At 38.5% G+C, this 57,006-nt stretch carries 53 protein-coding genes, 1 tRNA gene and 1 other annotated feature; of the genes, 37 read left to right on the plus strand and 17 right to left on the minus strand.

All coding sequences use genetic code 11. The features are described 5' to 3' along the window. Positions 1-294 precede the first annotated feature (294 nt). Positions 295-1,692 carry a GH25 family lysozyme gene (locus PPA04_RS03115; RefSeq protein WP_057784868.1) on the plus strand — a complete coding sequence of 466 codons (1,398 nt, stop codon included), beginning with the start codon at positions 295-297 and terminating at the stop codon, positions 1,690-1,692. Positions 1,693-1,706: 14 nt separating this feature from the next. Then, positions 1,707-2,402, plus strand: coding sequence for a hypothetical protein (locus tag PPA04_RS03120; RefSeq protein WP_057784869.1), 696 nt, complete (start codon positions 1,707-1,709; stop codon positions 2,400-2,402). 51 nt (positions 2,403-2,453) lie between these two features. Here PPA04_RS03120 and PPA04_RS03125 read toward each other — a convergent pair whose 3' ends face one another. Continuing rightward, complete coding sequence (locus PPA04_RS03125; protein ID WP_057784870.1) at positions 2,454-3,071, minus strand: LysE/ArgO family amino acid transporter; 618 nt, start codon at positions 3,069-3,071, stop codon at positions 2,454-2,456. A gap of 199 nt (positions 3,072-3,270) precedes the next feature. On the opposite strand from PPA04_RS03125, the gene rsmG reads away from it, so the two are divergent. The 3 genes from rsmG to PPA04_RS03140 are packed head-to-tail and all read left to right on the plus strand — an operon-like array spanning position 3,271 to position 5,080. Beyond that, positions 3,271-4,023 (plus strand): 16S rRNA (guanine(527)-N(7))-methyltransferase RsmG, encoded by a 753-nt coding sequence (gene rsmG, locus PPA04_RS03130; protein WP_057784871.1) that lies wholly within the window; start codon positions 3,271-3,273, stop codon positions 4,021-4,023. A 20-nt stretch (positions 4,024-4,043) separates the two neighbouring features. Then, positions 4,044-4,883 carry a ParB/RepB/Spo0J family partition protein gene (locus PPA04_RS03135; protein ID WP_373295127.1) on the plus strand — a complete coding sequence of 280 codons (840 nt, stop codon included), beginning with the start codon at positions 4,044-4,046 and terminating at the stop codon, positions 4,881-4,883. A gap of 11 nt (positions 4,884-4,894) precedes the next feature. Beyond that, a complete protein-coding gene (locus PPA04_RS03140) occupies positions 4,895-5,080 on the plus strand; it encodes a DUF951 domain-containing protein (protein ID WP_057784873.1) in 186 nt (61 codons plus the stop codon). Between the two features lie 53 nt (positions 5,081-5,133). On the opposite strand, the gene PPA04_RS09780 is transcribed toward PPA04_RS03140, so the two are convergent. The 5 genes from PPA04_RS09780 to PPA04_RS03160 form a co-directional block, all read right to left on the minus strand. Further along, a complete protein-coding gene (locus PPA04_RS09780) occupies positions 5,134-5,928 on the minus strand; it encodes a DUF3324 domain-containing protein (RefSeq protein WP_307723901.1) in 795 nt (264 codons plus the stop codon). Then, a complete protein-coding gene (locus PPA04_RS09785; RefSeq protein ID WP_057784875.1) occupies positions 5,925-6,155 on the minus strand; it encodes a WxL protein peptidoglycan domain-containing protein in 231 nt (76 codons plus the stop codon). The genes PPA04_RS09780 and PPA04_RS09785 overlap by 4 nt, the downstream gene beginning before the upstream one ends. Before the next feature lie 100 nt (positions 6,156-6,255). Next, positions 6,256-6,678: a WxL domain-containing protein gene (locus tag PPA04_RS03155; RefSeq protein ID WP_057784876.1), complete on the minus strand. Its 423-nt coding sequence runs from the start codon at positions 6,676-6,678 to the stop codon at positions 6,256-6,258. After that, positions 6,675-6,809: a hypothetical protein gene (locus PPA04_RS09790; RefSeq protein WP_260274895.1), complete on the minus strand. Its 135-nt coding sequence runs from the start codon at positions 6,807-6,809 to the stop codon at positions 6,675-6,677. Before PPA04_RS09790 ends, PPA04_RS03155 begins: the two co-directional genes overlap by 4 nt. Positions 6,810-6,937: 128 nt before the next feature. Beyond that, positions 6,938-9,271, minus strand: coding sequence for a hypothetical protein (locus PPA04_RS03160; protein WP_057784877.1), 2,334 nt, complete (start codon positions 9,269-9,271; stop codon positions 6,938-6,940). Positions 9,272-9,548: 277 nt separating this feature from the next. On the opposite strand from PPA04_RS03160, the gene ychF reads away from it, so the two are divergent. The 3 genes from ychF (at position 9,549) to guaB (ending at position 12,881) form a co-directional block, all read left to right on the plus strand. Further along, a complete protein-coding gene (gene ychF / locus PPA04_RS03165) occupies positions 9,549-10,655 on the plus strand; it encodes a redox-regulated ATPase YchF (protein ID WP_057784878.1) in 1,107 nt (368 codons plus the stop codon). A 27-nt stretch (positions 10,656-10,682) separates the two neighbouring features. After that, positions 10,683-11,384: a DUF1129 domain-containing protein gene (locus PPA04_RS03170; RefSeq protein ID WP_057784879.1), complete on the plus strand. Its 702-nt coding sequence runs from the start codon at positions 10,683-10,685 to the stop codon at positions 11,382-11,384. Between the two features lie 351 nt (positions 11,385-11,735). Beyond that, positions 11,736-12,881 carry an IMP dehydrogenase gene (guaB, locus tag PPA04_RS03175; protein ID WP_057784880.1) on the plus strand — a complete coding sequence of 382 codons (1,146 nt, stop codon included), beginning with the start codon at positions 11,736-11,738 and terminating at the stop codon, positions 12,879-12,881. A gap of 667 nt (positions 12,882-13,548) precedes the next feature. Here the strand turns inward: guaB and PPA04_RS03180 are convergent. After that, complete coding sequence (locus PPA04_RS03180) at positions 13,549-13,812, minus strand: hypothetical protein (RefSeq protein ID WP_057784881.1); 264 nt, start codon at positions 13,810-13,812, stop codon at positions 13,549-13,551. Positions 13,813-13,973: 161 nt separating this feature from the next. On the opposite strand from PPA04_RS03180, the gene PPA04_RS03185 reads away from it, so the two are divergent. From PPA04_RS03185 to PPA04_RS03215, 7 genes are all read left to right on the plus strand, one after another. After that, on the plus strand, positions 13,974-14,165 hold the full coding sequence (locus PPA04_RS03185; RefSeq protein WP_057784882.1) for a hypothetical protein: 192 nt from the start codon (positions 13,974-13,976) through the stop codon (positions 14,163-14,165). A gap of 221 nt (positions 14,166-14,386) precedes the next feature. After that, positions 14,387-15,076 carry a response regulator transcription factor CroR gene (gene croR / locus PPA04_RS03190; protein WP_057785025.1) on the plus strand — a complete coding sequence of 230 codons (690 nt, stop codon included), beginning with the start codon at positions 14,387-14,389 and terminating at the stop codon, positions 15,074-15,076. Positions 15,077-15,152: 76 nt separating this feature from the next. Beyond that, positions 15,153-16,295: a sensor histidine kinase gene (locus tag PPA04_RS03195; RefSeq protein ID WP_057785026.1), complete on the plus strand. Its 1,143-nt coding sequence runs from the start codon at positions 15,153-15,155 to the stop codon at positions 16,293-16,295. 181 nt (positions 16,296-16,476) lie between these two features. Further along, entirely contained in the window at positions 16,477-17,760 is a 1,284-nt protein-coding gene (locus tag PPA04_RS03200) for a serine hydrolase (RefSeq protein WP_057785027.1), read from the plus strand. 13 nt (positions 17,761-17,773) lie between these two features. Further along, positions 17,774-18,286 (plus strand): GNAT family N-acetyltransferase, encoded by a 513-nt coding sequence (locus PPA04_RS03205; RefSeq protein WP_057785028.1) that lies wholly within the window; start codon positions 17,774-17,776, stop codon positions 18,284-18,286. 147 nt (positions 18,287-18,433) lie between these two features. Further along, the gene (locus tag PPA04_RS03210) at positions 18,434-19,210 is read left to right on the plus strand and encodes an AzlC family ABC transporter permease (protein WP_057785029.1); all 777 of its coding nucleotides are present in this window, start codon (positions 18,434-18,436) and stop codon (positions 19,208-19,210) included. 27 nt (positions 19,211-19,237) lie between these two features. Continuing rightward, positions 19,238-19,570, plus strand: coding sequence for an AzlD domain-containing protein (locus tag PPA04_RS03215; RefSeq protein WP_057785030.1), 333 nt, complete (start codon positions 19,238-19,240; stop codon positions 19,568-19,570). A gap of 425 nt (positions 19,571-19,995) precedes the next feature. Here PPA04_RS03215 and PPA04_RS03220 read toward each other — a convergent pair whose 3' ends face one another. After that, complete coding sequence (locus PPA04_RS03220) at positions 19,996-21,174, minus strand: SAM-dependent methyltransferase (RefSeq protein WP_057784024.1); 1,179 nt, start codon at positions 21,172-21,174, stop codon at positions 19,996-19,998. A gap of 181 nt (positions 21,175-21,355) precedes the next feature. Here PPA04_RS03220 and PPA04_RS03225 point away from each other — a divergent pair, with 181 nt between their 5' ends. Both PPA04_RS03225 and PPA04_RS03230 read left to right on the plus strand, forming a co-directional pair. Then, positions 21,356-22,282, plus strand: coding sequence for a hypothetical protein (locus PPA04_RS03225; RefSeq protein WP_057784026.1), 927 nt, complete (start codon positions 21,356-21,358; stop codon positions 22,280-22,282). A 112-nt stretch (positions 22,283-22,394) separates the two neighbouring features. After that, complete coding sequence (locus PPA04_RS03230) at positions 22,395-23,084, plus strand: 2,3-diphosphoglycerate-dependent phosphoglycerate mutase (RefSeq protein ID WP_057784028.1); 690 nt, start codon at positions 22,395-22,397, stop codon at positions 23,082-23,084. A gap of 121 nt (positions 23,085-23,205) precedes the next feature. Here PPA04_RS03230 and PPA04_RS03235 read toward each other — a convergent pair whose 3' ends face one another. Both PPA04_RS03235 and PPA04_RS03240 read right to left on the minus strand, forming a co-directional pair. Then, on the minus strand, positions 23,206-23,874 hold the full coding sequence (locus PPA04_RS03235; protein ID WP_057784030.1) for a DUF1129 domain-containing protein: 669 nt from the start codon (positions 23,872-23,874) through the stop codon (positions 23,206-23,208). Continuing rightward, entirely contained in the window at positions 23,874-24,203 is a 330-nt protein-coding gene (locus tag PPA04_RS03240; protein WP_057784032.1) for a PadR family transcriptional regulator, read from the minus strand. Before PPA04_RS03240 ends, PPA04_RS03235 begins: the two co-directional genes overlap by 1 nt. Positions 24,204-24,531: 328 nt before the next feature. Between PPA04_RS03240 and PPA04_RS03245 the strand changes: the two genes are divergently transcribed. Continuing rightward, positions 24,532-25,914 carry an amino acid permease gene (locus PPA04_RS03245; RefSeq protein WP_057784034.1) on the plus strand — a complete coding sequence of 461 codons (1,383 nt, stop codon included), beginning with the start codon at positions 24,532-24,534 and terminating at the stop codon, positions 25,912-25,914. Positions 25,915-25,950: 36 nt separating this feature from the next. Here the strand turns inward: PPA04_RS03245 and PPA04_RS03250 are convergent, their stop codons facing one another. After that, on the minus strand, positions 25,951-26,412 hold the full coding sequence (locus PPA04_RS03250; RefSeq protein ID WP_057784037.1) for a MarR family winged helix-turn-helix transcriptional regulator: 462 nt from the start codon (positions 26,410-26,412) through the stop codon (positions 25,951-25,953). 128 nt (positions 26,413-26,540) lie between these two features. Between PPA04_RS03250 and PPA04_RS03255 the strand changes: the two genes are divergently transcribed. The 4 genes from PPA04_RS03255 (at position 26,541) to PPA04_RS03270 (ending at position 32,452) form a co-directional block, all read left to right on the plus strand. Next, entirely contained in the window at positions 26,541-28,877 is a 2,337-nt protein-coding gene (locus tag PPA04_RS03255; RefSeq protein ID WP_057784040.1) for an ABC transporter ATP-binding protein/permease, read from the plus strand. Positions 28,878-29,153: 276 nt separating this feature from the next. Then, positions 29,154-30,059, plus strand: coding sequence for an ABC transporter ATP-binding protein (locus PPA04_RS03260; RefSeq protein WP_057784042.1), 906 nt, complete (start codon positions 29,154-29,156; stop codon positions 30,057-30,059). A 13-nt stretch (positions 30,060-30,072) separates the two neighbouring features. Further along, positions 30,073-30,843 (plus strand): DUF2705 family protein, encoded by a 771-nt coding sequence (locus tag PPA04_RS03265; protein ID WP_057784043.1) that lies wholly within the window; start codon positions 30,073-30,075, stop codon positions 30,841-30,843. Between the two features lie 751 nt (positions 30,844-31,594). Beyond that, positions 31,595-32,452 (plus strand): glycosyltransferase-like membrane protein, encoded by an 858-nt coding sequence (locus PPA04_RS03270; protein ID WP_057784045.1) that lies wholly within the window; start codon positions 31,595-31,597, stop codon positions 32,450-32,452. Here the strand turns inward: PPA04_RS03270 and PPA04_RS03275 are convergent. Both PPA04_RS03275 and PPA04_RS03280 read right to left on the minus strand, forming a co-directional pair. Continuing rightward, positions 32,376-32,732, minus strand: coding sequence for a peptide deformylase (locus tag PPA04_RS03275; protein ID WP_147206705.1), 357 nt, complete (start codon positions 32,730-32,732; stop codon positions 32,376-32,378). The two genes, PPA04_RS03270 and PPA04_RS03275, sit on opposite strands and share 77 nt — an antisense overlap. Beyond that, the gene (locus tag PPA04_RS03280; RefSeq protein ID WP_057784046.1) at positions 32,725-33,195 is read right to left on the minus strand and encodes an NUDIX domain-containing protein; all 471 of its coding nucleotides are present in this window, start codon (positions 33,193-33,195) and stop codon (positions 32,725-32,727) included. Before PPA04_RS03280 ends, PPA04_RS03275 begins: the two co-directional genes overlap by 8 nt. Before the next feature lie 326 nt (positions 33,196-33,521). Next, positions 33,522-33,768 (plus strand) — a binding site (T-box leader). A 55-nt stretch (positions 33,769-33,823) separates the two neighbouring features. Here PPA04_RS03280 and PPA04_RS03285 point away from each other — a divergent pair. Further along, positions 33,824-34,939 carry a 5-methyltetrahydropteroyltriglutamate--homocysteine S-methyltransferase gene (locus PPA04_RS03285; protein ID WP_057784049.1) on the plus strand — a complete coding sequence of 372 codons (1,116 nt, stop codon included), beginning with the start codon at positions 33,824-33,826 and terminating at the stop codon, positions 34,937-34,939. A gap of 94 nt (positions 34,940-35,033) precedes the next feature. On the opposite strand, the gene PPA04_RS09875 is transcribed toward PPA04_RS03285, so the two are convergent. Next, positions 35,034-35,231 carry a bacteriocin immunity protein gene (locus tag PPA04_RS09875; protein ID WP_084254219.1) on the minus strand — a complete coding sequence of 66 codons (198 nt, stop codon included), beginning with the start codon at positions 35,229-35,231 and terminating at the stop codon, positions 35,034-35,036. Positions 35,232-35,452: 221 nt separating this feature from the next. Here PPA04_RS09875 and PPA04_RS03295 point away from each other — a divergent pair, with 221 nt between their 5' ends. The 4 genes from PPA04_RS03295 (at position 35,453) to PPA04_RS03310 (ending at position 39,226) form a co-directional block, all read left to right on the plus strand. Beyond that, positions 35,453-35,905: a MarR family winged helix-turn-helix transcriptional regulator gene (locus PPA04_RS03295; protein WP_057784051.1), complete on the plus strand. Its 453-nt coding sequence runs from the start codon at positions 35,453-35,455 to the stop codon at positions 35,903-35,905. A 1-nt stretch (position 35,906) separates the two neighbouring features. Then, a complete protein-coding gene (locus PPA04_RS03300; RefSeq protein WP_057784053.1) occupies positions 35,907-36,428 on the plus strand; it encodes a GNAT family N-acetyltransferase in 522 nt (173 codons plus the stop codon). Positions 36,429-36,679: 251 nt separating this feature from the next. After that, positions 36,680-38,032, plus strand: a complete 1,353-nt coding sequence (locus PPA04_RS03305; protein ID WP_186806941.1) for a sugar porter family MFS transporter — start codon at positions 36,680-36,682, stop codon at positions 38,030-38,032. A gap of 39 nt (positions 38,033-38,071) precedes the next feature. Next, positions 38,072-39,226, plus strand: coding sequence for a glycosyltransferase (locus tag PPA04_RS03310; protein ID WP_057784055.1), 1,155 nt, complete (start codon positions 38,072-38,074; stop codon positions 39,224-39,226). Positions 39,227-39,328: 102 nt separating this feature from the next. Here PPA04_RS03310 and nagE read toward each other — a convergent pair whose 3' ends face one another. Continuing rightward, positions 39,329-41,332 carry an N-acetylglucosamine-specific PTS transporter subunit IIBC gene (nagE, locus tag PPA04_RS03315; protein WP_057784058.1) on the minus strand — a complete coding sequence of 668 codons (2,004 nt, stop codon included), beginning with the start codon at positions 41,330-41,332 and terminating at the stop codon, positions 39,329-39,331. A gap of 413 nt (positions 41,333-41,745) precedes the next feature. Here nagE and licT point away from each other — a divergent pair, with 413 nt between their 5' ends. The 8 genes from licT to PPA04_RS03355 all read left to right on the plus strand — a co-directional run bounded on the left by licT (position 41,746) and on the right by PPA04_RS03355 (position 52,676). Continuing rightward, positions 41,746-42,585, plus strand: a complete 840-nt coding sequence (gene licT, locus PPA04_RS03320; protein ID WP_057784060.1) for a BglG family transcription antiterminator LicT — start codon at positions 41,746-41,748, stop codon at positions 42,583-42,585. 84 nt (positions 42,586-42,669) lie between these two features. Then, complete coding sequence (locus PPA04_RS03325; protein ID WP_057784062.1) at positions 42,670-44,556, plus strand: beta-glucoside-specific PTS transporter subunit IIABC; 1,887 nt, start codon at positions 42,670-42,672, stop codon at positions 44,554-44,556. A 14-nt stretch (positions 44,557-44,570) separates the two neighbouring features. Continuing rightward, positions 44,571-46,013 (plus strand): glycoside hydrolase family 1 protein, encoded by a 1,443-nt coding sequence (locus tag PPA04_RS03330; protein ID WP_057784065.1) that lies wholly within the window; start codon positions 44,571-44,573, stop codon positions 46,011-46,013. 309 nt (positions 46,014-46,322) lie between these two features. Further along, positions 46,323-46,395: transfer RNA gene (locus PPA04_RS03335), tRNA-Thr, on the plus strand. Between the two features lie 593 nt (positions 46,396-46,988). Next, the gene (locus PPA04_RS03340; protein WP_057784067.1) at positions 46,989-48,635 is read left to right on the plus strand and encodes a peptide ABC transporter substrate-binding protein; all 1,647 of its coding nucleotides are present in this window, start codon (positions 46,989-46,991) and stop codon (positions 48,633-48,635) included. 12 nt (positions 48,636-48,647) lie between these two features. Then, complete coding sequence (gene pepT / locus PPA04_RS03345) at positions 48,648-49,916, plus strand: peptidase T (RefSeq protein ID WP_373295126.1); 1,269 nt, start codon at positions 48,648-48,650, stop codon at positions 49,914-49,916. A 156-nt stretch (positions 49,917-50,072) separates the two neighbouring features. Then, the gene (locus PPA04_RS03350; RefSeq protein ID WP_057784071.1) at positions 50,073-51,896 is read left to right on the plus strand and encodes a glycosyl hydrolase 53 family protein; all 1,824 of its coding nucleotides are present in this window, start codon (positions 50,073-50,075) and stop codon (positions 51,894-51,896) included. 132 nt (positions 51,897-52,028) lie between these two features. Then, positions 52,029-52,676, plus strand: a complete 648-nt coding sequence (locus PPA04_RS03355) for an FMN-dependent NADH-azoreductase (RefSeq protein ID WP_057784073.1) — start codon at positions 52,029-52,031, stop codon at positions 52,674-52,676. 64 nt (positions 52,677-52,740) lie between these two features. On the opposite strand, the gene PPA04_RS03360 is transcribed toward PPA04_RS03355, so the two are convergent. Further along, entirely contained in the window at positions 52,741-54,453 is a 1,713-nt protein-coding gene (locus PPA04_RS03360; protein ID WP_057784075.1) for an aryl-sulfate sulfotransferase, read from the minus strand. Positions 54,454-54,756: 303 nt separating this feature from the next. On the opposite strand from PPA04_RS03360, the gene efp reads away from it, so the two are divergent. After that, positions 54,757-55,335 carry an elongation factor P gene (efp, locus tag PPA04_RS03365; protein WP_057784076.1) on the plus strand — a complete coding sequence of 193 codons (579 nt, stop codon included), beginning with the start codon at positions 54,757-54,759 and terminating at the stop codon, positions 55,333-55,335. Positions 55,336-55,433: 98 nt separating this feature from the next. Then, on the plus strand, positions 55,434-56,303 hold the full coding sequence (locus PPA04_RS03370; RefSeq protein WP_057784078.1) for an ROK family protein: 870 nt from the start codon (positions 55,434-55,436) through the stop codon (positions 56,301-56,303). A gap of 50 nt (positions 56,304-56,353) precedes the next feature. On the opposite strand, the gene PPA04_RS03375 is transcribed toward PPA04_RS03370, so the two are convergent. Then, a complete protein-coding gene (locus PPA04_RS03375; protein WP_057784080.1) occupies positions 56,354-56,758 on the minus strand; it encodes an iron-sulfur cluster biosynthesis family protein in 405 nt (134 codons plus the stop codon). Positions 56,759-57,006: the final 248 nt, after the last annotated feature.

The following is a 57,006-nucleotide window of genomic DNA, read 5'->3' on the forward strand; positions in this document are numbered from 1 at the left end:
TTTTATGCATTTACACAAGATATTTTACGCTCTCTCCGGTTATTTTAATATTCATTTAATATTTATTTAGTAACCTATTTTTAAGGGACGTTAGGTCCTAATTTATCTCGGGATTTCCTTAAAAACAACCAATAAAATTAAATAGCACAACTAAAAATCCCCGATAATATTATTATCAGGGATTTTTTGCAATATAAGGCACGAAAACGGGTTGCTGTAAAGGATGCTTACATGATCTGTCCATATTGATTTTTTTAAGGTAATTCCTCTTTTACTTAGAAAGGGAGTCTTTATATGAATTCAGTACATATGCATCCGACATGGAAAAAGAACTGGAGCCTGAAATTTATACTAGTGGTTATGGGATTTTTGATATTTGCTGGTTTTACCATGCAAACAATCCACGCCACTACGCTTAATTCACAAGTTCCAGATTTGTCGGAATGGCAAGGAAAACTAACAGCAACACAGGTTAAAAATTTGGCCAAAGTAGAACCATTCATTATTTTACGAGTTCAATATGGTAGTGATTATAAAGATAAGTATTTTGCCCAAAATGCCGCTTTGTGTGAGCAATATGGCTTGAAATATGGTGTTTACTCATTTAGTCAGTACATAAGTACTTCAGATGCCAAACAAGAAGCCAAAGATCTTTACACGCGGGCACCTAACGCAAGTTTTTACGTCAATGATTACGAAGAACAAACAGTGACAAGTGGTACCACTAATTCTGCCACAAAAGAGTGGTATACAGAACTTAACAGTTTAACATCCAAGCATGTGTTATTTTACTCCTACAATAGCTTTGCACAGACCTATGCGGCATCATCTATGAAGAGCTACGACGGTTTTTGGTTAGCAGATTATACATCAATCGAACCAACCGCTATTTCGCATGTGCTTTGGCAATTTTCCGATGACTGGTATAGCTCCCCAATCGCACAATATGTGGATGCAAGTTTGAAATATGGAAAGGCAACTTCTTGGTTCTTATCCACTAGCACGGCTGCAAGTAACTATGCCACTGCTAGCAAATATAATAAGTATGTGACTGAGAATAGCGCCAAAGCTGGAGACACAATTTGGAAGAATTTTGCTTTTTCCGCTAAGTTTGGGAAAACGGGAACTGCGGGTAAAACATACTATGCTAAGTATTTGTATAAGCACAAAAATGGTAGTACTTATTTATCCTTGTACAATAAGAACAACAAATGGGTTGGTTATGTAAATTCTAAAGCTATGACAGTGATGACAGGCCACAGTTACAAACATACGGCCACAATTCACAAATCAACTTACAGTGTTTGGAATAATTTCTTATGGGCCAAGGTAAAACACTACACTAAGAATTATATGAATAAGAGTTATACAATTAAATACCAGTACATTCGTGGTAACGGTCAGGCTTACTACTCACTTTATAAAGGAAGTACGTGGTTTGGTTATGTCAATGCCAAGGCGACTTGGAAGGCAATTAGCACTAAAAAAACGGCTAAAATTGCTTTGAAAAATCAAACTATTTGGAAGAATCTATCCTTCACTAAAAAATTAGGCAGTACCAATAATTATTACGGAAAAACCTATACAGTGAAATATTATTACAACCATCCAAATGGCCACACCTATTACTCTTTGTATAGTGGGAAAACTTGGGTCGGATATGTAAATAAAAATGTTGTCACAACTAATTGAGGGAGGTTAATCATATGAAAAAACAAAAAAGAATCGTGGTAATGGGATGCAGTTTTGTCTTTGGTTTAGCCTTGCTTGGAATTGGCGGGGCGACCATGACAACCAACAATGTCACTGTTCATGCAGTGACAACACCTGCCAGCAAGGGCTTAGCTGCTCCGGAAAAAGTTGATGGGACACAAACTGAAGCCCAAACCGTCACTGGAAATAGTACTAGCGGCAAAGTAACGTATTCAAACGGTGCTAATAGTGCAACAACGGCAACCTATAAACAGCAAAAATATGGAACTACTAACCAGGCTAAGACTGGTTTTGAAAACACTCAGAATCTAACAAATGCGGATGGGACTAAAGTTACGTTGTCAGATGGTACCAAAGCAACTAGCCAAGGGGTCATGGGCCATGTTTATGTGCAATGGCAAAAAAATGGCTGGACTGTAACCACAGTGGCCGATACAGAAGATTTAACGACTTCTTCGGTTAATCAAACTAACAAAACTGTGACAGCCGTCGCGAATAAAGTGAAAAAATCTTTAAAGAGTAACAAGGTTATTACTCAAAACGTCACTCGGGGTAACGTGGTTGTTTATGATGGTGCTCAGCAGAAACCAGTTAATAATATTAGCTGGCAACAAAAGAATAAGGTTGTTCAAGTCAGTGGAAACAGTGCTGAAACAACTGCTAAGATTGCTAAGGAAGCTATAAAATAATTTTTGAATAGTAAACGAAAGGCTCTCAAATTTTTTGAGGGCCTTTTGTAATCAAAGCTTTTGAAAAAATGTCACCAGCAATTTAATACCATACACAATGATAATAATGCCGCAAATTCGATTTAATAGTACTAAAAAGCGCGGCTGAAAACGATCCTTTAAGGCCGAAATAATGGTAGTCAAACTTGAAAACCAGATAATCGAAGCCATCGCAACGCCTAAAATGAAATAGTTTTGCACATTAGACGCCAACGAAACCCGGAAGGCGCCAAGTAACATGGTGCCATCTAATATGGCCTGTGGATTTAGCCAAGCCACACTAAAGGCAGAAACAACTACACTTTTGTAGCTAAACTGGCCGCTATGATTATTATGACTGGCACTTTGACTGTGTGATAGCAACAACGTAATACCAATGTACATTACAATAACACTCCCAATTGCAAGTACGACTAGCTCAAGCCATGAGTACAGTTCAAGCAGTTTACCAATGCCATAAAAACATGACACCGCAAGTGAAATATCAAAGAAAGTTACGATTAACGCCACCTTTAGCGCTCTGCGTCGGGGCTGAGCTAAAGCAGTGTTAATCATATATAAATTTTGTAAACCAATCGGTGCAATGTACGCCACACCAAATAATAAACCTTGAAGCCATGTATTTAACATTCGAGTTGTCCTTAATTTCTTAATTTTGACTAGCAGTTAAATTTTACCATGATCAAATCGCTTTGGTTTGAAAAACTTGTCTCAAAAACTGATATAATAGGAATTCGTCACGCCAATTGATTAGCAAGTTATCTTGTTCCGGCATTAAAAATCGTTTATAATGATGTGGAACACTTTTTGTTTCACAATGGAGGATTATATGAACCCAGAAGCATTTAAACAAGCCCTCGCTGCCCAAGGCATTAATTTATCTGATAAACAGATGCAGCAATTTAATACATATTATAAATATTTAGTCATGATTAATGAACATGTCAACTTAACGGCCATTACTGATGAGGATGATGTTTATTTGAAGCATTTTTATGACTCCTTGCTACCTGGAATTCAAAACCCAGCGGTATTTCAGCGACCAATTACTTTGTGTGATGTAGGTGCTGGCGCTGGATTTCCATCGATCCCATTGAAAATTGTTTTTCCTCAGTTGAAGTTGACAATTGTGGATTCGTTAAACAAACGCATTACTTTTCTTCACAATTTGATTCAAAAACTGGAGTTAAGTGACGTCACCTTGTGTCACGATCGGGCTGAAACCTTTGCGGCGCCTAAACTAGCTTATCGTGAATCATTTGATTTAGTGACAGCCCGCGCGGTTGCCCGCCTATCTGTTTTGACGGAATTATGTTTACCACTGGTTAAAATTGGTGGCCAAATGCTGGCGTTAAAGGCAAGTCATACAGAAGATGAAGTGGAAGATGCCGATAAAGCAATTCAAATTCTGGGTGGTAAATTAATTAAAGACGAGCAACTAAGTTTGCCAGTTTCCGGTGATGAGCGCCATTTGGTTTGGATTGAGAAAGTGACAAAAACGCCCAAAAAATATCCACGAAAACCGGGAACACCTAACCGAGAACCGATTGTGAGTACGAAAAAAGGAAGTCGTAAAGAATGACAAGCAAAGCTAAAACTTCAATGGGTGCTGAAAAACTTTTGCGGGACGAAGATTCCAAACAAGTCGTTGAAATCAATTTAAGTTATATTCATCCCAATCCGTATCAGCCACGCCATAACTTTGATGCCAAAGCGTTGCGTGAACTTGCCAATTCTATTCAAGAATCTGGTGTGTTTCAGCCAATTATCGTACGTCAACAAGCGGCTGCCAAGAATTACTATGAATTAATAGCAGGTGAACGACGTTTTCGAGCTGCTAAAATGGCTGGATTGCACACCATTCCTGCTTTGATCAGCCAATTAAGCGATGCAGAGACAATGGAAGCGGCCGTAATTGAAAACCTCCAGCGTGAAGATTTGACGCCGCTTGAAGAAGCTCAAGCCTATGATTCTTTAATGGCCAAACTGAATTTTACGCAAGCACAAGTTTCTGAAAAACTAGGTAAAAGTCGTCCTTACATCGCAAATTACCTGCGTTTGTTACGTTTACCACAAACAATAAAAAATATGTTGCAGGCTGGTGAACTTTCGATGGGTCAGGCACGAACCTTGCTTGCTTTGAAGAATCGGCATAAACTGATTCCACTGGCAAAACGCGTGGTCAGTGAACATTTGACAGTTCGGCAATTAGAGAACTTAGTTAATCGTTTGAACGCACAAATGCCTAAAAAGGGGAAACCGGTTTTACCCGTTCGTAAGGAATCACCCTATGTGCGGGCAATTGAAGAACAATTACAAGAAAGATTTGGTACCAAAGCAGTTTTGGATCAGAAAGAAAAAGGCGGAAAAATCGAAATTAATTATGTTTCTAATGACGATTTGAACCGCATTTTGAATTTACTGAATATTTCATTAGATTAGGGGTAAGCGGAATGTACGACTTAAATGATATTGTGGAAATGAAAAAACCGCATGCTTGTCAGGCAAACGAATGGAAGGTCATTCGAATGGGCATGGATATTAAGATTAAATGCATGAACTGCGGCCATATCGTGATGCTGTCGCGCCGTGATTTTGAACGTAAACTGAAAAAAGTTTTAAAAAAAGCGGAAGCCTAGCTAAAAAGATCTGTAATCGTATGATAACAACGATTACAGATCTTTTTTAAAATTTATTTTTTCTGTTTTGAAGAACTGCGGCCAAACCAAAAGGCGATAATTAACAATAGAAGAACTAACAGAATTGCTAAGATATACCAGATAAAGTAACTCTTTTTAACCCGGGCATGCCGATTGGCAGTTTTTGCCTGTGCTTTGGTGATGACAAAATTACGACTAAAGGTCCATTTTTGCGAACCGCTACGTGCGACTAGGTGTAGGTGATAAGTACCAGCTTTGAGAGCAATATGGTTGGTGGTAATCGCATAATTGAAATTTGAATTTGCCGCCATGGTTAAGTTGCTGGTATTTGTCTTAAACAGCGTCTTCCCATTTTGCGAAACCTGACTCTTAATTTTTAACTTTTTGGTCAAAGTCGCATGCGTATTATTAATTTTAACCTTCACAGCTGGGCTAAATGTGTCATTTTGATCGGTTCCAGCACTGATAGTTCCTAAAGTTAGTTTTGGCAGCACCGTTGTTTTGGTATCTTCATGAATGGTGACGCCTAAAGCCATCGCAAAACGATTTTTGATGCTAAAACCCTTTTTGTTTGTGACAGTCGAACCACTTGTTTGGGGATTGAGAAAGTAAATCGCACCATCTAATACACCTTTAAACGACGTTGCCGGCATCTTAATCGGAAAAGTAACGACCCTTTGACTCTTGGCTGGCACGGCTATTTTTTGTTGACCACCCATCAGTGTTTGTAACTGATAAGGAGCCGTACTTTTGCTGCCTAATTTTTGCAGGTCATAAGCAACTGAACCGCTATCTGTGGTGTATCCCGTGTTGGGAGATGCAATCAGTTAAGCGTTTTGGTGGTTGTGTTGGTTATCTTAACTTTGACTTGAGCAGTTTGATTAGGCTTAAGTTTTAGATCAAAGTAAGAGACCGACGAATCATTTTGTTGCTTGCTGGCAATGGGAGTGATCGTAAATCCGGCACCGGCAGCATGAACGGAATGAGGCGCGGCAAGTGATATAAGGCCAAGGATCCCAATTGCCAAAATAGTTTTTATAAGTTTTCGAAACATCATTTTCTCCTTTGCAAATAAAAAAGAGTAAGTGACGTTAACTTATGAAAGTTATCGGTCGTGATTACTCTTCAACTGAATTATATAAATAGGTGAACGATTATTTGGCAGAAGCAGCCGTGTTGGTCATGGTCCAAGTGATATCAGAAGTGTAAGTTCCACCATCTACAGCAGAATTAGCTTCTGTGACTAATTTCGTATCAGTACTTACAGTTGCGGATGCGGCACCGGTTCCGTTTGTTGCAGCATCAACATTGTTCCAAACCTCGCTAGCAGCACCGTTAATTGTGCCAGCGGCCTTTGTGTCAGTAGCTAAATTAATTGATCCAGCAACTTTACTGTTACCACTAGTGAAATCGGATAAACTAGCTTCTAAAGTCCATTCGGGATTTGAAGTGCCTCGATAATCAGAAACAGTAAGCTTATTATTGCTACCGCTTTGATAATTCAAGGTAGTTCCTGTAGTCAGATCCTTCACACTAGTTGAACCGAAGTTGAAATCTGGAACACTATCGATACTCAAACTACCAGCGCTATAAATTCTCCCACAGAACTTGTGCCAGTACTATCAGCTTGAACTGAAGTGGTACTTAAACCTAATGCAAAACTAATTCCTAATACACTTAATACAGTAATTAATTGATTCTTTTTCATAATATTGTGAACTCCCTATTCTCGGCCTGATTAGCCGTCCGTTTTTGAGTGGCTAATTACACATTATACGGGGTCTAAATGGCAAATACAATGAAAATTACTAATTTTTTGTAAGTATTTTCATTTTTCTAGGAAGCTAAGTCATATTTCAACGTCCAATAGAGGGGAATTCCGTACTCCTTTCCAGATTGAACAGCACCACTGGCCAAAAGCTTTGAGACATTAAGCTTTAATTGAAAGTTGGTGGAAGACGTTGCTAATAATGCGTTATCCGCCAACTGCTGCAATAGTGGTTGGTTAATATCGAAAGCATTGCCATTGGCAGTGTAGCTTACCAGTTTAGGTTGATCAAACAGATTCAACCCATTTACAGGAAACTTGGCGGCCAGAGCGTCGTTGTACTGCACACTAAGCGTATAGGGAACACGCCAATCATTTTGAATTGTGATATTTTGTGAGTCGCTTGATGAACTGTAGACATCGGGATCGTCTGAACTAGGTGTCAGCTGAAATGTATTTGGAATATCAGCAGTTAATTTTCCGGTTTCTGTCAAATTAATGGTGGTGTGCTGATAAGCAGATAAATCAGAATCTGCAGTGATTGCTTGACCCGAGTCGTCAGTTTTCGGTGCCACCACGATTTCAATTTGATTTTGGCGTTGCAAACTGCCACCAATCGTCGACAGAGTGGGGAGATCACTGGCACTCCCAGATTGCATTGACTCAGCAGATAGTTTCTGTTGATAACCGGATAAACTGGTTAAGTTGTTTACCTTAAAGTTACTGTTACTATTTGTGTTCACCCCACTAGCGTTCAGTTTTTTCCAGGATGTCGCGGTTTTGTCATTGTTAAGACGATAGAATAACTGATAGTTTTTATTTCTAGTGACCACAGTTCCTGTCAAGCCAACTGATTTAGTCGGATCTGTTACCGTAATTTCCTTTTTGTTGGCCGAGTCACCGGTTGATCCAGCTGTGATGGCCTTATCAGTTAAAGCATTAGTTGTGACCAAATTCAGATTTTTAATATAAGGATTTACAGAATGTAAATCAGAGAAAACATTTCCGGAGATGTTATTGACGTCAAACGTTCCGGCAATTAAACGCGAAGCTGGCATGTCATGAGCAATTGTAATATTTTTTCCTGATAGAATACTGCCATATAGTGTCCGACTTCCTGAATTTAACGACACGCTCGCATTTGGAAGCAGCATTGCCCCACATAATTGGCTGTCATCAGCGGTATTGCCAAATTTAAGGGTGTCTGTGCCGCTGGTTGTCACGTTGGGGAAATTATTTAAAACGTGACTTGAAAATAACTGACTTTGTTGGGTACCGTTACCAGAGTTGGCAGGTTCTTCATCTGAAGCTGTTCCGGCATAGGCTTTCATTTTAAAAGATCCTTGCCAGTTACTGAAGGGACTCTGCGTTGTGACATTATCCCAGTTAATAAAAATGTAAGGCGCATAGGTATACGAATCATACGATGAATCACCAGCTTGAACTGAAGTTGTTGCGGTGTTCATATTATGAATTTTAATAGTTAAATTTAAGTTCTTGTCAGTTGCGTTATCAGCATTAATCCCGACCATAATCACTGGTGGTGTTTTGTAGTTATCATCAGAACTGTAGTCATCCGGCAAAGTGACATCGATCGTTAAATTAGTGTAGTTTTGGTATTCAGGGGTGGTTTGCGTAACCTTTACGGCATTTACCTGATCGTTTGCAACAACTTTGTCTTCAGCTTTGTCATCGTCTGAATCTGGTTTTGTCAGTTGATCATAATATTGAGAAATTTTATTAAACTGAATGGCAGCCGCATCAAAGTAATTAGAGGCATCCGTGGCATCCGGATCAAGCGTTTTACCACTCACAGAAGCGAGGGTAGAACCATTCGTGCCAGAAAAATCAGAAGTGTCGCCAACGTTTTTGTCCATATTTAAAATATCTAATAACGAAGCGTGATTAGTTTTGTCAGTGTCTGTGTAGTCTTTAGCCTCAGCACGAAGATTATTAATGACAACTGAATTTTTTGATGAAACGACGGGCGCTGACATTGAAGCTCGTTGACGTGTGTTCGGGTCCAGCATGTGACGCATATAGTTGCCATAAGTGGTGCTAGAATCAACTTTATTGGCCGTAAACAATGGTGTTCCAGAAATGGTTCCTGAAACATCACTTGTGATTTGCCCCCACTGTGTGTTGCTGGTTCGCGTATTCCAACTATCTGTGCTGGATTCAAGACTATTAGCGGCATAACGTCCCTCTAAATTTGAAGTGTTATTCGCATCGATTGTCATGGTTCCGGCAGCAAACGCGTTAAAGTACGATCCCACACCTAAAATTTCGTTGTTGGGAAATGGTTTTGAAGTTGTCGTGTCTGATGCTTTAATTGTTGTTGGCAGGCAGAAACCAACAATTGCAACAGTGGTCAGAACGAAGAATAGTTTAATCTTTTGCATAATTTCCCCTGAATTTGGTTTAAAAAAGTATGAATTCCTATTTTTTTAACCGAGTTGCCTATAGTTTAGCACTGGGCAGATAAAATGCGAAAAAAACTTTACTCAGCAACATAAAAAATTGGAATTTGGCACCTAGTAATATTATTTTTTGGAATGACGTTAAATTTACCAATAAATCTAGGTTTTTGAATACTGCCCCTGTCCCTAGCTGCCCTTTTTTGTTACTATATTACATGTATACACTTAAATTAAAATTATTAAAGAAAGCGTGTGAAAAATGTCATTAACAGCAGGAATTGTTGGTTTACCTAACGTTGGAAAATCAACTTTGTTTAATGCAATTACTAAGGCCGGTGCGGAAATGGCGAACTATCCATTCGCAACGATCGATCCTAACGTAGGGATGGTTGAAGTTCCAGACGCAAGACTAGCCAGAATTCAAGAAATTATTCCGGCTAAAAAAATTGTGCCAACTACTTTTGAATTTACGGATATTGCCGGAATTGTTAAAGGTGCTAGCAAGGGCGAAGGCTTGGGAAACAAGTTTCTTGAAAACATTCGTCAGGTAGATGCAATTGTGCACGTTGTCCGCGCATTTGATGATGACAACATCACAACCGTTTCTGGTAAAGTCGATCCAATTGAAGATATTCAAACCATTAATTTGGAGTTGAGCATTGCTGATTTGGACGCCGTCAATAAACGTTTAGGCAAAGTGCAACGGGCGGCTAAAAGCCGTGATAAGGATGCTTTGGCAGAATTAGCAGTTCTTGAAAAAATCAAGCCAGTTTTGGAAAGCGGTAAGGCTGTTCGTTCAATTGATTTTGATGAAGATGAAATGAAAATTGTGCGTGGTTTCTTCCTATTAACTTCAAAACCTGTTTTGTATGTTGCAAACATTGCCGAAGATGATATGGCCGATCCTGAAAACTCAAAGTACTACAAAACAATTAAGGATTATGTGGCTAAAGACGATCCTGAAGCTGAAGTTTTGGGGATTTCTGCTGAAACTGAAGAAGAAATTGCTGAATTAGATGATGACGACAAAAAAGATTTCTTAGAAGCAGAAGGAATTGAAGAGCCCGGTCTAAATCGTTTGATTCGTTCTTCATACAAGCTTTTAGGGTTGGAAACATTCTTCACAGCTGGTGGTCCTGAAACCCGTGCTTGGACGTTTAAACGAGGCATGAAGGCACCCCAATGTGCTGGTATTATTCATTCTGATTTTGAACGGGGCTTTATTCGTGCCGAAACAGTTTCATATGCTGATCTTGATAAAGACGGTAGCATGCAAGCTGTTCGTGAAGCCGGAAAACTTCGCTTGGAAGGTAAGGATTATGTGGTTCAAGATGGCGATATTATTGAATTTAGATTCAATGTGTAAGCAATCGTAAACAGAGGAGAGAATCAAATGAGTGAAGATAAGACAACGGAACGGAATGCGGGTAAGCAGGTTCATTCAGAACGAAAAGCCAAGCAAACCTACACAAAACGAAATGAAGATTTCATGTTTCGTTTAACAAAAGAACTGAATGAAAATGATAAATTATCTGAAGAAAAAAAAGAAGAAGCTTTGCAAGACACTAAGTTGCGTTTACTGGAAGGTCAGTTAAAAGGTGAAACGGCTAAACAGATCTATGGCACACCAACAGATCGGGTTAAAGAAATCATCGAAGGGCCTAAGAAGGCACCTGTAGAAACTAAGTATTGGATGAAAGCTTTGGACAATGGTATGGTGTTCTTAATGATTTTTGCATTAATGTTTGGAATCATGATGATTTTCCAGCCTAAGTCAGTTACTTCAGAGCCGGGACCAGCAGGAATCACTGCAATGCTTGCCATTTCAATTATTGGTGGGGCATGTGCACCATTCTTAACGGACCGTTTGCAACCAACCTCCAAAAAGAAGGAACGTCAATCGATTTGGAAGACAATTGGGATGGCGACGGGGATGATTTTGGTATGGATGGTAGCCTACATGCTATTCTCATCATTGCCACAAAGTTTGAATCCAATTTTGCCATTTGAAGCCTATTTGGTACTTGCGGCAGTCTTGTTTGTGGTCCGTATGTGGTTCAAACGCCGTTATCATGTGACTGGCGGATTTATGTAGAAAGCAAAATAGTCAATAAAAAACGAATAGGAGCCTGTCCGACTTAGTGCTTTAGCACTTAGCGAGGAAGGACATCCGTAGTGAGTATAGGATTTTGCTGAAAGCAAAATAGTCAATAAAAAACGAATAGGAGCCTGTCCGACTTAGTGCTTTAGCACTTAGCGAGGAACTACTCCACAGGAGGGATGATAATTAGCAAGATACGCTAATTATCTTGGATGTTTCGGGCGATGTCCATTCTTGTGGCCGAAAGACAGACCGCAAGAAACATGGCGGACATCCGTAGTGAGTATAGGATTTTGCTGAAAGCAAAATAGTCAATAAAAAACGAATAGGAGCGAGATCTTAATTATGTCTAACTGGGATACAAAATTTGTGAAAAAAGGTTTAACTTTCGATGATGTATTGCTGATACCGGCAGAAAGCCACGTTTTACCTAATGAAACAGACTTATCAGTGCAATTAGCATATAATATCAAGCTGAATGTTCCCATTATTAGCGCAGGGATGGACACAGTTACCGAGTCGGCGATGGCAATTGCTATGTCACGACAAGGCGGAATGGGCGTTATCCATAAGAACATGTCCATTGAAGATCAAGCAACTCAAGTTTTAGAAGTTAAAGCAGCTGGAAAAGCTGATGAAAAGAAATATTTACATGCTTCAAGTGATGAGGCTGGTCGGCCATTGGTTGCGGCTGCGGTTGGGGTTACGAGCGATACTTTTGATCGTGCTAATGCTTTACTTCAAGCTGGTGCCGACGCTATTGTTATTGATACGGCTCATGGTCATTCCGCTGGTGTTTTGCGTAAAATTGCAGAAATCAGAGAACATTTTCCAGATGCAACGCTAATTGCTGGCAATGTGGCAACTGGTGAAGGCACAAAGGCCCTTTTCGATGCTGGGGTTGATGTTGTTAAAGTTGGAATTGGTCCTGGTTCAATTTGTACCACTCGGGTTGTTGCAGGCGTTGGAGTTCCTCAAATTACTGCGATTTATGATGCTGCAACGGTTGCCCGTGTTTATGGTAAGCATATTATTGCTGATGGCGGAATTAAATATTCTGGCGATATTGTAAAAGCGTTAGCTGCTGGCGGGAATGCTGTCATGCTGGGAAGCATGTTATCTGGTACAGATGAAACACCGGGTGAAGTCATTGAAGATAATGGTAAAAAGTACAAGAGCTACCGCGGAATGGGCAGTTTGAGTGCGATGTCGAATGGCTCAGCGGATCGCTATTTCCAAGGCGGCGTGAATGAAGCTAACAAACTCGTTCCGGAAGGTATTGAAGCGCGTGTGGAATATAAGGGATCGGTTGAGAATATTATTTTCCAAATGGTTGGTGGTTTGCGTTCAGGCATGGGATATGTTGGTGCACCAACGATTGAGGCTTTGACAGAGAATGCCCAATTTATCCAGATTACAAATGCGGGCTTGATCGAATCGCATCCACATGATGTGCAGATGACGAAGGTGGCACCGAATTATAAAAAATAGTGAGCGGAATAAACCGGTAGTCTCTGTTCTTTAAACGGGGCGGAGGCGGGATTGTGTCCCGTCGTGAGCCTTGCTTAAAGAACAGAGACTGGTTTATGAAGCTGTCCTAAGAAGTAGTGAGTGAGACAAGTCGGTAAAGAGGCACAGATAAGTGTGACGGAGGTAGGATCGTAATCCTGCTGTGAGTCATGCTTATCTGTGCCTCTTTGACTTGTCGAGCTGTCCTAAAAGTAGTGAGCGGAACAAAACGGTAAAGGACTGAGAATAAGGGCGACGCAGACGGGATCGTAATCCCGTGGAAGTCGGACTTATTTTCAGTCCTTTGTTTTTTGAAGCTGTCCTAAAGTAGTGAGTGGATTGAAACGATAAGCTAGAAACAGATAAGAATGTCGATAGCGGGATGACTATCCCGCGGTAAGACGTGGTTATCTGTTTGTAGATGTTTCAAGCAGCTGTCCTAAAGTAGTGAGCGGATCGAAACGATAATCTACAAAGAGATAAGAATGTCGATAGCGGGATGACTATCCCGCGGTAAGACGTGCTTGTCTGTTTGTAGATGTTTCAAGCAGCTGTCCTAACCCAAAAATGCAGAAACAAACTTTTATTCAAAATGAAAAAGAAGCCTATTAGGAGGTAAAACATCAACCTAATAAACTTCAATCTAGTTTCATTTTTTATAATCATGTTTGGCTAAATTATGATTCAGTGAAAGAAAAAACCAAATTATGAGTGTCAGGACTAGCCAACAGCCAATCGCTACAGCTAAGATAGATCCAAGTAATGTAGCCCGATTTGAGGATTGCACAAAATTGGTAATTAGCCCATTCAAGATTGGTCGATGTGTTAATAGATCAATTGGAATGGCCAAAACATCTAGTGCCAACATAATTCCAATAAATGATGCACTCTCAAGCATAGCTCTTTTTAACATAAATAACTCCCCCTTGAAAATTAGTGTAGCATACACCATTTGGGTTAAACAGCCAAGGTTTATAACAAAATAGGGAATATGATATACTTTTCCTGGAAATGACGGCGTTGGATTCATTTTATTAAAAAACGTTCAAAAAATGCGTAAAGGAGCACTAAACAATGACTTGGCTAACAATATATATAATAGTGATGGGACTGGTTGCCCTGTATGTCTGCTTCAATTTAGTGCGTGCTATTAGACGAAATGGTTTCTTTAATCTCATAGTTTTGATCTGGTTTCTAGTCTTAATTGTGGTTGTGATCGCGACCGTGGGGATTGTGTCGATTATGACGTTAACGATCCGACCATAAGTTGTTTGAGAACCTAAGTTGATTTCATTTTTTTGAAATTTGAATGATTATCTAATTTTGCTGCCACGAACGGTTTCGTATCAAGCAACAAGATAAGTTTTTGTAGTTTCAACCTTTTATGATTATTCTTAACATTACATAAAACCTTGGCTTATATAATTTCTTGTTGATCTATTTTTTGCTACACTAAAGGAAATTGCATTTTAAGGAGATTTCGCATAATGAAAATTTTGGTCGTTGATGATGATAAAGAAATTGTTGAACTCCTCGATATTTATATTAAAAATGAAGGTTATGAGCCAGTTTCTGCATTTAATGGAAAAGAAGCACTTACAAAGCTGCATACAGATCCAGAAATTGGACTAATGATTTTGGATGTTATGATGCCTGAAATGAGTGGAATTGAGGTTGTCCGTGAAGTTCGGCGTGATTCTCAATTACCCATTCTGATTTTGTCTGCCAAAACAGAAGATATGGATAAAATCAAAGGATTGCTGACCGGTGCGGATGATTATGTTACAAAACCATTTAATCCATTGGAGGTTATGGCGCGGGTTAAATCGCTCTTGCGTCGTAGCCAAAATGATTTGAAACAAGATGAACCGGAAGTTTTGGACATTGGCCCGTTAACAATAAATAGTGATTCTCATGAAGTGAAGACTTTAACGGGTAAATCAGTCCAGTTAACTGCACTGGAGTTTGGTATTTTATACCTTTTGGCAAGTCATCCTAATCGTGTCTTTTCAGCAGATGATATTTTTGAGCGGGTTTGGCAGCAAGAAAGCATCATTTCTGCAAAAACCGTTATGGTTCACGTGAGCCATTTACGTGACAAAATTGAAGAAGCAACTGGTAGCGAAAAGGTTATCGAAACTGTTTGGGGCGTCGGATATAAAATTGAGTCTCACTAGAGTGAATTTGTGAGGTCATTTCGATTTAGTCGCTTTAGCGATGTAGTGAGAATGGGCATCGAAACGAGGAAAAGTTTTGAAATTAACTGCACGAGAAAAAAGTGAATTATTAGGTGAAGGAATTGTTACCGTTATTTTGTTACTCCTTTTAAATCTATCCATCTTGGTTTTGGCCACTGAAATTATTCGAAGTAATCCTGGATTGGAAAGTGGTATTTTTCAAATCAAGGAGTCAATTACGATAGGTCCCAATAATTATCGGGTTTGGAGTTATCAAAACTTCTTTATTTTCTTCATGGCCATTGTAGACGTTTGGGTCGTCTATTGGCGTTTAATGCGGCGATATAAACAGATGCAGTTGCGCCATATTATTGGTGAATTACACTATATTGCCGATGGTCACTTTGATCATCGCATTCCTTTTACACTGAAAGGTGATCATCAACGCGTTGTTGATAGTGTAAATGCCTTAGTGGATTCGGTCATTGAATCGATGAATGAAGAACGAAAAATTGAGCAGTCAAAAGATGAGTTAATCACAAATGTGAGCCATGATTTAAGGACGCCACTAACCTCTATTATTGGCTATTTGGGATTGATCGAAAACCAACAGTACAAGAATGAAGATGACGTGTTGAAGTACACCCATACAGCATTCTTAAAGGCTGAGCAGATGAAATCTTTGGTTGAAGATCTTTTTGAATATATCAAAGTGCGTCAAGCTTCGACTAAAATGACATTTAACCAAATTTCAGTTGAACCGATGTTGGAGCAGTTAGCTGCTAGTTTTGAATTGGAAGCTGAAAAAAAGGGTATGGAAATTGATGCCAAAGCCACACCCAAAAACATTAAAATTGAAGGCGATTCAGAAAAGCTAGGGAGATTGTTTAACAATTTAATTTCGAATGCTTTGAAGTACGCTAAGGGTGGTAAACATATCAATTTGGAAGCCACACAAAAAGGCGATCAAATTATCTTTAAGGTGTCCAATGATGGCGAACAGATTCCAGAAAAATCGCTAAAGCACTTATTTGAGCGTTTTTACAGAGTGGAGTCGTCACGATCAAAGGCAACGGGCGGTACCGGATTGGGCCTGGCAATTGCGCAGAGCATTGTGGAATTGCATCACGGAAAGATTAGTGTGACATCTAGTGAGAAATTAACTAGTTTTAAGGTGGAATTGCCGGTGACACAAAAAAGTACTAAGGATGCAAATTAATAAGTTTCTATAATTCAGGAAAAACGAAAACCATTCGCGTAAAATTGGTTTCCAAACAAATTATATTTTTGCTTTGGCTAGCTGGTTTGCGATTGGATTTTCGCTTTTTTTGTGAAAAATAAAAAAGGTTTACGCAAAGTGCGTATTTTGTTATATTCTTGTTATAAAAGGTGGCAAATTAATGTTAAAAAAATGGCAACAAAAACTAGCAATTATTTTCAGTACAATTTTAATGCTGAGTACATTAGCAATGGCACCAATACAGGCCCAAGCGGCCACTGTTTCAGTTTCAGCCAAGTCAGGAATAGCAGTTGATGCCAAAACAGGACAGATTTTGTATGCTAAAAATAGCTCAAAGGCCCTTCCGATTGCGTCAATGTCAAAAATGCTGTCAATTTATCTTGTCTTAAAAAGTATTCATGAAGGTAAATTAAAGTGGAATCAACGGGTTCATATTAATGCCAATATTGAAAAAATTAGTAAAGATACTGAACTGACTAATGTCCCATTGAGTACATCCCGTACTTACACCGTGCGTGATCTTTACAAAGCGTCATTAATTTATTCAGCGAATGCGGCCGTAATGGCGCTGGGGATTGCCCAAGCCGGATCGTCAAAAGCATTCGTTAATGAGATGCGGGCACAAGCCAAAAAATGGGGAATCACAGACGCTAAACTTTATAATGCATCTGGGCTGACAGAAAGTGAAGTTGGTAAAGAAGCGTATCCAAATACAGCTAAAAACGATGAAAATGAAATGTCGGCAAAAGATGTGGCGATTGTGGCATCAAATTTGTTAAAGGATTACCCAGAAGTTCTTAAAACCACGAAACAAACAAGTGCTTGGTTTGCCGAGGGAACCACTGATGCAGTGAAGATGACCACCCATAACTACTTATTACCGCATATGGCGGATTATCTAAAAGGATATAATGTGGATGGGCTTAAATCGGGAACTTCAACTAAAGCGATGGCCTGTTTTACCGGGACCGTCAAAAAGAATGGGCATCGGATTATTACAGTTGTCATGGGATCAAGCTCGAAAAACGAAGGAAATGCTCGTTTTACAGACACCCAAACGATTATGAAAGATGTCTATAACAACTTCAAACCGGTCAGTTATAAAAAAGGGACGGCCTTAAAGCAAGCATCGACTTTTAAAGTCCCGGAAGGCAAAACGACCACCGTCAAGGCTGGATTACAACAACCGACAACTGTTTGGATTGCTAAAAACCAATCAACTAAAACGATTAGTTTTCGTAGCAAACAAGCTGAAAGCAAAGCAGGACTATCTGCGCCAGTGAAAAAAGGACAAAAAGTTGGTAAGGCAACTGTCAAGGTAGCTAATCAAAAAGTGAACTATCTCCAAAGCTCCGATGCTGAGTTACAGTTGACTACCAAAAAATCTGTTGAAAAAGCCAATGTGTTAGTTCGTTTCTGGCGATCTATCGTCAGTGTCTTTTAAGAAGGTCTAGCTAATGAATGAAATTCAATTTAAAGTGGCGACAAAAGCAGATTTACCTTTTATCGTGGCTATTTACAATCAAACTATTCCGAGTCATGTAGTGACAGCATCCCTCGTACCAGTGACGGTCGAACAACGCTTGCCGTGGCTTGAAGCCCATAAATCAACTGAACATCCCATTTGGGTAGTTTGGCTAAATGGCAAGCGTGCGGGGTGGATAAGCTTGTCACCCTATCACCCGCGGGCTGCATACCATATTACGTCAAAAATTAGCATTTATATCGACCGTCAATTTCAGCATTTAGGTCTGGGAACCAAAATGGTGAAATATGCTGAACTTGCTGCTCCAAAACTGGGAATTAAGAACATTGTTTGTTTAATATTTGGGGCAAATTTACCAAGTTTAGGGCTATTTGAAAAACTGGGTTATGAAACCTGGGGAACTTTGCCAAAGGTTGCAGAGTTGGATGGCCGTTTAATGGATTTGAAAATTCTCGGAAAAAGCATTCAGCTAGTTTCAAACTAGTTTCATTTAATAGCTTTCGATTTAGCCTGAAAGTCTTAAAAAGGCACTATTCAATATACTTTGAAAATGTTAAAATGATTTCGCAGTGTTTTCTATGAATTTCAGTATTGATGATCCAACTTTAAAGATCCGTTGGAGGAAAGAATTGTGAAACAACTTGAAAATGGACCACAATGGCGGGTAACTCTCAAAGAGGCTTGGCCGTTGTGCCTTAGTTACACACCAATTGGACTGGCCTGTGGGATCCTCTTACATGCGGCTGGATTTAATACGATTTTAACTGGGCTGGTTTCTATTTTTGTATTCTCGGGTGGTGCGCAGTTTATGATCGCCCAAATGCTTACAACAACAGCTCCAATTCTGACAATTATTTTGATGCTTTTTTTCCTGGAATTACGTTATGCGTTGCTGGGATCTAGTTTAGCTAGTTATTTAAAAGGTCAAAATCATCGCTTTTTATTTTTATTTGCTGTTTCAATGAATGATGAAAACTATGCCATTAATTATTTAAAGTTTGTGACTGATCGTAACTGGACACCAAAAGATGCCCTTCAGGTAGAACATTGGTCTTTGTTAGTATGGACCGTGTCTAATATCATTGGCAGTTTAATTGGGAGTGCTGTTCAGATTAATTTGACGGTTGTTAATTTTGCATTGACAGCGTTGTTCTTGTATATGATTGTGATGCAAATTAAAACCCGCTTGATTTTATTGATCTCAGTTGTTGCTGGGGTTTTGGCAGCCTTTTTTATGTTGTTGACAAAGAGTACTCTCGGTTTGGTTATTTCTACTTTAGTGGCATCATTCTTAGGGTTTATGATTGAAGGATATGTATCTAAACGTTGGCCTAATAGTCATTTGTTGTATAAAATTCATGATCCATCAGGGCAACCAGAAGTCGATAAGGAAGATATCGAAATCTAATTCAGACGAATTTCGGGAGATTGTAATATGCATTATAGTGTAACTGACCACTTGCTAATCGTTATTTTAGGTTTTTTTGTGGCGTTTGGTCCTCGATATATACCGATTTTATTCTTTTCAAATCGAAAAATACCAGACTGGTTTAATGACTGGATGAAATACGTTCCGGTCTCTTTGTTTACGGCAATTGTTGTGAAAGATATTTTTATTTCGGGATCCTATCATTTCATTTCTTCTGGGAACTTAGACTTGATTCTGGCTTCGATTATTGTCATTATTATTTCTTACTGGACGCGATCGATGGCTATTTCGGTAGTTTTTGGCTTAATTGCCGTGATGTTATTATCCATGTTAATTTAAATCTAAAAAAGAATCAGACTAGTGCAAGGGGTTGCTGTAATAATCTCTCTTGAGTTAAGCTGGTTCTTTTTGTTTTGTTCCATTTTGTTTCGCTCACTATAACTATGACAGGTTCACAAGTCAGCCTTTAGAAGATAAGCAAGATTCCAACGGGATTGCGATCCCGCCTCCATCTCACTTATCTTCTAAAAGCTACCGACTTGTTCCGCTCACTATTAGGACAGCTCCTGAAGACAGCCCAAACAAGATAACCACGACTCCCAGAGGATTGCGATCCTCTATCCGTCGTGGTTATCTTGTTTGGGCTAAACGTCTTCATTCGCTCACTATAAAACAAAGGACTGAGAATAAGTCTGACTCCCACGGGATTACGATCCCGTCTCCGTCGCCCTTATTCTCAGTCCTTTACCGTTTTGTTCCGCTCACTACTTATACATATACGCTCTTGTCATTGGCAACACATTGCTGCTTGCTCCTGCACCCTTTGTTAACAAATACTGGATCACATCAATGTTACCTGATTCGAATGATGCCGAACAAGCTTGTAAGTACAAATCCCACATTCTCACAAACCGTTCGTCAAACATCTTTACAATTTCATCACGATGTTCGTTGAAATTCTTATCCCAAATTTCTGTTGTCTTTTGATAATGACGACGCAATGGCTCCATATCATCAATTTGCATGTCATTTTCAATAATATGGTGAATGTTTTCTTCCAAACCTGGCACATAGCCACCTGGGAAAATCCATTTGTTCAACCAACCATTGTTCGCACCACCCTGCTGGCGCGTGATTCCGTGAATCAAAGCGACGCCATCTTTTTTCAAGTAATCAGAAACACACTTGAAGTAAGTCTGTAGGTTTTCTTTACCAACATGCTCAAACATGCCAACACTGGTGATGTAGTCAAACTGCTCATCTTTAATTTCACGATAGTCTTGTAAACGGACCTCAGCCACGTTTTCCAATCCTTCATCCTTAATACGCTGGTTAACTAAATTAAATTGTTCCTGAGAAAGAGTTACACCAACAACCCGCAAGTCATATTCCTTTGCAGCAGTTAGCATCAAAGTTCCCCAGCCACAACCAATGTCCAATAAAGTACGACGAGGTTGTGGATTCAACTTATTCAAAATATGGTGAACTTTGTTAACTTGCGCTGTTTCAAGATCGTCCGTATCTTTCTCGAAATAGGCACAAGAATAAGTCATTGTTGGATCTAACCATAGCTTATAAAAATCATTTCCAATATCATAATGATCTTGAACATCCGATTTGCTTTCCTTTTCGTCATGCTTTTGTTTAGGAAGAAAATGGATAAACTTTTTATTGTGGAAGAAACTGCCAGCTGTTTCGTATGCAGACATCAATAAAGCCTGAATACTACCGTCAATTTCAATTTTGCCATCCATATAAGCCTCACCAAGTGCAATAGAGGCATTGTTGATGATTTGCTTAACAGGTACAGCTTCGTTCAAAGTAATGGTGACTTCTGGTGTGCCATCACCGTATACCTCAGAACCGCCATCCCAGTAGTTTACTTTGAGGGGAATATTGAAGGAGTGCTTAAAAAACGTTTTGTAAAATTTTTTCTCTAACATCGATTAGAATCCTTTCTCTTATGAATAACAAGATTAAATAAGATTATTATACGCTCCCTAGATTGATTTTTCGAATTTTAAGAATAATGTCAAACGGAAAATCAATTTTAAAGTAGATAACATGCTATAATTATTTTATATATTGGCTTTGTAGGGATCAGTAGAATTGGGGGCGGCTCGTTTGAGAAAATGGACATGGGTAATCGTCACATTTATTGTGATTTTAATGGTGGGGGGCTATGCTTTCTCACGACACCAATCAATTGAAAAACAGTACCACGTAGATATGGAAAACGCAGCGGCTGCAATTAATGACGAAAACTATTCAGCAGCTGAAACGTATTTTCAGGCAGCTTTGACGCGGAGAAATAATGATTCAGTAGCGACACATCGATTGCGACAAACTAAGGTATTTGTCACGGCAATGTCGCAATTAGAAAATCATCGTTTCTCAACATCCAAAAAAACATTTGCACAAGTTTATAAAATTCATCATGGGTCAAAAGTCCTGAACTTGCGTGCTCATGAAAAAATTACTGAAATCGGTAAGGTTCAAAAGAACATTACTAAATACAATAAAGTTACAAAATATGCGCGTGAGTTGAACGAGGCCCAAGAGTTCAGTTTGTCGAATGTGCAGTTAGATAGCTTGTTTAACACAAAAGAATTTAAGAAGGGTTACTATACGTCGCTGTGGAAGACGGCTAAGCAGATTCAAAAGAGCAATAAGACTGGCTTGTCGCAGGCTGTAATGCCAGGATCAACTTCAAGTTCGGCACAAAGTCCTTCCAGTAATAACAGTTCAGCAGATAACACTACGACGGGAGCTACATCTGGTTCTAGTAATAGCAACGGTGTTTCCTCGTTACCAGCACCTAACCTGAGTTCTTCGGAAAAACAGGCTGCTGATAACTATTCTGGCAGTAACGAATATACGGTTACCAAAAAAGATACAGAATTAAACGGCAAAGTGATTACACAGGCGCAAATTAATGCGGCTCGTCAAGAACTTGGCACGAAGTCAAACCAATTCAGTGATCAGGATATTCGAAATATCATTAAAGAAGCGGCCCAAAAGGGCATTTCAGTTAGTGAAGCTGCCCAGTAAACTCGTCAAAAGGTTTAATATTTTCAAACGTTTGAATTGAGACTGCAAATTATTCTGTTTTAGTGTAAAATGGCTATTGTAAACTTAAAAAAGAAAGAGGTTTTCTCACATTATGGCAAAATTAGTATTAATCCGTCATGGTCAAAGTGAATGGAACTTGTCTAACCAATTTACTGGCTGGGTCGATGTTGACTTAAGCGAAAAGGGTGTTGAACAAGCAAAGAACGCTGGTAAGTTAATCAAAGCACAAGGCATTGAATTCGACTATGCTTTCACTTCAGTATTAACTCGTGCAATCAAGACTTTGCACTATGCTTTGGAAGAATCCGACCAACTTTGGATTCCAGAAGTTAAGAGCTGGCGCTTAAACGAACGTCATTACGGTGCTTTACAAGGCCAAAACAAGGCTAAAGCAGCTGAAAAATGGGGCGACGAACAGGTTCATATCTGGCGTCGTTCATACGACGTATTGCCTCCATTGTTGGATGCAGACGCTGAAGGTTCAGCAGCAAAAGACCGTCGTTACGCTAACTTGGATCCACGCATGATTCCTGGTGGTGAAAATCTTAAAGTTACTTTGGAACGTGTTATTCCTTTCTGGGAAGACGAAATTGCTCCTAAGTTATTAGATGGCAAGAACGTTATCATTGCTGCACATGGTAACTCATTGCGTGCTTTAAGTAAGTATATCGAAAACATTTCAGACGAAGATATTATGAATCTTGAAATGGCAACTGGCGAACCAGTTGTTTACGACTTCAACGACAAACTTGAAGTTCAAAACAAACAAAAATTAGACTAATTTAGTCGTTTAATAGGCATTCTCCCTCAGGGGGTGGATGCCTATTTTTTATAAAAATAATTGACTAACTTATATGGCGTTCACTTCAAGACAGAAAATGATTTCGGTTTTTTTATTAAGTTTATTTTTTGTGTTTCTGTTTTGTTAATGTATAAAAGAAGTAACTAAGCGTTGCTATCAAAATGAATCCCTGTAAAAAAAAGTTCCATGGAGTTGGTAGCGTTATAGTGGGACCAATAATTAATAAGTTATTCACTAACAGAATCAAGCCAACACATAATAAGAAGAGGATAGCTATCGATATTTTAGGAAGAACGGATTGGAAAAAACTAGCAGATTTTGAATAAACTGACTTATGCAATATTTTGAGAATTAAACTGATTGTAATAAGTTCAAGAAATGGAGCCAGAATGAATGCCCATAGGTTTATGATAATTCCTGACGTAGTACTAGTGCTACTTAACAAAAGAAAAAACCAACTAATGGCAATGACTAGAGTACTCATTGACAATTGATCACGTAATTTTGGCTTAGGCAACTGTGCTAAGATTTCATTTGCCATACTTTGAGGATCGTTACCAAACAATTCAGTCGCATCTGAATTATCTTTTTCAGCATCAATTAGATCCTGTAACATGCTTAATAACTGTAAGTTAATTGTTTCGTCATTGTAAAAGATGTTTTGACTCAAAATATAGGTTTGTAACTTTTCAAAATATCTTGAATCAAATGAGTTAAGCTGTGTTTTTAGCTGATTAATCTCCTGCTGGTACTGATTTGCTTTTTTCATTATTCATCATCCATCTCTTTTAAAATTTTGTCGACATGATTTTTTAATTGAAACCACTGCTGATTAAATTCTCGAAATTCTTGTAGTCCTTGAGGTGTAATTGAATAGTATTTACGATCAGGCCCATCCTTTGAGGGTTTCACTTTGCTGATTAAGGCACCGTTTTTTTCGAGTTTTATCAATAAAGGATAAAGAGTACCACCAGCAATTGTTGTAAAGCCGTGTTGATGTAAAGATTGAATTAATTCGTAACCATAAACTTCATCTTGAGCAACAATTGCTAAAACACAGCCTTCTAACACACCTTTAATTAATTGTGTTTGCTTCATTTTTTCACTTCCATATAGGTTGCTTTACTACATAGATATAGTGTAGCAAAGTGAAACTAGGTTGTAAAGCAACTTAGTTCCTGGCTAAGCGGACCCTTTCATAGGTTATCATGTTGTTTATTTAACTCCGAAATTAGTAAGATTGAAAATGGTATAATTATTACAATTATAAAGGTTTATTGCAATTCAGCTAATTTTACGGACTTAACCATTGATAATTTTGTTAATGTATTATTTGTCTAGTTGCGGTAAATTATAAACAAGGAAAAACTAATTTGCACAGCGCCTAATTACATAAAAAGCAAATAACAACATATCTGGAGGAAAAATGAAACAAAAAGTAGAAAAGGCGCCAACATTACGACGTTCAATGACCGCAAATCAAATGGAAATGATTTCTCTGGGTGGTGCAATTGGAGTGGGCCTCTTTATGGGGGCAACCTCTACAATTAAATGGACGGGTCCTTCTGTCATTTTTGCCTATATGTTTGTAGGGCTCATTCTCTACATTGTCATGCGCGCCCTTGGGGAAATGGTTTATGTCAATCCAGGGACCGGCTCCTTTGCCGATTATGCAACTGAGTATGTCCATCCACTTGCCGGTTACATGGCAAAATGGGCAAACGTTTTTGAATATATTGTGGTTGGGATGTCTGAGGTTGTAGCCGCAACCGAGTACTTAAAATATTGGTGGCCGCACACTAATTCATTTATTGCAGGAATTATTGTGATTTTATTCCTAGTTGCAGCCAATCTCACTAGCGCAAAGGCCTATGGGTCACTGGAATTTTGGTTTGCCATGATTAAAGTTGTGACAATTATTATGATGATTATATTGGGATTTGCCATTATCTTTCTTGGCTGGGGAAACGGTGGTCACCCAGTGGGGTTGAGTAACCTTTGGAGCCACGGCGGGTTCTTTACCGGTGGTTTTCGTGGATTTTTCTTCTCCATGTCGATTATTGTGGGTTCTTATCAAGGAATTGAACTACTTGGAATTTCAGCTGGTGAAGTGGCAAATCCTCAAAAAGCGATTGTGAAATCTGTGAAATCTGTGCTGCTCCGAATTTTAATCTTCTATGTTGGGGCAATTTTTGTAATTGTAACGATCTACCCATGGAATCAACTGAGTTCGATTGGTTCGCCATTCGTGTCGACCTTCGCCAAGGTTGGTATTACAACGGCGGCTTCTGTGATCAACTTTGTGGTTTTGACAGCGGCACTCTCGGGTGCCAATTCAGGGATTTATTCTTCGAGTCGGATGCTGTTTAAACTAGCTCATGAAGGGGATGCACCCAAGATCCTAGGTCGGTTGTCTAAACGAGTTGTACCTGATGCAGCCATTTTAGGAATCTCGGGTGGAATTTTACTTGGCTTTATCGTTGATACAGTGGCTTCAATCTACAGTAAATCTACTTCAAATTTATTTGTTGTGGTGTTCAGTTCTTCAGTGCTGCCGGGAATGGTACCATGGTTTGTGATTCTGTTGGCCGAACTACGCTTCCGCAAGGGCAATGCGAAACTTATGGAGACGCACCCCTTTAAACTTCCGCTTTATCCGTTTGCCAATTATTTTGCATTCATAATGTTGTTGGTTATTGTGGTGTTCATGTTTATCAATCCAGATACGCGAATATCAGTGATCGTTGGAGCAGTAGTTTTGATTCTGGCTGCGACGGTTTACTTGATCCGTCATCGCCAGAAAATCTAAATACTAAAAGACGGCTTTTAAGACCGTCTTTTTTTGTTAATTTTTTTCGATTCCCAGTTCAATGATCCCCGCCTTTTCCATTAAGCGGATACTTTCTTCCAGGTGATGGACTAAAGATTTTTGATCGTTGCTATCAAGTAAGGCGACTCGACTTTCGATCTGAGACTGAATCAAATCCATATGGGCCTTAACAACTGATTGACCCTTTTTTGTGCGTTGAACATTAATGATTCGGCGATTATCCTCGTTTCGTTTTCGGTGCACTAGCCCACGTTTTTCAAGTGTATTAATAATGCGGGTCAATTGTGGTCGAGTAATGCCGATCGCGATTGCCAGTTCAGTCATGGTCATGCCGGAGTGACGGTAAACATTTCTGAGCGTGATGGCTTGCAATCTAGTGAGTTCGAAATCTTCGAGAGACCGATTTTGTGAGATTACTTGTGCGAAGGCCAAAAACAGTTTGCCAAACGCATCGCCACTATTAGTATTTGTTTCCATAATTTGCGTCTCCAAAGTTGGTATAAAAATAAGTTTTCATAACAGTTGACAATTGTGAAGTATGTCCCTATAGTTAAGCATTGTCAAATAAAATCAGTCAAAATTAAAAGTAAAAAGAGGATATGCCGTTGTTAAATTTAAGCCACATCAACAAGTATTATCACGTTGGAGATACTGTTACAAAGGCACAAGATGATGTTTCTGTTGAGTTTCGAAAACAAGAGTTTGTTGCTATATTAGGGCCCAGTGGTTCGGGTAAAACAACCATGCTGAATATCATTGGCGGATTGGACCGCTATGATTCTGGGGATCTGCTGATAAAGGGCAAGTCTACCAAAAATTTTAAAGACTCTGAATGGGATGCTTACCGAAATAATTCGGTTGGCTTTATTTTTCAATCCTATAACCTAATTTCCCATCTTTCCATTCTTGAAAATGTGGAAATGGGGATGACTTTAAGTGGTGTGCCATCAGCAATCAAAAAGCAAAAAGCTACAGACGCTCTAATTCGGGTTGGGCTAAAAGATCAAATTCGTAAACAACCAAATCAGTTATCCGGTGGGCAAATGCAGCGAGTGGCTATTGCCCGAGCGATTGCCAATGATCCAGAAATTCTTCTTGCTGATGAACCAACAGGAGCCTTAGATTCCGAAACAAGTGACGAGATTATGCAATTGATTCGAGATTTGAGTAAAGATCGTCTTGTGATTATGGTGACGCATAATCCCGACTTGGCTCATAAATATGCAGATCGCATTATTGAGTTTGCCGATGGTCAGATTCAAAATGACTCAAAGCCGTTTGAAGAAGAACAAGCACAAACTGATTTTTCATTAAATAACACAAAAATGAGCTACTGGACAGCGCTTATGCTGTCTTACACCAATATTCGCACAAAAAAAGGTAGAACGTTCTTAACTGTGTTCGCTTCAAGTATTGGTATTATCAGTATTGCAGTCGTTTTGGCCCTTTCAAACGGGTTTCAAAAACAAGTTGATGAAAGTCAAAGTGATGCTTTGTCAACAATGCCCGTGACGGTTTCACCAACTAGTACGGATCCCAGTGCCATGAGTTCAAGTGATAATACTGATAAAAAGCTTTCTAAGAATAATCAGGTTAAGGCTGAAAAAAGTGCTGAGGATAAAGCGCAACACACAAATAAAATTACCACCAATTACTTGGATTATTTGAATAAAATGCCTAAAAAAGATGCGAAAAACATTGCTGTGAGTTACGGTACCGGCATGAATTTATTGCGGAAGGTTAATGGTAAATACAAACCAGTTACATTTTCGACTAGCAATCCGGACAATTCCTCAACCAGTGCGAGTGCGATGATGAGCGCGTCTACTGGCTTAAATGGAAGTGTTTATCCAGTTGACCGTAATGGCAAGCAAAGTTTCTTAAGGACGTATTATAAGGTGATTGCTGGCAGTTATCCAACGAAGTCTACAGATATTGTGTTAGTGGTGGACAAAGATAATACCGTCAATATTAATGCCCTAAAGAATCTTGGTTTTACTGTTAAAGAAGGTCAAAAGTTTAATTATAAAGATCTAGTTGGCACAAAAATTAAGGTCGTTGCAAATGATAATTATTATACAAAACTGCCAACCGGAAACTATGTATCTGGAACGGATTATGCGAAGATGGCCGCAAAGGCAAGTACAAAAACGCTAACTGTTAAGGGGATTATTCGGGTAAAAGCCTCAGGTAACTCGGATGGCATTCTTGCAAATGGGGTGGCCTACAGTGCTAATTTGACGAAAGACGTTTTGAATGCAAACAAGAATTCAAAAATTGTGACTGCCCAAAAGAAGAGCAACAACAATGTTATGACTGGTCAAAAGATGGACAATGCAACCCGTTCAGCAATGTTGACCACACTTGGTGGTGACTCAACACCAACTAATATTCAAATTTATCCAACTAAGTTTAAACAAAAAGACAAGGTCCTTTCTTATTTAGATAAATATAATAAAGGTAAGAGTAAAACAGATAAAGTCGTTTACACGGATCTTGCCAGCACCATTTCTAAAATGACCGGTGGCATTATGGACGCCATTACCTATGTTTTGGTGGCTTTTGCTGGAATTTCACTGGTGACTTCTATGATCATGATTGCGATCATTACGTACACAAGTGTTCTAGAACGGACTAAAGAAATTGGGGTGCTCAAAGCCTTGGGAGCGCGTAAGAAAGATATTACCCGGGTGTTTGATGCGGAAACCTTTATCTTAGGGTTTGGTGCTGGGGTGTTCGGGATTTTCGTTGCTTGGGCGTTAACTTTCCCGATCAACGCGATTTTGGAGAATGTGACTGGACTAGCGGGGGTTGCTGTTTTGAATCCGACTCAAGCTGTTATCTTAGTGATTGTCTCAACCATTCTGACCATGTTAGGTGGTCATATACCAGCACGAATGGCTGCCAAGAAAGATGCTGCCATTGCGTTGCGAGCAGACTAAATTTAAAATATGCAAAAGAAAGTGCAAAAAAGACGGTTCAGACGATAGTCATTCTTGTGGCGGAAGAATCTTCCTTTTTTACACATTTCAGAAATAATATTTTGGAAAATATAAAGCGGGCAGGCAAAAACATAGTTTTTGCCTGCCCACTTTTTGCCTGCTTCGGATAATCCGAAAAAATTTACCGTTCCTTGAAGGACCTTGACAGAAGAGAATTCAGCATGTATAGTTAGTCACATAAGTAACTAACTAATTCACTATATATGGAGGGGCAAAATGGCAAATATTTTAGAAGTCAAACATCTAAACAAAAGTTTTGGACGGAAACCGGTTTTACATGATATTAGTTTCACAGTCCAAAAAGGCCGAATTGTAGGGCTTGTAGGACCTAATGGGGCAGGAAAATCAACCATTATGAAAACTGTTTTAGGATTGACTGATTTTTCTAATGGTGAAATTTTGGTTGAGGGACAAACGGTCACAGCCACAAAGCATACTAGTTTAGCATACGTGGGGGCGTTAATCGAGTATCCAGGGATTTATCCATTTATGAGCGGGCTGGATCATTTGAAGTTGTTTGCAACGGGTGATGATCAAAATCAACGAATTGATGAAGTTGTCACGGAGTTACGAATGACAAAGTATATCAAACGGAAAGCCAAATCCTATTCCTTGGGCATGAAACAAAAATTAGGAATTGCTTTGGCCTTAGTGAACCATCCAAATTTTGTGGTGTTAGACGAACCGATGAATGGGTTGGATCCGGAATCAAATAAAGATTTGCGAAATATTATAACTAACCTGGCTAAAAAGGGAACAACTATTTTAATTTCGAGTCATATTTTAAGCGAACTCGAAAAATTGGTGAATGACGTTTTAGTCATTGATAAAGGCCGCATTGTTTCTCAATCCTCTATGCGGAATTTGATGAATCGAGGCAAAAAGTATCTCGTGATCAAATCAGCTGATGATGCGAAAGCCAAAAACTTGTTGATGGCGGCCGGCTACGAATTGGCAGACGGTGATGACGTTCGAATTTTAGAAACAGATGCACAGAAATTGATGCCAATTTTAAAAATCTATGTTGAAAATGATATTGAAATTTTAGATATTCAACATCAGCAAAGTGACTTAGAAACATCATTGTTAACGCTGCTGGCTAATGATCAAGTGACGGAATAGGGGGAGAAGCAAAATGTTAACGTTAATACATCAAGAGACTTTCAAATTAATGCATAAAAAGAGCACTTATTTTGTTTCACTGTTTTTGGCAGGCATGATCATCTTGTTTGGAGTTCTTGCTAAGTTGTATCCTAATAGTTTTGATCCCAAAAGTATGTTTAATATTAATTTCACGGGGATTGAATGGATCACGTTTTTAATGATTGCGGCAAGTGCTTCAATTGTGGCAATGGAATTTCAATACGGAACTGTAAAAGAACTGCTGTATCGAAAGTACAATCGGGGTCAGGTTCTTGTAAGCAAATGGATTGTCACTTTTATTTATTCACTCTACATGTACGTTTTGGCACTGGTGTTAACGCTCGTGTTGAAAGTGGTTTTGTTTAATCATACCTTTGAGCTGGGCAAACTCAGTGGTAGCCATACAGTTATCGAAAATTTACTAATTTCAATGGGAAGCCAATTTATTGGTTTGTGGTTGGTGCTAAGTTTGGTCTTGCTCTTGGCAACTATGTTTAAGAGCTCAACAGTAGCAGTTTCTGCTGGATTTATCGGCTATTTTGCTGCCAATATTGCAGCAAGTTTGATGTTCGGACTTATTGGCAAATGGGAGTGGTTAAAGTGGAATCCATTAAATATGCTGTCATTATCAACGCAGGTCATGACGCCATCTTATCGTGAGTTTACTAAGCTGACGGTTGATCAATTGGTTATGGGTAATCTTGGTTACATCGTGGTATTTTTGTTTTTGGGTTATCTTATTTTCAAAAAACGAAATGTGTAATTAAATAATCTAAAGTAAAGCCGTTTCAGGTCTCAGAAAAATAATGAGCCGAAACGGCTTTTTTTATGTGGCAAACTGTAATATTTCACCTCTTGAATTAAAGAAATGTAATATAATGACACTATTGGATAGTTTTTGATATGACTGGAGGGGTAACGGCTTGCAAATCAGAAAAATAGTGACGAGCTTAGGAGTCTTATTTCTAGCATCCTTTTTGACTGCATGTGGGGCAAAAAATACAAAAGTTGTTGTTCCAAAGAAAAATTCAAGTACATTTGTCATTCAATCGTTTCTAATTTAGTTTTATCTTTATGAAAAGAATTTTAACCATTGATAAAAGCTGTCCACAAAAATTTACTCATGTTTGACTGGAGATTGTTTTCAGTAGTGCCTACTGTAATGGCTTTTATATTAAAAAAGTTATGAATAAATTATATAATTTTGATGCGCGAAGGAGTCTGTTTTACTACGCATTCAGTAATAGTGAATGGAATCTTGATTGGGTAAAACGAGTCTTATGAATTTTTTTGGTACTAAATAAGCGTCATAACTGTTCAAAGCAAGGTTAACCATTTTTCTTGTAGCAGTGAAACGTTTATTTAATTTTGTTTGTAAATAAAGCTAGTGGAAATAAACTTAAATACGGCTAAACTACTATTGACATGAAATGCTTTATTGCCTAATAATGGGCTTATTATCTGTAACTTTATAGGGTTATGTACATAATAAATATTAATGACGGAGAATACATATGAAGAGGCTTATTTCAAAAGGAATTGATCAAATTATTTTGTGTCTACTAATCATTAGTCTGGTTGGGGCATTGATCTCTACAAATTTAGCGAATACCTATCAATTTGGATTTATTGTGGGTATATTAACTATTTTGGGTATTATACTAGTAATTTTACCCTTTCCGAAGGCTAACATAGGAAAGTATTTATGCTTTTTGAATCAACCATGGTTTTTTTGCTTGATTATTTTGGCCTATCAAATCCTATTGGTTGTCAGTTTAACGGGAGAGATTGGCTATGATGCGTTTACCATTAAGCATGCAGCTATGGGAAATCCAGATTATTATTACTTTTCCGTTTATCCAAATAATCTGGGAATTCTATTTTTAATGCGCTTTTTATATGTGATTAGTCATGCCCTTGGGATAACGAATTTTACACTTACATTGAATTTCGTTAATATATTTTTTGTTGATATTGCTGTATTTTTAATTTGGCTTTTTTTGAAAAAATATTTAAAAAAGTCGATTTTATGGGGTTTGTTTCCTTTTGTATTCATACTTGCACCGTGGCTGGTAGTTTTTTATTCTGATACAACAGTTTTACCGTTCACGGCCGCAATGATTGTGACGCTGTATGAGTTACTTCAAAACTTTAATCATAAACAATACTCAGCAAAAAGATTATATGTGTTGAGTACCATTTTTGGTATTAGCACATTTTGTGCATATGCGCTAAAACCAAGTACATTCATATTTGTGCTCGCTACCGTTGTTGAATTGGCCTTGAATTTATTAATTAAGCCTTTCTCCAATGAGTGTGGGGGACAAAATTTTGGTCCTGATAAGCCACTTCAATTTGTTTGTAACGGGTAGTTGGACGTTCTCCTAATAAAGACAGACAGCCTTCCTTAGTGGAATAGGCGTCTGTTTTTTTCGTAATTATAGGGTTTACCATTGGAACTGGCAATAGTCCCATTTGAAAAACAATGATGCGTTTGTTCACACCAATCATGTTGGCCGCCATCCCAACACAATCAGCTTGATGCGCCTTGAGAGTGTCTAATAAATCAGTTGTCACTTGAGCATCTGCTTTGGTAGCTTTAACTGCCTTTTGTGATAGTGACGCTGTGTTGCGATTGATGGGTTTAATCATGGTTTTGCTCCTTAAATGTTTGGTTGCTTGGAAAGTACAACTCTTTATTTTTATGATTGAGATAATCGGTAAAAATGGCCGAAACAACCGAATTTAGCTTATAGTTTTTCATTTGATTCCGTGCCAACCACAATGTTTGACCTTCATTTTTTGTTCCGGCTAGGTTATGTGTTGCAGTTTCTGTGGGAATTGTTGCTTGATATACAAAGATGAGTTCTTTGAGACTGTCTTGACGGTCGAAATTAACAAAGCCCATTAGTGTGGGAGACACAATGGTCAAACCAGTTTCTTCTTTAATCTCTCGAATGGCCGCGCTTGTGACGGATTCGTTGGGTTCCACATGACCACCAGGAAATGTTAGTGATGGTTCGAATTCGGAATCATTTTTTTTCATAACAAGTATTTTTTGATTACAGTTAATTAAACAAATACAAGTAAGTTCACAAGGATATGTTCGATCCATGAGGCTAGCTTCCTCTCTATATTAAAATTCTTTTTTACTTATTTTATCATGTTGAATGAAGAGGCGTGATATTGATTGTTAGCGTTATTGCAGTAGATGCAAGGGTTCAAATCCCTAATGACGATGTGTTTAAAAGGATTAAAGCTTTTTATATTTAGATGGAGGAACCCTCTGAAAGACGGTTATAAATGCTAAGTACGCTTCCAGCAGGTTTACGATCCCACATAAAGCACACTTAGCTTTTTATAACTAGTATTTTATTCATTTATTTTTCCACTTGACAATTCATTTTATCACGATTAGAATTGCATTAAAATCAAATTAATAAATGAACAATGAAAAGATGAGTAGTCATGCGATTGACTTTTAGAGAGGTTCCGTTTGGTGAAAGGAACTACAATCAAGTGGTGAAGATGGTCTTGGAGAGAAATGTTGTTGAATCATTGACTAGACAACATTGGGTACGCCCATTAACGCGCAGAGTATAGCAATTTTATTGTCGTACTTTTTAAGTTGTTTAGTGTGAACTAAACAAAAACAAAAGGTGGTACCGCGAGATCAATCGTCCTTGGAATTTATTCCAGGGGCGTTTTTTATTGTTCAAATAATAAATAGGAGAGTGTATGAGATGACAGTTAGTGTAAAGAATCAATTTCCATATCGTTATGACGAAGTAGGCAGTTTGTTGCGGCCAGAAGCTTTGAAAGAGGCTCGGGCCAAATTTCATGCTAATAAAATTAGCACGGATGAGTTGAAAAAGGTTGAAGACCAAGAAATTGACCGGATTGTTAAAAAACAAGTTGAGCTTGGTTTAAAGGCGGTAACTGCTGGTGAGTTCCGTCGTAGCTGGTGGCACTTGGACTTTATCGATGGTCTAAATGGTGCCCATTTCTTCACACCTGAAAAGGGGTATAATTTTAATGGTCTTGAAACCCGTAAAGGTGGCATCAAGATCACAGATAAGGTGACTTATAACCCTGATCATCCTTTCTTTGCGGATTTCTCATACCTAAATAGTATTGTGTCAGAAGGCGTGACTGCTAAACAAACGATTCCAAGCCCATCTGTTTTGTTTCCTAATAAGGATGCAGAAATTTTTGATGACTATTATGACTATGATTTGGACGACTTTGTGGACGATTTGATTGTTGCCTACCAAAAAACGGTTCAGCATTTTTATGATTTAGGTTGTCGTTACCTACAAATTGATGATACCTCATGGGGAATGTGGGCCAGTTTTTCAAAGGGCACGCTGAATCCTGACTTAAAACCCGTTGCGAAAGCAGCTGTTCGTGCAATCAACGCCATTGCTGATAACAAACCAGCAGATTTAACCTTGACGATGCATGTGTGTCGCGGAAATTATGCTTCAACATGGGCAGGGGCAGGGGCTTACGATCCAGTGGCCGACTACTTAGCACAACTCCATATTGATGGTTATTTCTTGGAATATGATGACGAACGCTCTGGTGGCTTTGAACCTCTTAAGAAGATTGCCGATAATGGCCGTCATCAACGCATTGTGTTAGGCTTGGTTACTTCTAAGAAACCAGAGCTTGAACCACAGGCTGTTTTGAAAGCACGAATTAAGGACGCTAGCCAATATGTACCTTTGGAAGATCTTTGCTTATCAGCACAGTGTGGCTTTGCCTCAACTGAAGAGGGTAACCACTTGACCGAAGACCAGCAATGGGACAAGTTGAAACTTGTGATCGACACGGCTAAATCGGTGTGGTCAGATTAAATTTAGAAAAGTGACTTCAGTTTCGACTATGATAAATAAGTTAAGTCACAAAAATGAGGTAAGGGGAAATTCCCAAACCTCATTTTTGTATAGTTTAGTAAAGATATGCTGGTCCCCAGTACTTTACAGCATTATGGGCAATTCCTTCATACAAAGTTGTTAAAGCATGTGGTGCCACGTATTGATGAGCAAGTAAATAATGTGTAATTTCACGACTGAGTTTTACGCAAACTAGTTTGACTTCAGCATTATTTTCTAATTCAGTTGCATAAGTTAAGAGAAACTTTGAAATTTCTGTATTTTGTTGGCCTCATCAATTAAATTAAAAATTGCTTTTTGTTTTTTGTCCATTTCCTGCTCCCCCAATGTTGTGAATCACATATGGTATACACCTTGTTAGATCAGTTTCAAGTCGACCATTCTGTTAAGATGAATTTTGATATTTTGAAAATTGGTTTTGCTGTATTTGCAACAAAATGCTATAATGTTTTTTATTAAGCGAGGTGATTTCCAATGGCCGATGTTTTACGCGAAATTGGCGCAATTTCAAGAGCACTCGATTCGATTAGTAATATTGAGTTTAAAAAGTATGAGTTAACCAAAGGACAGTACCTTTACTTGGTGCGCATTTGTGAAAATCCCGGTATTATTCAAGAACGAGTAGCTGAAATGCTTAAAGTGGATCGGACTACCGCGGCTCGAGCCATTCAGAAATTAACGCAAAATGGGTTAATTGAAAAACGAATGGGCGTCACTAATAAGAAAAATAAACAGCTCTTTCCAACATCAAAAGGACTGGCAATTTTCCCCGTTATTCAAAGGGAAAACAAGTATTCAACTAGGGTGGCTTTGAATGGGTTTACGGATGAAGAACGGCAATTAGTTGAACGATTATTAACCCGAATGCGCGAAAACGTTTCGTCAGATTGGAATTATGTTAAAAAAGGAAATCAGCGGAGGTACTGAAATGATAAAACAAGTGCAACTGACAAAATTAGACGTCAATGATTGGCAAGAATTACAAAAAGTGAGTATCGAAACTTATAAGGATACGTTTGATCCTTTCAACCCGCCTGATATTATGGACGCTTATTTGACGGAGGCGTATGAACCGAAAAAATTGCAGCGGGAGTTAGCAAATCCTAATTCTAGTTTTTACTTTGTGAAGGTCGATCAAGAAACAGCCGGGTACTTAAAAGTAAATATAAATGATGCGCAAACCGAAAAAATGGGAACTGATAATTTGGAAGTAGAAAGAATTTATATTCGTCCAGCTTTTAAACACCAGGGATTAGGTACCCGCCTCATTCAAGAAGCGGAAAAACTAACTCGTGAAAATCATAAGGCCAAAATTTGGTTGGGCGTTTGGGAACATAACGAACCGGCTAAACATTTCTACCCCAAGTTTGGGTTCAAACGCATTGGCCAACATTCCTTTTTTATGGGCGATGATGAACAGACAGATTATTTGATGCAAAAGGTGCTTTAACTACAAAAGGTTCGATTCTAGACATAAGAATTGGCCTTTTTTTATATGCAATTGTCTCTCCAAATAGAAGAGAAAATCCAGTGTGGCCCTCAATGAAAACGCTTTATAATGGGCTTTGTTTGTTTATGCCAAAATTTGGTGGTAAGGTTTACTTGGATGGCACTTTAAATTAGTTAGTGGAGGAGGGTAACTTTCGAAACAGAATACTGATTTGAGGATGACATTTTTTATTTTATTAAGGAGTGATTTGTTTGCATCAGAGAACACGTAACTTACGTCATACAACCAGCGTAATCACAATTGGTGGTTTGTTATTTGGTTATGACACAGGTGTGATTAACGGTGCGTTGCCATTTATGTCAAGTAGATCGCAGCTAAATTTAAATGCGACAGGTCAAGGTTTAGTATCCAGTATTTTAATTTTAGGTGCCGCTTTAGGTTCCATGTTTACTGGAAAAGTTTCGGCACTTTATGGGCGCCATCGTGTGGTCCAATGGATTGCCAGCTTATTTATTCTCGCTAATGTATTTTGTGCGTTGGCACCGAACGAATTTATTTTTATTATTTTTCGGTTTGTTTTGGGAATTGCCGTCGGGGCGGCATCCGAAGTAATTCCTGTTTATCTCTCGGAAATTTCACCGATTAATGCCCGGGGGATGGTTGTTACCCGTAACGATTTCAAAATTGTGTTGGGGCAATTTTTCGCTTATGCCGTTAATGCCATTATTGGTGGGACGTTTAGCAATATTATGTGGATTTGGCGTGTCATGTTAGTCATGGCGTCCTTACCGGCTGCAATTTTGTTGTTGGAGGATCGTTCCGTTCCGGAAAGCCCTATTTGGTTATGGAAGAATGGCTATTTTAAAAGAGCTAAATTGGTCATGCAGAGATATTTGCAACCCAAGGAAGCTAAGCAAGAAGTTGAAGAACTTCAAACTGATGACGATTCAGTTACTCCAGCACAAACTTGGCGAAACGTCTTATTTTCGAGTAATATCAAGATTTTATTAATAGGGGTTGGACTAGCAATTGCTCAGCAGATCACGGGGGTCAATGCCATTATGTATTACGGTACCTTAATGTTAGAAAAAACTGGGTTAACACGAAGTTCGTCACTTTATGGAAACATCATCATTGGATTAGTATCTGTGTTGAGTGTGGGTATCAGTGTCCGAATTGTTGGACGATTCAAACGCCGTCATTTATTGTTGGCGGGGTTAATTGGTAGTTCGGTAATTTTAGCCGCTTTGAGTTTAGTAACTCGTTTACTGACAGGCTTAGGGCTAGTCATAACAGTTCTGGCTTTTATCACGTTATTTTTAATTTGTCAGCAAGGACTTATCAGTCCGCTAACTTGGTTAATTTTGTCAGAACTATTTCCGATTGATATTCGTGATGTTGGAATGAGTTTTTCAACGTTTTTTGTTTGGATGGCGGACTTTGCAGTTAGTTTCATCTATCCAATTTTGATGAGTGCGTTAGGATTGTCCGCAGTTTTCCGAATTTTTGCGGGTTGTGGCGTTCTTTGTCTCATATTTGTTTACTTGGTCGTACCTGAAACCAAAAATAGAACGATGGTCACATCTAATCAAGTGAATAATTAAACGGAAAGTATTCAAGCTTTAAAATAGGAGTGAATTATTGTGAAACCAGTAGAAACAGCAACCAAGGATGTCCCTCAAGGTGACATTCACGGCTATGATCAGATTCTGAAATATTTTAATAGTGAGCCTGTGAAACAGACAAAAAAGGATGCGTATCATTCAATTACGTTTGTCACGACCGGAATTATTGCTTATGACGGCGGTCAAACAACAATGCTACATTTAGGAACATTGCTTAGTCAACAGGGATACGATGTTTATTATCTAAGTTATGTGCCGCAAACTCGTAAAGAGATGGCTCAAAACGCTGAATTCAACTATGCCGGTTATGAAGGTACTTGTTTGGACATGAGTCAGTTAGATTCACATAAGTCGGATATCTGGCTCGCAACTTTGTGGGAGTCAGCGTATGTGATTAAAAATAAACCAGGTTACAAAATGTATTTTGTGCAAGATTATGAGCCTTATTTTTATCCTTATGGTGATCGTTATCAAATGGCCAAAAGAAGTTATGAATTAGGACTGCATATGGTTTCGTTGGGGCCATGGTGCGCAAAAATGATTAAGGAGAATTGTACTGTGACAAGCCCAATTGATCAGATTAATTTTCCGGTCAACTTGGAACAGTATCCTTATCAATCTCGTGATTTTAGTCATTATCAGAATAAAAGTAGCTTTGATGTGGCCGTGTATACTAAGTGGAGCAGTCCAAGACGAGCACCAATTAATATTCAGTTGAGTTTGAAGAATTGTCAGGCAATTTTAGCTAAACATGATATGAAATTGAATTTACATTATTTTGGTACTGATAAAGCCGCAAAGTTTATTAATGGAGAAAATCTTGGCAAACTAACCAAAACTGAGATGATTGATTTGTATCATCGTTGTGATTTTGGCATTGCTCCATCAATGACAAACTTCTCGTTAGTACCTTTTGAAATGATGAGTTGTGGGCTTCCATTGATCGATTTTAAAGAAGGAACAGGAAAATATTTCTTGCCAGAAGGTTCTTATTTACAGACTAGTTTTGATGAAAAATATTTGGCCCAGACTTTTTTAAACGCCAGATTGAATAGTTTTGTAATTGAAAAACGAGTGAAAAAGGGCGTTTCTCATTTAAAGTCCATTACGTGGAAACAGACGCTTACAGATTTTGAGGCAATTATCGAAAAGATTTCGATCGCAGTTGCATAAAAAATGAAAAAAGAAGAGAAGACCGCAACAAAAACATAGTGTTTTTCGTAGTCTCTCTTCTTTTTTTTGAATATTTTTTACTCTTCTTGATGTCACATCTATTTATTTAGTTGTGGCCTCCAAAATTTTAGTTTTCGGCGAAACCTGATTATTCAGTACCTTAAATTTCAGGAGAGAAATGGCATCCATATTGGTGATGATTACCATCATGGGGGTCTGTTTGCCGGCATCTTTAATGGCTTGTAAATCAACGTTAGCAACTAAATCACCATGATTGATGTGTTGACCATCACTAACTTTTACATCAAAAGGTTTACCTTTTAATTCGACTGTATCAATTCCCATGTGAAGGAGGATCTCCAGACCAGAATCAGTTGTAAAACCAATGGCGTGTTTGGTTGGAAAGACGGTGGTAACCGTCCCATCAACTGGAGAGGTAATGGTGCCAGATGTGGGTTCAATGGCAAATCCATCACCTAACATTTTTTGCGAGAATGTTGAATCATTGACATCTTCAATATTCATATACGTGCCATCAGCAACACTGTAAAACTCATTTAATACACCAGATTTGATAGCAGAATCCGACGTTGTTTCAGCAGGAGATTGGGTCTTAGTCGTTGCTTCTTCTTCAAGTTCTGCAAGCGGCGTTTTGGCGTTAAACAGTTTGCTTAAAGCATCGGCTACAAACTGAACTTCAGTTCCAATAATGATGTGGAGGTTTACTTTATCAAGCATATTTAAGCCCACAGCTCCACTGCGCTTGATGGCAGCCTCATCGATTTTATCCGTATCTTTCAGTTGTAAACGTAAACGAGTTGTACAGTTATCCACAGCAGTTAAATTATCAGCACCGCCTAGGGCCACATAAATTTTTTTCGCTTGAATACTGAATTTATCGTCTTTATCATCGGTTTGAATAGTTGCCTGGGGAGCATCACCGTCATCAGTGTCAGTTAATGGTTCTCGTCCAGGAGTCATTAAGTTAAACTTTTGGATGGCAAAATTAAATCCAAAGTAGTAAATGGCAGCCATCACTAATCCTTGCGGAATCAGCATTAACGGATGGTTTGCAATTGGATTTTTTAAACTCAGCACATAATCGATTAAACCAGCACTGAATGAAAAACCGGCTGTCCAGTGCATGAAGGCGGCAAATGCCATTGATAAGCCCATGAAGAAGGCGTGAATGACGTATAACGGCCAAGCTACAAACATGAAGGAGAACTCAAGAGGTTCAGTAACACCGGTGAAAAATGAAGCAAAGGCGCCTGCTAGCATCAAGGAACCAACTTCTTGTTTGCGTTCAGGACGCGCGTTTCGATAAATGGCGTAGGCTCCAGCTGGTAACCCGAACATCATAACAGGGAAGAAACCAGCTTGGTACATTCCGGTAACACCTTTCGGACCTTCATGAGCTAAGAACTTACCAATATCATTGATCCCGGCTACGTTAAATAGGAAGACAGAGTTCAAAGCTTGATGAAGACCAGTTGGAATCAGCAAGCGGTTGAAGAATCCGTAAATACCAGCTCCTAGAGGGCCTAAGCCGACGACAAATTTTCCGAAAATGACCAAAGCGTTGTAAAGCGGTGGCCAAATGACAAGCAGGACAGCACTGACAATTAACATGACGAGCGCCGCCATAATTGGGACTAACCGTTTGCCACTAAAGAAGGAAAGCGCCATTGGCAATTTGGTGTTGTGGAATCGATTATACAAGGCCGCGGCAATTAAACCGGACATAATTCCGATGAAAACATTGCTGATTGCTGCAAATGACGGATCCACTGCCGAAACTTTAGTGCCAAGCAAGGTCGCCACGGAACTAGACTTCAAAACATTTGTGGGAACTTCAAATGCAACTAGTCCAGCTAAAGCTGCGGAGCCATCCTTATCCTTAGCCATCCCTAATGCTGTCCCGACAGCGAAGAGTAGTGGCAATTGATTTAAAATTGCATTACCACCAGCTTGTAAAAACCGGGCAATAAAACCACTATCTGCGGATGCCCACCAAAAGCCGACGCCGACAAGTAGTGCTGCCGCCGGTAAGACGGCCACGGGAAGCTGTAAAGAACGACCTAACCTCTGAAAATATGTTTTCATTATGAAAACCTCCCGAAAAATAGAATGAAATTTACAAATAATTTCATTTATTAGTCTAGGTTACAGAAAACAATAATGCAAGTGGTTATGTTACATGATCTCACATGTATCAGCATTTATTTGATTTTTTTTGAAATTGGTTTACCTATGAATGACGATGAAAAAATGCCGGTTAATGAAATAAATGTTGAAATTGTTATGTAAAACAGGCTTTATTTTTTGTAAAAGTTTGACAGCGGATACATTCACTGCTAATATAGAAACATTGTCACAATGTTATTACTTCGGGTAAGCATGTGTGATAGTAGATTTGTTCAATTAAATATCATAAGGTGTTATCAAAATTTTGAGCATGACTTATTTGTTGGAGGGATTTTTTCGCTGCAATGAATAAGTCTTTTTAGGTGGTCCGATTGAAAATAAAACGCGTTTTAAACAATAATACAGCAATTTCAGAGAACCATGACGGTCTAGCCATTTTGTTAATGGGTCCTGGAATTGCGTTTGGTAAGAAAAAGGGACAAGAGATTGAGATTGAAAAAGTAGAAAAGACTTTTATTATTAAAGATCCGGATACAATGAACAAATTTACGGACTTAGTCATTGATGTGCCGTTGAACGAGATTATGATTGCGGAAAAGATTATTAATTTTGCCAAGATCAAATTAGGTAAACAGTTAAATGAAATTATTTATGTGAATTTAACAGACCATTTGCATACGACGATTCAAAGATATCGTGATCATATTATTCTCAAGAATCCTTTAAAATGGGATGTGGCGCGTTTTTATCCAGACGAGTTTGCGGTCGGTCAAAAACTTGTTGAAGTTGTGAAAAATGAACTTGGGATCACGCTAGAAGATGATGAAAGTGCCTTTGTTGCTTTGCATTTCGTGAATGCAGAAACAGAGTCCGGGGCTGAACAAAATTTGGCCTATGGCGTCACAAACATGGTTAAAGAAGTCGAAGATATTGTAAAGGACTATTATCATACTGAGTTTGATGAAAGTTCTTTAAACTACTATCGTTTCATCACGCATTTAAAGTTTTTTGCCCAGCGCGTCCTTTTAAATAAGCACTACGATGACGATGATGAAGATTTGCTTCGTACCTTGGAAAAGAAGTATGCCGGTCCGTATGAATGTTCACGGAAGATCCAAACATTTATTCAGGAAAAATATAACTATGAAATTAGCAGTACGGAATTATTATATTTGACGGTTCACATTAGCCGTCTTGTTAAAAACTTATAGGGTGTTATCTTAGTTGAGCATGACCTAAGTAGCTTATTTGGCTATTTGGGTCTTTTTTTATGGAAAGAAAGGAAGAAATTAATTATGGATTATGCAGGTTCAGCCAAACAGATTTTTGAGGCAGTGGGTGGCGAAAAGAATATTAATTCGTTGATTCATTGTATGACACGGCTACGTTTTCGTTTAAAGGATGAAAGTATTGTAGATGATGAGGCAGTTAAAAATATCCCAGGTGTCATGGGTGTTAATCATCAATCTGGTCAATATCAGGTTATTATCGGTAACGATGTGACAAACTACTACAATGAAATTTTGAAACTAGGCAAAATTGATACAGGTGATGCGGACCAAACACCTGATCAGGGAGAAGAAAAACAAAAAGTTAATTTGTTTAACCGGTTCGCCAATTTTATTTCATCATGTATGTCACCTTTAATTCCAGCCTTAATTGGTGGTGGGATGATCAAGGTTATCTTGATTTTATTGCCGCTTTTAGGGTGGTTGAATGAAAAAGGACAAACCTATGCAATTTTAAACATCTTTGGGGATGCGCCATTTTATTTCTTGCCGGTCATGTTAGCTTATACAGCTGCCAAGTACTTTAAAGTTACGCCAATGTTGGCAATCACGATTGCCGGTGTTATGATTCATCCGAACTTCACAGCAATGGTTACAGCAGGTAAAGCGGTTCATTTTATGGATTTACCTGTTACATTGGTTAATTATTCATCATCAGTTATTCCAATTTTGTTAGTAGTTTGGGCAATGAAGTATATTGAGATGGGAATTGATAAAGTTTGCCCCGCCTCATTAAAGAGTATTCTGAAACCACTGTTAGTTTTGTTTGTGACAGGTACTTTAGCACTTGTTTTGATCGGACCAATCGGAACATATGCGGGTAAATTATTATCCTTTATCATTTTATTTATCCAAGGAAAAGCAGGCTGGCTTGCGATGGCTTTGATGGCCGCCTTTATGCCGCTGATTGTTATGACTGGGATGCATTGGGCCTTTGCACCAATCTTCTTAGCTGCTTCCGTTGCTTCACCAGATACTTTGATTCTTCCAGCAATGTTGGCTGCTAATATTGCGCAAAGTGCGGCATGTTTTGCCGTCGTATTTATGACCAAGAATCGAAACACACGTCAGATTGCGAGTGCTGCCGTAATTTCTGCTTTGCTAGCTGGAGTAACTGAACCTGCTTTATATGGTGTGACTTTGAAGTATAAGAAACCATTATACGCAGCTATGATTTCAGGTGGAGTTACCGGATTGTTTATGGGAATTGTCAACTTGAAGTCGTTTGCGTTTGCTGTGCCTTCATTGATTTCGTTACCACAGTTTGTTAGCAAGACAGATAGTAGCAACTTAATTAATGCAATCATTGTACTAGTTGTTTCGTTTGTACTGACCTTTATTTTGACATTTGTTTTTGGAATCGACGAAAAACCAGTTAAAGCAGCTGCTATGTCGGAAGACGAGCCAGCAGTTAAAACAACGGTGCCTTCTGGTGCCAAAGAAACTAAAAAAGTTTACAGTCCGGTTAAAGGTGAAATGATTAACTTAGAGAGTGTTTCTGACGATACCTTTGCTCAAAAAATGTTGGGTGATGGCGTTGCTATTATCCCAGAAGAAGGTAAAATTTATGCACCATTTGATGGCCAGATTATGACCGTCTTCCCAACGAAACATGCGATTGGTTTAAAGAGTGATACAGGAATTGAATTGTTGATCCACATTGGATTGGACACTGTTAATTTAAAGGGTGTGCCATTTACAGCTCATGTGAAAGACAACGATCAGGTTAAAAAGGATCAGCTTCTGATGGATGTTGATTTAGATGCCATTAAGAAGGCGGGGTATGACATTACAACCCCAGTTATTGTCACTAATACAAAAGATTTTGTTGAAATTGTATCGAATGAAAAAACGACAGTTACTAATGATGATGTTGCTTTATATATTATTTAAGGAGGAAATGGACTATGAGTAGTTTTCCGAAAAACTTTATGTGGGGTGGCGCGACAGCCGCTAACCAGTTAGAAGGCGCTTATCAAGCAGGCGGCAAGGGTTTATCAATTGCCGATGCTTTGCCTGGTGGACCCGACCGTTTTAAATTGGTTAATGCTCCTGATTTTGATTGGACAATTGATGAAAGTCAGCATACTTATCCAAATCATGACGGGATTGATCATTACCACCGTTTCAAAGAAGATATCGCGCTATTTGCAGAAATGGGCTTCAAATGTTACCGATTCTCAATTGCTTGGACGCGTATCTTTCCAAATGGTGATGAAAAACAGCCAAATGAAGCTGGACTGAAATTTTATGATCAAGTAATTGAGACTTGTCAGAAATACGATATTGAGCCGGTTATTACGATTTCGCATTATGAAATGCCTTTAAACCTTGTGAAAAAATATGGTGGTTGGAAAAATCGTCAGTTAATTACCTTTTACGAACGGTTTGCGCGGACAGTGCTGGCTCGCTACTATAAGCAAGTTAAATACTGGATGACGTTTAACGAAATCAACAGTGCCTTTAATTTCCCTGTCATGGGCCAAGGATTAGTTGCCTCTAATGGTGCCGATGATAAGCAGAATATCTATCAGGCTTGGCATAATCAGTTTGTGGCAGGTGCAAAAGCCGTCAAAATCGGTCATGACTTGGATCCTGATCTAAAAGTCGGTTGTATGGTTCTTTATGCCACAACTTATTCCTATGATGCAAATCCAGTTAATCAATTAGCTACACTAGAACAAAATCAAGCCTTCAATCATTTCTGTGGCGATGTTCAAGTACGTGGAGAATATCCAGCCTATACGGAAAAACTGATGAACAAGTTTGGTTTCAGTTTTTCCGATCTGGAAATTGGTGATGAAGATTTAGCAACTTTAAAGGACAATCCAGTTGACTATATTGGGTTCAGTTATTACATGTCCACCACGGTTGATGTGGCTGATAAGAATCGTGAACAGGCTTCCGGGAACTTAATTGGGGGCGTGAAAAATCCGTTCTTAAAGACAAGTGACTGGGGCTGGCAAGTAGATCCAATCGGTTTACGAATTGCTTTGAACGAACTATATAACCGTTATCGCAAGCCATTGTTTGTTGTGGAAAACGGTTTGGGTGCGGTTGATAAACCAGATGACCAGTTCCATGTACAAGATGATTACCGAATTGATTATTTGCGTGAACACATCAAAGCAATGGCTGGCGCGATTACAGATGGTGTGGATCTCATGGGATATACGCCATGGGGATGCATTGATCTAGTTAGTGCTTCAACTGGTCAGATGTCTAAACGCTATGGATTTATTTACGTTGATTTAGATGATCAGGGAAACGGGACATTGAACCGCTACAAAAAGGCTTCTTTTGATTGGTATAGAGAGGTTATCAAGAGCAACGGTGAAAATTTAGGCTAAAGGTAGTCAAAATTGAATAATAAAGGCCTTCTAAATATAAAGCAATTTATTTTTGGAGGGTTTTTAATTTTTCACCTTTCTGTATTGAAAAAAGCTAGGAATATTCATTTTTAATCAGGCACTATCTCAAATGTTGTGTGACGCATCTAAAACACTAAAGATAGGTGCTAACTATCCACTGGTTTATACAATAATTTTAGAGATTTGTAGCAAATTATGTAGTTTTCAAAATAAAACTGTTTGAATTTTCTACATAATTCGGTATACTAGTTAAGGAGTCTTTTTGATTCTTTCACGAATATATCGTTTGCTTGTTTAGCTCAGTTGGTAGAGCATCGCTCTAGTAAAGCGGAGGTCGCTGGTTCAAGTCCAGTAACAAGCATCGTTGAACACTCACACACATATGGGTGTTTTTTTGTGTTTTCGTTAAGACAAACAGTTTTTGTGAGATTAGTGATTTGAATGGATCTTAATCATTAAATTAAAATCTAATTATAAAAACGAGCGTTTTGTGACTGATAGATCATATTTGTAGCTTTTGAACAAAAAAGTAAATTATGGTTCTGAATATTCAAGTCTATATTCAATAGGATTTGCATACCTAATTATTTTGGGTGATCTAGATAAAATTAGAAGACAATCATAATTTTCTCATTGACAGCATAGAAAACGGTGGTATGATTAAAAACGTATTAAATCGAAACAAACGAGATACCGTGATAAGAAGAGTAGCACAATTAGTATGTTTATAGAGACCGCGAGTTGGTGAAAGCGTGGATCAGAAGGTTGTGTGAAGATGAACTTGGAGTAAATTAACAGTGGAAGCTATTAATTCGTGATGAGGCCCGTTAATGCCTCAAACTTTTGGTAACAGAAGTTATTGAGGTGGAATATGCGAGTATTTCACAAATTAAGGTGGTAACACGAAAATCGTCCTTCAGAAATGAGGGACGATTTTTTTATATTCTAGAGGGGATGGTTGTTATGAATCGAAAAATAAAATCGGTTGTAGTAGTTTTAGGGTTGTTAATTTTAAGTGGTTGTGGAAGTCAAGCAACGGCAGGAAGCAACACCAAACTGGCTAAAAATCAGGTGTTGAATTGGACAGAAAGTTCAGAGCTGGCAACGGCAGACTTATCACAGGCGACGGACACTTTAAGTTTCAATACGTTAATGAATACTCAAGAGGGACTTTATCGTTTAAACAGTAAAGGAACACCTAAGGGAGCGCTAGCGGCAAAGACTAAGGTTACAAATGGCGGTAAAACTTACACATTTACATTACGTAAAGGCGCAAAATGGTCTAATGGAGATGCTGTAACGGCTCAAGATTTTGTTTATTCTTGGCGGCGAACAGTTAATCCTAAGACAGCCTCTCAAGATGCATTTTATTTCTACCAAGTTAAAAATGCAGAAGCCATCAATAATGGCAAAAAATCGGTTAAGACACTCGGAATTCAGGCAACAGGTAAATATAAATTGACAGTGTCACTGACAAAACCAGTTTCATATTTTAAAAAGCTTTTAGCTTGGCCGTTATTCTATCCTTTGAATCAAACGATAGTTAATAAATACGGTAAGAAGTTTGGAACTCAGGCAAAGTACACGGTTTCTGACGGTCCTTTCAAGTTGGCTAACTGGAATGGACAAAGTAAGAAGTGGACGTTGGTTAAGAACAATAAATATTGGGATAAAAAAGCAGTTCATTTAACTAAGATCAATGAGCTTGTTACGGAAAGTACCACGACGAGTTACAACTTATTTAATGCTAAACAAACAGATGAAACATTGCTTAGTGGTCAACAAGTAAAAAATAATAAAAACAATGCAGATTTTGTGAAACGTTTGCCAACTGCAACGGCACGCTTGGAGTTAAATCAAAACAAGGTAAAGGCCTTCAAGAATGTTAACGTTCGCCGCGCATTCTCACTTGCAATTAATCGTAAGCAACTGACAAATGACGTTTTACAAGATGGCTCAGAGCCTCTTAAGGGATTTGTACCATCTGGAATGGGAAATAACCCCAAAACTGGTGAATCATTTGATAAAGAAGCATATGTAAAATCAGCAGTTAGTTCTGATTTAGCAAAAGCAAAACAGTTATTGAAGAAGGGCTACCAACAAACTGGTGTAAAGAATATCAAAGTAACTTTACTAACTTCAGACACAGATAGCAGTAAACAAACTGCCGAATTCCTTCAAACTGAATTAGATCGGTTACCAAATGTGAAGGTGTCAATTTCAACGATTCCGTTTGTCCAACTCATCTCTAAACAGAATGAGAAAAACTATGAAGCGACGATCCAGACCTGGCAATCAGTTTTTGCCGATCCAATTAATTTCTTGGATGTTTATGAATCTGGTTCGAGCTACAACACTTCGGGATACAAAAACAAAACGTTTGATAAGTTATTGGACGAATCAGAAAACGACTATGGCAACCAGCCAGAGAAAAGGTGGGCTAAATTGGTCGCGGCTGAAAAGTTATTGATGAGCGATCAAGGCACGATTCCGCTGTATCAAGTTGCTAAGTCTCAGCTGCTACGTTCAAACGTTAAGAGCGTTGTTTATAATCCTGCCGGCGTTCCTTATGACTGGAAAACAACATATATCACAAAATAAGGGATGAAAGAAATGAGTGAAATCAATCAAGATTATATTGAAAAGTTATTCGTAAAATATGCAAAAGTAAATACCAGATCAGATGATCGCAGCCAAACGGTTCCCACAACGCCGGGACAAGTCGCGCTAGCTAAACTGGTCACAGCTGATTTGAAGAAATTGGGCGTAGCAAAAGTTAAATTTGATGAAACCAATGGCTATGTGACGGGGACTTTGCCAAGTAATTCCGACAAACCAATCAGTGCGTTGGGTTTCATTGCCCATTTGGATACCGCCGATTTTTCAGCGAACCATGTAAAGCCACAGGTGCACCCCAATTACGATGGCCAGGATATCGTGTTAAATGAAGCTAAACAAATTGTATTGAAAGCTAGTGAATTTCCCAACTTGAAAAAGTTTGTGGGTCAGCGTTTGATCACTTCAGACGGGACAACTTTATTGGGCGCCGATGATAAAGCCGGCGTTGCGGCGCTATTCGGCGCACTAGACTATTTCATTCAAAATCCAACTGTAGCGCACGGACCAATTCGGGTTGCGTTTGGACCAGATGAAGAAATCGGGCGGGGTGCTAAACAGTTTGATGCCAAAGGCTTTGGAACTGATTTTGCGTATACACTAGACAATGGTCAGCCGGGTCAATTTGAATATGAAACTTTTAATGCCTCTGAAGCCAAAATTGAGGTCGAAGGGACCGCCGTTCATCCGGGAGATGCCTATGGACTGATGGTGAATGCCGTGACAATTGCAAATGAGATTGTGAGTGCATTGCCTAAAGATGAGGTTCCGGAAAAGAGTCGGGATCACGATGGTTTTATCTTAGTTAATCATTTTGAAGGGGCAGTGGCGCATGCCAGCCTGAATTTAATTTTGCGTGATTTTGATACGCCTCGCTTTCATCAAAAAGAAGCTTTGCTTAAACGCATCGTAGCCAAAATTAATGACCGTTTTGTGGAGCCGCGAGTCACTTTAGAGTTGACTGAACAGTATCAAAATATTGGCGATGAAATTCGAAAAAATCCCTACATTGTTAATTTAGCTTTGGATGCTTATCGCCGAATCGGATTAACACCGGATATTCAGCCGTTTCGTGGTGGAACTGATGGTAATGCCATCACTGCAAAAGGGATTCCAACACCAAATTTATTTAATGGCGGGGATAATTTTCATGGTCCTTACGAATTTGTTACCACAGAAGCAATGGGAGTCGTCGCTGAAACAATCGTTGCAATTGCACGGGAACATGTCCGTCAGTTTGGACACCATGACGTAAAACCACTTTAAGTTAATAATTTTTGAAATAGCTATTCATTGGGAATGGCTATTTTTATTGTTCAGATGATTAAAACTTACCCTGACGATCTTTTAAGAAAAACTTAAGATAAAACAGTAACTAAAAGCTTATAAAGTTTCAAAAATATTATCTGGGGAGATAATCATATGAGAAAATGGCGTAAACTTTTTGCCCAGGCACTGATTGCTAGTGCTGGGATTTTAGTGGCGTTAAGTGGCGCAACAACTTCGGTTTTTGCGAATGCTGACGGTACGACAAATGTTAAAAATGACAAGGTAACTGTCAATCCAGCTCACGGGGTGACAACGAACTCTATTCAAGGAGTTGACATCTCGAGTTTACAAGCTGAACTGAATGCCGGCGTTAAGTTCTATGGTTACAATGGTAAGAAACAAGATATTCTTCAGACTTTGGAAGGCTCAGGTGTAAACTATGTCCGTCTTCGAATCTGGAACGATCCATATGATAGTAAAGGTCATACATATGGTGGTGGGGATGCAACTTTAGCTAATGAAGTAAAAACAGCTAAAGATGCAACGGCTCATCATATGAAGGTTCTAATTGATCTACAGTATTCTGACTTTTGGGCAGATCCAGCAAAACAAGCACTTCCAAAAGCTTGGAAAAACTACACGTTTGCTCAAAAGAAGACGGCAGTTTACAACTATACTAAAAAAGTTGTGACAACCATGAAAAAGGCCGGTGTAGACATCGGTATGGTGCAGGTTGGTAACGAAACAACTAAAGGTATGATGCAAGAATCAGATCCTGCTAAATACATGCAGTACATTGCTGAAGGGGTTAATGCCGTTCATAAGTATGCACCAGGTGCTTTGGCAGCTGTTCATTATGAGTCTCCTTCTGAGTCTTCCTTTGCCAAAATCGCCGCTGAATTAAAAGCTAATAAGGTTAATTATGATGTCATGGGCGCAACTTACTATCCACATTGGAATGGTCCTGATAGCAAATTAATTGGCGCTGAAAAGGTTATTACTAAGACATATAAGAAAAAATTTGCCGTTATGGAAATGAGCTATCCATACACAACAGATGATATGGATGGACAAAATAATATTGTGGGTGACATTACAAACCCACCATTCCCAATCTCAGTTCAAGGGCAATCTGACGCGATTAGTGACGTTTGGAAGACAGTGATGCAAAATGGTTACGGCAAGGCTTTGGGTGCGTTTTATTGGGAACCAGCCTGGATTCCTGTCAAAGCTGGTTGGGATAATTACCAATACAACCGAGATATCAGTGTGAAATATGGCACTGGTTGGGCAACTCAATACGCTGCTAAATATTACGGTGATGCTGGTTATAGTGATCAAGAGGAAAATGTTAATTCGTACTGGGGAGCTTCCTCATATGATAATCAAGCTCTGTTTGATCCTCATGGCTATCCATTACAGTCTTTGTTAACCTTCAAGAAAATGATTACGAACTATGTTTCTGGGAGTGCTAAAAAGCCCGTAGATCGATACAAAGTTGCTAAAAAGGCCTATGCTTACACTTTTAATGGTACAAGCGACAATTTTACTTTCAAAAAAGCTTTCGCCCTTAGTTCTTTGAAAGGCTATTATAAGATTAATAAGGCTGAGTATGTAATTAAAAGAAATGGAAAAACGTATTTGTACTATCACATTACTTCAGGCAAAAAGTCTGGTTGGATCTGGCATTCCTATCTTAAGAAATGTCCAAATAAGATCACTAAAACTGTCAAAGTAAGTTACAAGCATCGCTATGTTGTTAAGCATAAAAAAGGCAGTGTTTATGGTTTCCAAGGTAGTTCAAACGATTTTCAATATGTAACTCTTCATTATTTGAAGAATTATCCTAAGACTCACTTTACTGTGACACGTAAGACTTATGTCAAAAAATACAATGGCAAGACATACTTGTACTACTATGTTCATTCCGGAAACGGAAAAGTTCATGGTTATGTATGGAATGGCTATTTAAAGTAAATTAGATTCGATAACTTCTTTGATCGCTAACAACGATTAGAGAAGTTATTTTTGGTTTAAAAACTACTTTCGACTAGGATTAATATAAATTGTGGTATTGTATAAACGTAATAAATAAATGGAGATGATGAAATGAGTACCGTTTTAGTTATTAAGGCTCATCCTGCAACCGAAGATGTTTCTAATTCTTTGGTCATCGGAGATCATTTTGTTGAAACTTATCGGCAAGCACACCCCGAAGATCAGATTATTGGGCATGATTTATATGCTGAAGGCGTGCCGGAAATTAACAGCAGCAATTTAGACAGCTGGAAGAAACTCACCAATGGTGTTACTTATCAGGAGCTTTCAGAAAACGAGCAGATCTTATTAAGCCGTCAACAACAGCTTCAAGAACAATTCATTCAAGCTGATAAATACGTCTTTATTAGTCCAATGTATAATCTGTTTTTGCCGAATCGTTTAAAAATGTATTTGGATCTGGTCATTGTTTCTACCAAAACATGGGTGGAAGGTGCGCATGGCCCAGAAGGAACCTTGCATGATAAAAAAGCTATTCATATCCAATCCTCAGGCGGAACATATCATCATTCGGATAATGCCTTTATGGCAACTCTCGATATGGGGGATGCTTACCTAAAAGCGTTACTTGGCCAAGTAGGTGTCAAGGATTATCAAGGTATTTATTGTGAAGGTAATTCACATCGAGACCCTGATGATATGGCAGCCAATCGAGAAACAATTGCTAAAGAAGCCGAAAAGGTTGCCAAAGAGTTTTAAATAGAAAAAATGCTGATCAAAAGTTGACCAGCATTTTTATTTTCTTAAATTTTAAAGATACGTGTCAGTTAATTTTCTTTAGGGAGAAACCAAAATGTTTTGGATAAAGAGACATTCGTTGTGCACGATAACTCCAATCGCCACTACTAAAGCCAGTTCGATTGACGTCAAACACAATCTGTTTAGTTTTACGGTTGATTTCTACAAATTCACTTCTTGTGCCGCTATCCGCATAGCCAAAGTTGATAAGGCTATTTCTTTTACCAATTGCGTAGTTACTGCCGACAATATTGGTGAAATCCGATGTGCCACGTGACTTTACGTAACCCCAAACTTTTGTCACTGTCTTTTTAAGTTGATTGATTTTTACGATGTTGGCGGCTGAGTAATCTTCCGAAATGCTTTGGTTACCTCGGGTTACCACCACGTTGTTATTGTAAAATTCCAATTCTACCTGATTTCCCTTATTTTTCTTGGTGTGAATCAGCATAATTGCATGTTGACCGGCGTTGAAATTGTAGTTTTTAGTAGTTGGTTTCAACAAATATTTTTGATAGGATTTGGGTAATTTTTGATTAGCCGCCAAAATCCATTTTAGTTTTGTAGATTTATAATTAATGGCAAAAATCATATCTTGATTCCGGCCAGATACAAGTAAATTGCCAGTCTTTTTATCATAGTACATGGAATTTTGATGGAACCAGTCAGTTTTACCATCTGAGCGGGTAGTACCAGAGTATTTCGTATAGGCACTCTGAGGCAAAATTCGTTTTAAATCTATCACTTTTTTTATTTTTCCTGTTTGGCGGTCGATCTCGATCATAGTATCTTCAACGTAATTTGCGGAGCCATCATCCACAGTTAATAACAAGTTGTGGTTGGGTAACTCAATGGCGTCATGATGAATAACTGTATTAGTTGCTAATTTTTTATGATCCGAGTGGGTCGGAAACAGGCCACTAAAATTATACTGGCGATAAACACGTCCATAAAAATCAGTTTCTTGTAGGGCGTTATATTTTGGAGTTGTTTCGCTAATTTTTGTGAGAATTAACAAATGACCATTGCTCAATTGTTTAAATACATGTGAGATCGATTTTGTGCTGTACCACCGGACTTTTCCTTGAGCATCAAGTCCATAAGTTATGCCTTGGCTACTTACAGCAAATGTTAATTTTGTATTTCCAGATCCCAGGACCATTTTTGAGGGCTTACTTGTTTTGACAGCGTTTGTTCCAATATCTGTAGGTAAGGATCCAGTTTTCATGACGTAAACACGGGAAAACTTGTGGCCACTTTTAGTTTCAAAGGTTAGTTTAACCCGATTTGTGCGGTCGGCATATAAGCCTAAGACGCCAACGCTATGAGCATTAGTATAAGATTTATACCGCTTTTTAATGGTGGTTTTACTGCTGTCCCCTTGAACAGATACACTGACACGAGTCGCTGCTTTGGTTTTGACTAATATTAAGCCAGTTAAAGGGCTGGTCTTGTACGGATTTACGATGACTTTTGCTTTACCGATACCAGTGTTTAAGTTTGCAAGCCGTTTTCGATAGGTTTGGCTTAAGTGATTGGTTGTTTTAGTGTTTTTGGTCGATAGTGTGGGCTGCAGATTCAGTTTGATTTGCGCGGTACTTAAAATATGCTTACTGTGATGAACTTGATCCACTAAAAAGAATGTACGGATGTTCGCTCGCTCATAATAGGCCAATCCACCGGCCAGAAAAACTAGAAGTAGACAGCCAATCGCAATTTTTTGCCACTTACGCCTCATAACAAGATCCTCTAATCGTTTTGTTTTGATAATTTAAGAATAGCTTTAATTTAACGTATTTTAGGCAGAAAAATCGAATGTTTAGGAAATTTTATTAAATAATCTGGAGGAAAGTTCAGCAAACATCGCTATCAGATGTGCTTATCTCATTATGAGAAACTTTGTTTTGGTAATTTTAGTGTTAAACTAGATATAGATACTAAAACGAAGGGAAGTCGGCTATATGAGTCCTGGACCTGGAGCGCGATCATTAAATGAGGTTAATCGAAATTAAATTTTAAGTAACGTACAAGGAGAAAATACATGATTGAAGCAATAAATCTTAAAGCAGGAATGACATTTGAACAAAACGGTAAGTTAATTAAAGTATTGGCTTCGGAGCATCATAAGCCAGGAAAAGGTAACACTGTGATGCGAATGAAGTTATATGACCTCCGTTCAGGTTCTACTGTTGAAAAAACAATGCGTCCTGAAGAAAAGGTTGAACAAGCAATCGTTGATACAAAGGATGCTCAATATCTTTATACTCAAGGCGATGTAGCTGTATTCATGGATATGGAGACATACGAACAGTACGAAATTCCAACAGCTACGATCCAAAATGAAATGAAATTTATGTTGGAAAACATGAACGTTAAGATTGATTACTTCAATTCTGAAGTAATTGGTATTACTTTACCAAACACAGTTCAATTAAAGGTTGCAGAAACAGAACCTTCAATTAAAGGCGCGACTGTTGCTGGTTCTGGTAAATCAGCTACCATGGAAACTGGGTTAGTTGTTACTGTGCCAGATTTCATTAAAGAAGGGGAAGTTCTTGATATCAACACACAAAAGGGAACTTACCAAAGTCGTGCTTCAAAGTATAACGATGAAAACTAAAAAGTGTTAAAAGGATGATTTCGATGAGAAATCATCCTTTTTTTATCGTATAATAAATATGTATGCGATTTCAAAATAAAAGATAGAAGTGATTTGAGTTGAGTAACATTGGATTGATTGATATTGGCGGAACAACAATTAAGTTTGCAGTATGGGATGGTCAGGACTTGGCAGGACATACTTCTCGAAAGACACCAGCCACTTTGGCCGAATTTTACGATGTTTTGACAGAAGAAGTTTTGAAAATGAAAAACCAGTTTCATATTGAAGGGGTCGGAATTAGTTCCCCCGGTGCAGTGAATAAGAAGACTGGTGTTATTGAAGGCGCAAGCGCGCTACCATACATTCATAACTTTAAAATTCAACCGGAGTTAGAAAAACGATTTGGACTGAACATTAGTATGGAAAACGATGCAAATTGTGCGGCTTTAGCTGAATTAGCGGATGGTGCTGGACAGGGGGCAGACAGCTTACTGTTTTTGGTGATTGGAACAGGTGTTGGCGGTTCAGTCATTATTAATCACAAAATTTGGCATGGCGCGCATTTATTTGGTGGTGAATTTGGGTTTACTTTATCGGATGATACTTATACTTTGAGTGAGTTGGGCACTTCGGTTCGAGTAGCTAAAAGATATAATAAAAAAACAGGTTTGGAGAAATCAGGTAAAGAAGTTTTCGATCTGGCTAAGGCTGGGGATGAAACGGCGAAGGCTGAAGTAAATAAGATGTACTGGGCACTCGCAAAAGGTATTTATAATTTACAATATAGTTTTGATCCCGAAAAAATTGTCATTGGTGGCGCAGTTTCCAATAATCCAGATCTGATTCCAAACATCGAAAAGAACATCGAAAAAATTAGAAAACAAGTAAAGATTGCTTCGCTTAAACCAGACGTGGTCTCATGTAAATATACGGACCAGGCTAATTTAAGGGGAGCTGTTGTTGATTTTGAACAAACTTATGGGTAATAGAAAAGGATGGCAAATTTGCCATCCTTTTAGTTTAGATTTTTAATTGTTTAGCAGATTTTGCCGCCAAGTTCGGACATTTCTGCTTTCATAGCATTTTTATCTTCGGTGGGTGTTGTGTAAGCGTCAACGGTAACGGCACCATCTAGTACACCACTGTCATCAGTTAATTTTAATGAAGCATTCTTATAGTCGAGCGCTAAACCATTACCAAGAAATGTGGTTTCGGGTTCTGCGGTTGTCATTGTTAAACCAGCATTGTTTTCTAATTCAACACCATATTCTGGATCTGATTGGTCAGCTACGACCAACTGGAATTTATTACCGATCGAACATGAACCACCAAGTTTTGAAAACTTACTGGAACCATCGTCTAGTGCTAAAAATACATGTTTTCCTGCAGGAATCTTGCTTGTTAAGTAGGCTTTTGCTTGATCTTTAATGTTAATCTTCATTAAATTCACCATCTTTCAAAGATTTGTTTACTTGAGTACAATAAGTATCATACATGCTTACTATAAATAAGTAAAGTTAACTGCTCACAACCTATTTGGAATTATTTTGCTTATTTAATGTTTATTTAAAGTAAGGAGATTAATATGAATTTATTCATTAAGAAAGCAACAGTTCAATAGCCCTTTTAGTGGAAGAGCAGAATGGCCTTTCAAGATGAGATTTTTCATATGTTCAACTCCCCTGTAAT

The organism is Pediococcus parvulus, assembly GCF_007990205.1.
Classification (GTDB): Bacteria; Bacillota; Bacilli; order Lactobacillales; family Lactobacillaceae; genus Pediococcus; species Pediococcus parvulus.

What these genes read in the sequence shown, in the direction of transcription:
- PPA04_RS03240 (WP_057784032.1), bottom strand. Translation starts at nt 24,203, where the DNA reads ATGAAGCAAACACAATTAATTAAAGGTGTGTTAGAAGGCTGTGTTTTA.
- PPA04_RS03160 (WP_057784877.1), bottom strand. Translation starts at nt 9,271, where the DNA reads ATGCAAAAGATTAAACTATTCTTCGTTCTGACCACTGTTGCAATTGTT.
- ychF (WP_057784878.1), top strand. Translation starts at nt 9,549, where the DNA reads ATGTCATTAACAGCAGGAATTGTTGGTTTACCTAACGTTGGAAAATCA.
- PPA04_RS03125 (WP_057784870.1), bottom strand. Translation starts at nt 3,071, where the DNA reads ATGTTAAATACATGGCTTCAAGGTTTATTATTTGGTGTGGCGTACATT.
- PPA04_RS03275 (WP_147206705.1), bottom strand. Translation starts at nt 32,732, where the DNA reads ATGATTAAACCCATCAATCGCAACACAGCGTCACTATCACAAAAGGCA.
- PPA04_RS03270 (WP_057784045.1), top strand. Translation starts at nt 31,595, where the DNA reads ATGAAGAGGCTTATTTCAAAAGGAATTGATCAAATTATTTTGTGTCTA.
- PPA04_RS03200 (WP_057785027.1), top strand. Translation starts at nt 16,477, where the DNA reads ATGTTAAAAAAATGGCAACAAAAACTAGCAATTATTTTCAGTACAATT.
- PPA04_RS03340 (WP_057784067.1), top strand. Translation starts at nt 46,989, where the DNA reads ATGGTTGTTATGAATCGAAAAATAAAATCGGTTGTAGTAGTTTTAGGG.
- PPA04_RS03280 (WP_057784046.1), bottom strand. Translation starts at nt 33,195, where the DNA reads ATGGATCGAACATATCCTTGTGAACTTACTTGTATTTGTTTAATTAAC.
- PPA04_RS03170 (WP_057784879.1), top strand. Translation starts at nt 10,683, where the DNA reads ATGAGTGAAGATAAGACAACGGAACGGAATGCGGGTAAGCAGGTTCAT.
- PPA04_RS09785 (WP_057784875.1), bottom strand. Translation starts at nt 6,155, where the DNA reads ATGTTTCGAAAACTTATAAAAACTATTTTGGCAATTGGGATCCTTGGC.
- nagE (WP_057784058.1), bottom strand. Translation starts at nt 41,332, where the DNA reads ATGAAAACATATTTTCAGAGGTTAGGTCGTTCTTTACAGCTTCCCGTG.
- PPA04_RS03330 (WP_057784065.1), top strand. Translation starts at nt 44,571, where the DNA reads ATGAGTAGTTTTCCGAAAAACTTTATGTGGGGTGGCGCGACAGCCGCT.
- pepT (WP_373295126.1), top strand. Translation starts at nt 48,648, where the DNA reads ATGAGTGAAATCAATCAAGATTATATTGAAAAGTTATTCGTAAAATAT.
- PPA04_RS03185 (WP_057784882.1), top strand. Translation starts at nt 13,974, where the DNA reads ATGACTTGGCTAACAATATATATAATAGTGATGGGACTGGTTGCCCTG.
- PPA04_RS03235 (WP_057784030.1), bottom strand. Translation starts at nt 23,874, where the DNA reads ATGAAAAAAGCAAATCAGTACCAGCAGGAGATTAATCAGCTAAAAACA.
- croR (WP_057785025.1), top strand. Translation starts at nt 14,387, where the DNA reads ATGAAAATTTTGGTCGTTGATGATGATAAAGAAATTGTTGAACTCCTC.
- PPA04_RS03295 (WP_057784051.1), top strand. Translation starts at nt 35,453, where the DNA reads ATGGCCGATGTTTTACGCGAAATTGGCGCAATTTCAAGAGCACTCGAT.
- PPA04_RS03220 (WP_057784024.1), bottom strand. Translation starts at nt 21,174, where the DNA reads ATGTTAGAGAAAAAATTTTACAAAACGTTTTTTAAGCACTCCTTCAAT.
- PPA04_RS03115 (WP_057784868.1), top strand. Translation starts at nt 295, where the DNA reads ATGAATTCAGTACATATGCATCCGACATGGAAAAAGAACTGGAGCCTG.
- PPA04_RS03180 (WP_057784881.1), bottom strand. Translation starts at nt 13,812, where the DNA reads ATGTTAAAAAGAGCTATGCTTGAGAGTGCATCATTTATTGGAATTATG.
- PPA04_RS03300 (WP_057784053.1), top strand. Translation starts at nt 35,907, where the DNA reads ATGATAAAACAAGTGCAACTGACAAAATTAGACGTCAATGATTGGCAA.
- PPA04_RS03355 (WP_057784073.1), top strand. Translation starts at nt 52,029, where the DNA reads ATGAGTACCGTTTTAGTTATTAAGGCTCATCCTGCAACCGAAGATGTT.
- PPA04_RS03230 (WP_057784028.1), top strand. Translation starts at nt 22,395, where the DNA reads ATGGCAAAATTAGTATTAATCCGTCATGGTCAAAGTGAATGGAACTTG.
- PPA04_RS03375 (WP_057784080.1), bottom strand. Translation starts at nt 56,758, where the DNA reads ATGAAGATTAACATTAAAGATCAAGCAAAAGCCTACTTAACAAGCAAG.
- PPA04_RS09790 (WP_260274895.1), bottom strand. Translation starts at nt 6,809, where the DNA reads ATGAAAAAGAATCAATTAATTACTGTATTAAGTGTATTAGGAATTAGT.
- PPA04_RS03250 (WP_057784037.1), bottom strand. Translation starts at nt 26,412, where the DNA reads ATGGAAACAAATACTAATAGTGGCGATGCGTTTGGCAAACTGTTTTTG.
- rsmG (WP_057784871.1), top strand. Translation starts at nt 3,271, where the DNA reads ATGAACCCAGAAGCATTTAAACAAGCCCTCGCTGCCCAAGGCATTAAT.
- PPA04_RS03285 (WP_057784049.1), top strand. Translation starts at nt 33,824, where the DNA reads ATGACAGTTAGTGTAAAGAATCAATTTCCATATCGTTATGACGAAGTA.
- PPA04_RS03325 (WP_057784062.1), top strand. Translation starts at nt 42,670, where the DNA reads ATGGATTATGCAGGTTCAGCCAAACAGATTTTTGAGGCAGTGGGTGGC.
- PPA04_RS03245 (WP_057784034.1), top strand. Translation starts at nt 24,532, where the DNA reads ATGAAACAAAAAGTAGAAAAGGCGCCAACATTACGACGTTCAATGACC.
- PPA04_RS03260 (WP_057784042.1), top strand. Translation starts at nt 29,154, where the DNA reads ATGGCAAATATTTTAGAAGTCAAACATCTAAACAAAAGTTTTGGACGG.
- PPA04_RS03135 (WP_373295127.1), top strand. Translation starts at nt 4,044, where the DNA reads ATGGGTGCTGAAAAACTTTTGCGGGACGAAGATTCCAAACAAGTCGTT.
- PPA04_RS03120 (WP_057784869.1), top strand. Translation starts at nt 1,707, where the DNA reads ATGAAAAAACAAAAAAGAATCGTGGTAATGGGATGCAGTTTTGTCTTT.
- PPA04_RS03350 (WP_057784071.1), top strand. Translation starts at nt 50,073, where the DNA reads ATGAGAAAATGGCGTAAACTTTTTGCCCAGGCACTGATTGCTAGTGCT.
- PPA04_RS03265 (WP_057784043.1), top strand. Translation starts at nt 30,073, where the DNA reads ATGTTAACGTTAATACATCAAGAGACTTTCAAATTAATGCATAAAAAG.
- PPA04_RS03215 (WP_057785030.1), top strand. Translation starts at nt 19,238, where the DNA reads ATGCATTATAGTGTAACTGACCACTTGCTAATCGTTATTTTAGGTTTT.
- guaB (WP_057784880.1), top strand. Translation starts at nt 11,736, where the DNA reads ATGTCTAACTGGGATACAAAATTTGTGAAAAAAGGTTTAACTTTCGAT.
- efp (WP_057784076.1), top strand. Translation starts at nt 54,757, where the DNA reads ATGATTGAAGCAATAAATCTTAAAGCAGGAATGACATTTGAACAAAAC.
- PPA04_RS03360 (WP_057784075.1), bottom strand. Translation starts at nt 54,453, where the DNA reads ATGAGGCGTAAGTGGCAAAAAATTGCGATTGGCTGTCTACTTCTAGTT.
- PPA04_RS03205 (WP_057785028.1), top strand. Translation starts at nt 17,774, where the DNA reads ATGAATGAAATTCAATTTAAAGTGGCGACAAAAGCAGATTTACCTTTT.
- PPA04_RS03140 (WP_057784873.1), top strand. Translation starts at nt 4,895, where the DNA reads ATGTACGACTTAAATGATATTGTGGAAATGAAAAAACCGCATGCTTGT.